This is a genomic window from Virgibacillus sp., assembly GCF_013393565.1.
GTDB lineage: Bacteria > Bacillota > Bacilli > Bacillales > Amphibacillaceae > Virgibacillus > Virgibacillus dokdonensis.
Genome location: NZ_JABXHF010000020.1, coordinates 1 through 56,423, shown reverse-complemented (window position 1 = coordinate 56,423; position 56,423 = coordinate 1). Strand labels below are relative to the sequence as shown.

52 protein-coding genes, 1 pseudogene and 1 riboswitch are annotated in these 56,423 nt (G+C 37.8%); of the genes and pseudogenes, 41 read left to right on the top strand and 12 right to left on the bottom strand.

Annotation, left to right across the window (positions count from 1 at the left end):
• The 5 genes from HLX49_RS06245 to HLX49_RS06225 form a co-directional block, all read left to right on the top strand.
• A partial coding sequence (locus HLX49_RS06245) for a PTS sugar transporter subunit IIA domain-containing protein (RefSeq protein ID WP_296361024.1) occupies window positions 1–2,027 on the top strand: 2,027 nt, incomplete at its 5' end.
• A 128-nt stretch (window positions 2,028–2,155) separates the two neighbouring features.
• The gene (locus tag HLX49_RS06240) at window positions 2,156–2,392 is read left to right on the top strand and encodes a hypothetical protein (RefSeq protein WP_077702675.1); all 237 of its coding nucleotides are present in this window, start codon (window positions 2,156–2,158) and stop codon (window positions 2,390–2,392) included.
• Between the two features lie 19 nt (window positions 2,393–2,411).
• A complete protein-coding gene (locus HLX49_RS06235) occupies window positions 2,412–2,735 on the top strand; it encodes a PTS sugar transporter subunit IIB (protein WP_077702676.1) in 324 nt (107 codons plus the stop codon).
• Between the two features lie 15 nt (window positions 2,736–2,750).
• Window positions 2,751–4,046: a PTS sugar transporter subunit IIC gene (locus tag HLX49_RS06230; protein ID WP_296361023.1), complete on the top strand. Its 1,296-nt coding sequence runs from the start codon at window positions 2,751–2,753 to the stop codon at window positions 4,044–4,046.
• A gap of 14 nt (window positions 4,047–4,060) precedes the next feature.
• A complete protein-coding gene (locus HLX49_RS06225; protein ID WP_296361022.1) occupies window positions 4,061–4,396 on the top strand; it encodes a PTS sugar transporter subunit IIA in 336 nt (111 codons plus the stop codon).
• A 216-nt stretch (window positions 4,397–4,612) separates the two neighbouring features.
• On the opposite strand, the gene HLX49_RS06220 is transcribed toward HLX49_RS06225, so the two are convergent.
• Window positions 4,613–5,209, bottom strand: a complete 597-nt coding sequence (locus tag HLX49_RS06220) for an HAAS signaling domain-containing protein (RefSeq protein ID WP_296361021.1) — start codon at window positions 5,207–5,209, stop codon at window positions 4,613–4,615.
• Window positions 5,187–5,546, bottom strand: coding sequence for a PadR family transcriptional regulator (locus HLX49_RS06215; protein WP_237342700.1), 360 nt, complete (start codon window positions 5,544–5,546; stop codon window positions 5,187–5,189). Before HLX49_RS06215 ends, HLX49_RS06220 begins: the two co-directional genes overlap by 23 nt.
• A gap of 387 nt (window positions 5,547–5,933) precedes the next feature.
• On the opposite strand from HLX49_RS06215, the gene HLX49_RS06210 reads away from it, so the two are divergent.
• From HLX49_RS06210 to HLX49_RS06200, 3 genes are all read left to right on the top strand, one after another.
• Complete coding sequence (locus HLX49_RS06210) at window positions 5,934–6,797, top strand: aminoglycoside 6-adenylyltransferase (RefSeq protein WP_296361020.1); 864 nt, start codon at window positions 5,934–5,936, stop codon at window positions 6,795–6,797.
• Window positions 6,798–6,823: 26 nt separating this feature from the next.
• Window positions 6,824–7,858: a S66 family peptidase gene (locus HLX49_RS06205; RefSeq protein WP_296361019.1), complete on the top strand. Its 1,035-nt coding sequence runs from the start codon at window positions 6,824–6,826 to the stop codon at window positions 7,856–7,858.
• Between the two features lie 264 nt (window positions 7,859–8,122).
• Window positions 8,123–8,353, top strand: a complete 231-nt coding sequence (locus HLX49_RS06200; protein ID WP_296361018.1) for an excisionase family DNA-binding protein — start codon at window positions 8,123–8,125, stop codon at window positions 8,351–8,353.
• Window positions 8,354–8,609: 256 nt separating this feature from the next.
• Here HLX49_RS06200 and HLX49_RS06195 read toward each other — a convergent pair whose 3' ends face one another.
• Together HLX49_RS06195 and HLX49_RS06190 are read right to left on the bottom strand one after the other, a co-directional pair.
• On the bottom strand, window positions 8,610–10,037 hold the full coding sequence (locus HLX49_RS06195) for an aldehyde dehydrogenase family protein (RefSeq protein ID WP_296361017.1): 1,428 nt from the start codon (window positions 10,035–10,037) through the stop codon (window positions 8,610–8,612).
• A 182-nt stretch (window positions 10,038–10,219) separates the two neighbouring features.
• Window positions 10,220–11,206 carry a DmpA family aminopeptidase gene (locus HLX49_RS06190; protein WP_296361016.1) on the bottom strand — a complete coding sequence of 329 codons (987 nt, stop codon included), beginning with the start codon at window positions 11,204–11,206 and terminating at the stop codon, window positions 10,220–10,222.
• Between the two features lie 281 nt (window positions 11,207–11,487).
• On the opposite strand from HLX49_RS06190, the gene HLX49_RS06185 reads away from it, so the two are divergent.
• The 23 genes and pseudogenes from HLX49_RS06185 (at window position 11,488) to HLX49_RS06075 (ending at window position 33,027) form a co-directional block, all read left to right on the top strand.
• Complete coding sequence (locus HLX49_RS06185) at window positions 11,488–12,609, top strand: CdaR family transcriptional regulator (RefSeq protein WP_101933516.1); 1,122 nt, start codon at window positions 11,488–11,490, stop codon at window positions 12,607–12,609.
• Window positions 12,610–12,856: 247 nt separating this feature from the next.
• Entirely contained in the window at window positions 12,857–14,269 is a 1,413-nt protein-coding gene (glcD, locus tag HLX49_RS06180; protein ID WP_101933517.1) for a glycolate oxidase subunit GlcD, read from the top strand.
• On the top strand, window positions 14,270–15,640 hold the full coding sequence (locus HLX49_RS06175) for a (Fe-S)-binding protein (RefSeq protein ID WP_101933518.1): 1,371 nt from the start codon (window positions 14,270–14,272) through the stop codon (window positions 15,638–15,640).
• A 617-nt stretch (window positions 15,641–16,257) separates the two neighbouring features.
• Window positions 16,258–16,512, top strand: coding sequence for a metal-sensitive transcriptional regulator (locus HLX49_RS06170; RefSeq protein ID WP_077702688.1), 255 nt, complete (start codon window positions 16,258–16,260; stop codon window positions 16,510–16,512).
• Between the two features lie 245 nt (window positions 16,513–16,757).
• Entirely contained in the window at window positions 16,758–17,117 is a 360-nt protein-coding gene (locus HLX49_RS06165; protein WP_077702689.1) for a rhodanese-like domain-containing protein, read from the top strand.
• A gap of 68 nt (window positions 17,118–17,185) precedes the next feature.
• The gene (locus HLX49_RS06160) at window positions 17,186–17,539 is read left to right on the top strand and encodes a rhodanese-like domain-containing protein (RefSeq protein ID WP_077702690.1); all 354 of its coding nucleotides are present in this window, start codon (window positions 17,186–17,188) and stop codon (window positions 17,537–17,539) included.
• Window positions 17,540–17,723: 184 nt separating this feature from the next.
• Complete coding sequence (locus HLX49_RS06155; protein ID WP_077702691.1) at window positions 17,724–18,203, top strand: DsrE/DsrF/DrsH-like family protein; 480 nt, start codon at window positions 17,724–17,726, stop codon at window positions 18,201–18,203.
• A gap of 26 nt (window positions 18,204–18,229) precedes the next feature.
• On the top strand, window positions 18,230–18,529 hold the full coding sequence (locus HLX49_RS06150) for a rhodanese-like domain-containing protein (RefSeq protein WP_077702692.1): 300 nt from the start codon (window positions 18,230–18,232) through the stop codon (window positions 18,527–18,529).
• Window positions 18,530–18,540: 11 nt separating this feature from the next.
• The gene (locus tag HLX49_RS06145; RefSeq protein ID WP_077702693.1) at window positions 18,541–19,113 is read left to right on the top strand and encodes a sulfurtransferase TusA family protein; all 573 of its coding nucleotides are present in this window, start codon (window positions 18,541–18,543) and stop codon (window positions 19,111–19,113) included.
• An 18-nt stretch (window positions 19,114–19,131) separates the two neighbouring features.
• Window positions 19,132–19,530, top strand: coding sequence for a DsrE/DsrF/DrsH-like family protein (locus HLX49_RS06140; RefSeq protein ID WP_077702694.1), 399 nt, complete (start codon window positions 19,132–19,134; stop codon window positions 19,528–19,530).
• A 126-nt stretch (window positions 19,531–19,656) separates the two neighbouring features.
• A complete protein-coding gene (locus HLX49_RS06135) occupies window positions 19,657–19,884 on the top strand; it encodes a sulfurtransferase TusA family protein (RefSeq protein WP_296361015.1) in 228 nt (75 codons plus the stop codon).
• Window positions 19,885–20,040: 156 nt separating this feature from the next.
• The gene (locus tag HLX49_RS06130) at window positions 20,041–21,723 is read left to right on the top strand and encodes a SulP family inorganic anion transporter (protein WP_077702695.1); all 1,683 of its coding nucleotides are present in this window, start codon (window positions 20,041–20,043) and stop codon (window positions 21,721–21,723) included.
• Window positions 21,716–22,267, top strand: coding sequence for a carbonic anhydrase (locus tag HLX49_RS06125; RefSeq protein ID WP_101933519.1), 552 nt, complete (start codon window positions 21,716–21,718; stop codon window positions 22,265–22,267). The genes HLX49_RS06130 and HLX49_RS06125 overlap by 8 nt, the downstream gene beginning before the upstream one ends.
• A 162-nt stretch (window positions 22,268–22,429) precedes the next feature.
• Window positions 22,430–23,557: an MBL fold metallo-hydrolase gene (locus tag HLX49_RS06120; protein ID WP_077702697.1), complete on the top strand. Its 1,128-nt coding sequence runs from the start codon at window positions 22,430–22,432 to the stop codon at window positions 23,555–23,557.
• A 324-nt stretch (window positions 23,558–23,881) separates the two neighbouring features.
• Window positions 23,882–25,186, top strand: coding sequence for a globin-coupled sensor protein (locus HLX49_RS06115; RefSeq protein ID WP_296361014.1), 1,305 nt, complete (start codon window positions 23,882–23,884; stop codon window positions 25,184–25,186).
• A gap of 183 nt (window positions 25,187–25,369) precedes the next feature.
• A complete protein-coding gene (locus HLX49_RS06110; protein WP_077702699.1) occupies window positions 25,370–25,789 on the top strand; it encodes a hypothetical protein in 420 nt (139 codons plus the stop codon).
• Window positions 25,790–26,096: 307 nt separating this feature from the next.
• Window positions 26,097–26,245, top strand: a riboswitch (FMN riboswitch).
• A 766-nt stretch (window positions 26,246–27,011) separates the two neighbouring features.
• Window positions 27,012–27,620: a riboflavin synthase gene (gene ribE, locus HLX49_RS06105; RefSeq protein ID WP_483372443.1), complete on the top strand. Its 609-nt coding sequence runs from the start codon at window positions 27,012–27,014 to the stop codon at window positions 27,618–27,620.
• Window positions 27,621–27,762: 142 nt separating this feature from the next.
• Window positions 27,763–28,353: pseudogene (gene ribB, locus HLX49_RS06100) on the top strand (3,4-dihydroxy-2-butanone-4-phosphate synthase); the annotation flags it as partial.
• A 28-nt stretch (window positions 28,354–28,381) separates the two neighbouring features.
• Window positions 28,382–28,846: a 6,7-dimethyl-8-ribityllumazine synthase gene (ribH, locus tag HLX49_RS06095; RefSeq protein ID WP_414930283.1), complete on the top strand. Its 465-nt coding sequence runs from the start codon at window positions 28,382–28,384 to the stop codon at window positions 28,844–28,846.
• Window positions 28,847–29,537: 691 nt separating this feature from the next.
• On the top strand, window positions 29,538–29,717 hold the full coding sequence (locus tag HLX49_RS06090; RefSeq protein ID WP_077702702.1) for a hypothetical protein: 180 nt from the start codon (window positions 29,538–29,540) through the stop codon (window positions 29,715–29,717).
• 6 nt (window positions 29,718–29,723) lie between these two features.
• On the top strand, window positions 29,724–31,598 hold the full coding sequence (locus tag HLX49_RS06085) for an ABC-F family ATP-binding cassette domain-containing protein (protein ID WP_296361013.1): 1,875 nt from the start codon (window positions 29,724–29,726) through the stop codon (window positions 31,596–31,598).
• Window positions 31,599–31,781: 183 nt separating this feature from the next.
• Window positions 31,782–32,372: a hypothetical protein gene (locus tag HLX49_RS06080; protein WP_296361012.1), complete on the top strand. Its 591-nt coding sequence runs from the start codon at window positions 31,782–31,784 to the stop codon at window positions 32,370–32,372.
• 70 nt (window positions 32,373–32,442) lie between these two features.
• A complete protein-coding gene (locus HLX49_RS06075) occupies window positions 32,443–33,027 on the top strand; it encodes a hypothetical protein (RefSeq protein WP_077702705.1) in 585 nt (194 codons plus the stop codon).
• A gap of 51 nt (window positions 33,028–33,078) precedes the next feature.
• On the opposite strand, the gene HLX49_RS06070 is transcribed toward HLX49_RS06075, so the two are convergent.
• Entirely contained in the window at window positions 33,079–34,806 is a 1,728-nt protein-coding gene (locus HLX49_RS06070; protein WP_077702706.1) for a DNA-binding protein, read from the bottom strand.
• Between the two features lie 341 nt (window positions 34,807–35,147).
• Here HLX49_RS06070 and HLX49_RS06065 point away from each other — a divergent pair, with 341 nt between their 5' ends.
• The 3 genes from HLX49_RS06065 (at window position 35,148) to HLX49_RS06055 (ending at window position 38,569) form a co-directional block, all read left to right on the top strand.
• Window positions 35,148–36,194 (top strand): C45 family autoproteolytic acyltransferase/hydrolase, encoded by a 1,047-nt coding sequence (locus HLX49_RS06065; protein ID WP_296361011.1) that lies wholly within the window; start codon window positions 35,148–35,150, stop codon window positions 36,192–36,194.
• A 257-nt stretch (window positions 36,195–36,451) separates the two neighbouring features.
• A complete protein-coding gene (locus HLX49_RS06060; protein WP_073011196.1) occupies window positions 36,452–37,123 on the top strand; it encodes a hypothetical protein in 672 nt (223 codons plus the stop codon).
• A gap of 354 nt (window positions 37,124–37,477) precedes the next feature.
• On the top strand, window positions 37,478–38,569 hold the full coding sequence (locus HLX49_RS06055; RefSeq protein WP_101933526.1) for a glycerol dehydrogenase: 1,092 nt from the start codon (window positions 37,478–37,480) through the stop codon (window positions 38,567–38,569).
• Between the two features lie 92 nt (window positions 38,570–38,661).
• Here HLX49_RS06055 and HLX49_RS06050 read toward each other — a convergent pair whose 3' ends face one another.
• From HLX49_RS06050 to kynU, 5 genes are all read right to left on the bottom strand, one after another.
• On the bottom strand, window positions 38,662–40,005 hold the full coding sequence (locus HLX49_RS06050; RefSeq protein WP_077702710.1) for a CoA-disulfide reductase: 1,344 nt from the start codon (window positions 40,003–40,005) through the stop codon (window positions 38,662–38,664).
• A gap of 223 nt (window positions 40,006–40,228) precedes the next feature.
• A complete protein-coding gene (locus HLX49_RS06045) occupies window positions 40,229–41,575 on the bottom strand; it encodes a sodium-dependent transporter (protein WP_296361010.1) in 1,347 nt (448 codons plus the stop codon).
• Between the two features lie 365 nt (window positions 41,576–41,940).
• Window positions 41,941–42,789 (bottom strand): tryptophan 2,3-dioxygenase, encoded by an 849-nt coding sequence (kynA, locus tag HLX49_RS06040; protein WP_296361009.1) that lies wholly within the window; start codon window positions 42,787–42,789, stop codon window positions 41,941–41,943.
• Complete coding sequence (gene kynB / locus HLX49_RS06035) at window positions 42,779–43,432, bottom strand: arylformamidase (protein WP_296361008.1); 654 nt, start codon at window positions 43,430–43,432, stop codon at window positions 42,779–42,781. The genes kynA and kynB overlap by 11 nt, the downstream gene beginning before the upstream one ends.
• Window positions 43,433–44,704, bottom strand: a complete 1,272-nt coding sequence (gene kynU / locus HLX49_RS06030) for a kynureninase (RefSeq protein ID WP_296361007.1) — start codon at window positions 44,702–44,704, stop codon at window positions 43,433–43,435.
• A 414-nt stretch (window positions 44,705–45,118) separates the two neighbouring features.
• Between kynU and HLX49_RS06025 the strand changes: the two genes are divergently transcribed.
• From HLX49_RS06025 to HLX49_RS05995, 7 genes are all read left to right on the top strand, one after another.
• Window positions 45,119–46,672, top strand: coding sequence for a Na+/H+ antiporter NhaC family protein (locus HLX49_RS06025; protein ID WP_296361006.1), 1,554 nt, complete (start codon window positions 45,119–45,121; stop codon window positions 46,670–46,672).
• Window positions 46,673–46,923: 251 nt separating this feature from the next.
• The gene (locus tag HLX49_RS06020; RefSeq protein ID WP_296361005.1) at window positions 46,924–48,093 is read left to right on the top strand and encodes an aminotransferase class I/II-fold pyridoxal phosphate-dependent enzyme; all 1,170 of its coding nucleotides are present in this window, start codon (window positions 46,924–46,926) and stop codon (window positions 48,091–48,093) included.
• Between the two features lie 10 nt (window positions 48,094–48,103).
• Complete coding sequence (locus HLX49_RS06015; protein ID WP_101933531.1) at window positions 48,104–49,756, top strand: thiamine pyrophosphate-binding protein; 1,653 nt, start codon at window positions 48,104–48,106, stop codon at window positions 49,754–49,756.
• Window positions 49,757–49,783: 27 nt separating this feature from the next.
• Window positions 49,784–51,280, top strand: a complete 1,497-nt coding sequence (locus HLX49_RS06010) for an aldehyde dehydrogenase family protein (protein WP_101933532.1) — start codon at window positions 49,784–49,786, stop codon at window positions 51,278–51,280.
• Window positions 51,281–51,545: 265 nt separating this feature from the next.
• The gene (locus HLX49_RS06005; RefSeq protein WP_296361004.1) at window positions 51,546–52,736 is read left to right on the top strand and encodes a saccharopine dehydrogenase family protein; all 1,191 of its coding nucleotides are present in this window, start codon (window positions 51,546–51,548) and stop codon (window positions 52,734–52,736) included.
• Window positions 52,737–52,957: 221 nt separating this feature from the next.
• Window positions 52,958–53,707, top strand: a complete 750-nt coding sequence (locus tag HLX49_RS06000; RefSeq protein WP_077702723.1) for an IclR family transcriptional regulator — start codon at window positions 52,958–52,960, stop codon at window positions 53,705–53,707.
• Between the two features lie 56 nt (window positions 53,708–53,763).
• On the top strand, window positions 53,764–54,075 hold the full coding sequence (locus tag HLX49_RS05995) for a DUF3870 domain-containing protein (RefSeq protein ID WP_077702724.1): 312 nt from the start codon (window positions 53,764–53,766) through the stop codon (window positions 54,073–54,075).
• 215 nt (window positions 54,076–54,290) lie between these two features.
• On the opposite strand, the gene HLX49_RS05990 is transcribed toward HLX49_RS05995, so the two are convergent.
• Both HLX49_RS05990 and HLX49_RS05985 read right to left on the bottom strand, forming a co-directional pair.
• Complete coding sequence (locus HLX49_RS05990; RefSeq protein WP_296361003.1) at window positions 54,291–55,739, bottom strand: NAD-dependent succinate-semialdehyde dehydrogenase; 1,449 nt, start codon at window positions 55,737–55,739, stop codon at window positions 54,291–54,293.
• 342 nt (window positions 55,740–56,081) lie between these two features.
• The coding region (locus tag HLX49_RS05985; protein WP_296361002.1) for an acyl-CoA dehydrogenase family protein at window positions 56,082–56,423 on the bottom strand (342 nt) is incomplete at its 5' end.

Sequence of the window (56,423 nt, the reverse complement as noted above, 5' to 3'; positions counted from 1 at the left end):
ATTTAATGGATAAAGGTGTTTATCGTGTGCTAGGAGAAGCGACGAAAGATCGGTATGCTACGATTACAATTATCGGAGCGACCACCGAAGATCCGCATAAGGCATTACTTCCTGCTTTAGTTCGGCGGTTTTCGATTAAATTGATATTACCGTCGTTAAAAGAGAGAACTCGGGAGGAAAGAGAAGAGCTTGTCAATTATTTCTTGCGACAAGAAGCAAATAAAATGGATACGAGCTTAGCTATAACAGATCAAAGCCGTGAAGCGCTGCTCTTATATCCTTGTCCGGGAAATATAGGTCAATTAAAAGGTGACATTCAAATTGCCTGTGCACACGCTTATTTACGTTACTTAAATAAACAGGAGGAAAAAGTAACAATTCAAATAGCAGATTTACCAGATAATATTGCTAGCTTCGGTAGCTCTTCTTCTTTAGAACAACGGGAAGTAACTTCTACCATTGAAGGGGAAAAAGCGATTAGTGAGCATCTCCCTAATATTTATCAAAAAATAGCTAAACAAGCGGATCATCAATCGATTCATATAACGATTCAAAAATATATTGCTGATTTATCAAAGAAATATCGTCAGCCCGACTTTGTGCAGCAAGGGTGGCAACAATTAATTGATGAGGATTTGTTTCATGCTTTATTAGACGCTAAAAATCGACTATCTTATTTGCCCGTACATTTTAATAATAATCAATTGTATGTGATCGGTTTACATTTACAAAATTATCGCAACCATCAACATGAAGCAAGGGAAGAACTCCCCATTGTTGTGCATCATAACCCAGCGTACCGAGAAGCGGCGCAACAGTTAGCTACCCATTTACATACAAGGATAGGATTAGCTTTACCAGAAGAAGAAATTGCCTTATTGGCTCACTTTTTAACGGCTAATGAAAGCAATGTGCTTCACGCTGAGCAATCGATCGCGGTTATTTTAGTTACACACGGGGCAGCTACTGCTTCTTCCATGGCCGAAGTGACAAATACGTTATTAGGAAATGAAGTCATTCAAGCGATTGATATGCCATTACATGTTTCAGCTACAGAAATATATCAGCAGGTAAAGCAAAAGATAAGTACGATGACACATATAACAGGTGCGCTCTTACTTGTAGATATTGGCTCCTTGATCACGATGGGAGATGCGATAAAGCATGATTTGGATGTGCAAGTAAAAACCTTATCGAGTGTTAATTTACCGATGGTATTAGAAGCTGGTAGAAAGTCACTTACTTCCAATGTGAGTTTAGAAGAAATTTATCAAGCTACGAAAAAAGCAATGACTATTTTTGTGAAGGAGAAAACAAATTATTCCCCAGTAGAAAAAAAGCGTATGATTACTACCGTTTGTTTTACAGGAGAAGGGGCTGCGCAATTACTAGAATCGTGGATTGAGGATCAATTAGCAGAAGTAGATGAGGATGTTCTCATTCGTTCAGTGCGCATTGATCCGACTACAAAAGATGCCTCCATGTTGGAGGAGTTAAAACAACATTATGATATTGTCGCTATTATTGGAACAGTTCCTGTTACGATAGAAGGAGTGCCTTATATTCCTGCTTGGGAGCTTTTACAAGAAGAAGGCATTGCGAGAATGACTAAATTACTAGAAGTGACGCGAAAATCTCCGAAATTACGAGAGGGAGAAGTAAAGCAGAATGAAGTCTTTCCACTTGTGTCTAAAGGGCTTGCGGAAATTGTCACATTTATTAATCCGCAATCATTAGTAGCAATTTTAAATGATTATATGGAACCTATTGCAACCTACTATCATTGGGATGTAAATAGAAAATTAGGGATGTGGATGCATCTTGGTAGTTTAATGGATCGTTTAGTAGGTGCAAAATTGCAAAATAATATGGAACAGTTGCTTGCATCTGTGCCAATCGATCGGCAATTCACAGTAGCGGCAGGAGAAAAGGAAATTTGGGAGCCGTTGTTTGCCAAGTTAGAAGCAAAATACCATCTCCCAATTTATGAACCAATTCGAAACGCATTACAAAAATTATCGCGTTAATGTGTGCAGAAATCTTGCACACATTTTTTTATTGGCTGAAACCCTTGATTTTAAAGGGATTATTTGTGTTGGCATTATTTTTGCATAATAGTAAGTGGGAGGACACAAATCAGAGAGGAGGGAGGATAGTGAAGAAGTTTTTAACGATGTATGCCGTACTATTTACAGCGATATGGGTTGGGTATGGTATATATGCACTGTGGACGAATCAAGAATCTGCACACCTCATTTTAGGACTTGGGGTCGCTTTTTCAATCGTCATTTGTTTAGCTTCATGGTTTTCCTATTGGCTTATGCGTCACTATAAAAGAGTGGATAGCATGGCGAAGAACATTTTAAGTAATTCGAAAAACAAAACGAAATAATAGATGGGAGAAATGGAAAATGGAAAACAACCAAGAAATCAAATTAATTATTTTATGTAGTTGGGGAGCAACTTCCAGTCAATTAGCGAAAAAAGTGCAAGATGCAGCGAAAAAAAGAGGTCTGTCTGTAACTGTTGATGCAGGAGGTACAGGAGAATTTAAACAGAAAGCGAGCAATTACAATGTAGCTTTACTAGAACCGCAAGTTCGTCATTTGAAAAAAGAAGTGACTAAAACAGCAGAGCAATTTGATATCCCAGTTGATTTAGTGGATCAACGTGCTTTTGCATTGATGGATGGCGATAAAGTATTGGATCAAGCTTTAAAATTAATAAATAAATAAGAGGAGGCGTGAACAATGATTGAATGGTTAGAAGATCATTTGATGGAACCTTTGGGTAAAATTGCGCAAAACAAATATTTACAATCAATTCGTGATGCCTTTGTTATTTTTGCTTTACCGGTTATTATAACAGGAGCTATTTTCCTGATTATTGCCAATCCACCATCAGCTATTGATTGGGGACCGATTCAAGCATGGGAAAGAGCAGTGGCCCCCATCCAAGCCGAATTGTTATTTCCATTTAATTTAACATTTGGTTTAATGGCTTTAACGGTATCATTTGGTATTGGCTATAGTTTAGCAACAAGACATGATATGGATGCGGTGATGGCAGGTATACTATCTATGTTGGCCTTTTTCATGACCGCTTTTCCTGTAACGGACATTACGAAAGTTCCCTTTGGTGATATTTTAAATTATTTAGGTGGACAAGGATTGTTCGTTGCGATCATTTTAGGGATTGCTACAACAGAACTCATGCGGTTTTTAATTAAGAAAGGATTTACGTTTGAAATGCCAGCGGGAGTACCCCCATATGTGATGCGAACATTCCGAGCACTAATTCCATTTATGATTATTTTACCGCTTGTTTGGATTATCTCTTGGATCGTCTGGGCGAACTATGAAGTAACACTTCCGCAATTAGTACTTGATTTATTCAGTCCATTAGTTAGTGCGTCGAATTCGTATTGGGCAGCAATTGGTATGAATCTTTTAATGCTTATTTTATGGTCCATTGGTATTCATGGAATGAACGTTGTTTCTTCTGTTGCCTATCCATTTTGGATGACACAGCTAGCGGAGAATGCGGATGCTGTGAAAGCAGGTACAGAAGCAACTGGTATCGTTACAGAGCCATTCTTCCATATGTTTACACATATTGGTGGATCTGGTGCTACGCTCGGGCTCGTCATTTTTATGTTGTTCTCCGCTTCAGCACAATTAAAACAAGTGGGGAAAACAGCGATTATCCCATCACTGTTTAATATTAACGAGCCAGTTATTTTTGGAGTGCCAATCGTACTGAATCCAATTTTAATTATTCCATTTGTTTTAGGACCTGCAATTATTGTTACTGTAAACTACATTTTATTTGCGACTGGCATATTGCCACCGGTCATTATTCAACCACCATTTACAGTACCTATTTTCCTTGGCGGATTTATTGCCACAGGTGGATCATGGTTAGCGGGATTAGTGCAAATTATGAACGCCGTCATTGCAACGGTAATTTACTACCCATTCTTTAAGAAATATGAAAAACAATTAACTATGCAGGAAAAAGAGGAAGAACCAGCAGTAGGCAACTAAGAGGAGTGTTAGAAATGAACGGAGAAGAGATTATGATGCAGCTCATACTGCACGGCGGAAATGCCCGCGGTGCAGCTTATGAAGCATTAGATGCCGCGGAAGAATATGATTTTACGGAAGCAGAAAAGAAACTGGAAGAAGCACATGAAGAATTTGTTCAAGGACATAAATATCAAACAGAATTGATTCAAGGGCAAACTGAAAGTGCGACGCCAAGTTTTTTCATGATCCATGCGCAAGATCATATTATGACAGCTCAAGCGGAAATTCAGTTAATTAAGCGTATGGTTACGCAGTTGCGAAAAACAGAGAGTATAGAAAAGCGATTGGAAAAGTTAGAGAAGAATTAAAAAAGTTTACTACTTTATCCCATAGATCCAAAAGGTCTATGGGATAGTTTTTTTGACTTGAATCCACGTTAGGTCTATAGGATGATAGCGTAGTTAAATGAGGCATAGTAAAAAATACTAAACGTAATGCGTTTGCTCTTTCTTCCCTCCATTCATATTTTGCTATCTTCCAATGATTACAGTATGCTACCTTATAACCAGCTTTTCATGAAACAATTAACTCATCACCCGTTTATAAACCCGATAAAATAAGCCATAACATAGTCCAATAAATATCCAAAAACTAATTAAATAGGTGATTGTATAGGCGTTAATCTCCCCTTGAAGCCAAAATAAGAAAAGGGAGGCAGGGAACAAAACGAAAGGGATGACATACTTGAAAGCATGTAATGTTTGCACTTCTAATTTTCGCCACTTTTTTTTACAGAATAGATGAATAATAGAAATAGCTACCCCAAGCATACCTGCAGTTAACTTGCCAAGATCATAAATATCTAGTAATTGTGCAAGTAAAACCCCACTTGCCGCACTCCATAAGCCAATAATAAAAACAGATATAGTAAGTTGATCGAAATTGCTCGTGCTAGAAGACGTTACATAGGATTCAGCTAAAACATCAGGAGAATGGAAAGTTTGAAGTACAAGGCGCTCGGCATCTTCTTTGCTATTACCTTGCTTTGTTTCTTCCATGATGGCATTGGAGAAATGATCCTCAATTTCAGCTACGATGGCTATTCGTTCCTCTTTCGGTAACTCCATCAGCTCTTCTTCTAATTTTCTTAAATAGGTATCAGTGCTTTTGATCTTCATCATCCATGACCTCCTTCTGTAATTTCCATAACAAATCCATCGATTCTTGAAACAAATTTAAACGTTCTGTTAAAACTTGGGCGCCTTTTGTAGATAGTTGGTAGTACTTTCTGCGTAAGCCCGTAACTGGGTTATCCCAATACGTATCTACTAGCTCGTTCGCTTCTAATCTTTTTAAAAGTGGATAAATAGATCCATCCGAAAGCTCAAACATGGGATTGGATTTTAATGCTTTTGTAAGTTGGTATCCATACACAGCGCTGTCTTTCATTAGAATCATAACAGCGAGTTCAGCGAGGCCTTTTCGAATTTGAATAAACCACCTATCATGATTGGTCAATATTTCTACCTCCTTCCTTATATAGGGAACTGCATTGAGTTTTGCGAATTTTGTATGGGGAAAAGAGTTTGTATTCTTTATTCTAAAAAATCGGTAAAATGGATGATTCACTATAAAATAATATGACAACAAAAATAGGTGTTAATACTACATATATATCTTTGGCATCTATTATAACATAAATCATTCGAAATTTACAGAAAATTTCTGGAGTTTATAGGAGGAGTCCTTGATGTACAATTAATTATTTGAAGTTCCTAATTTGTTAGCTTTTAGAGTCGCACTACAACTTTTTAATAAACGTACACATATGGTTCGTTGGATTATGATATAATTCCTTATAATTAAAAAAGTCGAAAAAATCAAGCTAGTGAAAGGAGTATTTCGATGCGAACGGAACAGGAAATGATGCAGCTTATTCTGCAAACAGCGCAACAGGATGAGCGAATACGAGCAGTAGTTTTAAATGGTTCGCGAGCCAATCCCAATGTGGAAAAGGATATGTTTCAAGACTATGATATTGTTTACGTGGTGAAAAATATGGCTTCCTTTACTTCGAATCATTCATGGGTGGATGTGTTTGGTGATCGGGTCATGATGCAAATGCCTGAGGGAAAGGTTACACCACCGCCAGAGAATAAAGGTCATTTTGTTTATTTGATGCAATTTAAGGATGGAAATCGGCTTGATTTAACATTGATTCCGGAAGAAAAGCTTGCTTCGTTTCAACCATTTGATAGTTTAAGCGTGTTATTGATGGATAAAGATCAGTTAATTGGCGAATTACCTCCACCTAGTGAACGAGATTATTATATTCAAAGACCAACAGAGCAAGCATATGCAGATAAGTGCAATGAGTTTTGGTGGATTTGTTTGAATATTAGTAAAGGATTATGGCGGGAAGAGATAACGTACACGATGTTTATGTACGAACAAATTAACCGCAATGTACTTATGCAAATGATCGATTGGTATATTGGTGTGAAAACGAATTTCTTAGTTAGTGCAGGAAAGCTTGGCAAGTACTATCCCAACTATTTAGATGAAGAGGACTGGGAGAAATACAGGAAGACATATAGCTGCGGCAAGGATGTTGATCGGATTTGGGAAGCATTATTTACGATGTGTGACTTATTTACGAAGTTATCCAAACATGTGGCGCATACGCTTGATTTTGCGTTCCAGCAAGAAGATGTAACGAATGTCATGATGTATATGAGGCGCATAAGAAAACTTGAAAATTACGGATAAAGGGGTATAGAAAGGTAGTGAGAAACATGTTGATGAAACCAAATAAGCTGCAAAAAGGGGATCGTGTGGCAACAGTGAGCCCAAGTTGGGGTGGGGCAGGTGAAACGGAACTTCGCTATCGTTATGAAATTGGTGTAAGGCGGTTAGAAGAGGTGTTTGGGCTGGAAGTTGTGCCAATGCCTAACAGTTTAAAAGGTGCCGCATATGTCTATGAAAACCCACAAGCTCGTGCGGAGGATTTGATGCAAGCCTTTCAAGATCCAACCATTAAAGCGAGTATTGCCAACATTGGCGGGGAAGATAGTATTCGACTCTTACCATACATTGATTTTTCTGTCATTCGTAATCATCCGAAGATCTTCATGGGCTATTCTGATGCAACGATGGTGCATTTGTTCTGTTACAAAGCAGGTCTATCCTCTTTCTACGGTCCAGCCATATTAACCGATTTTGCTGAGAATGTGGAGATGCATGAATATACCATTGATTTTATCGAGCGAACGCTTTTTTCTCAGAAACCGATTGGCAAAGTGGAACCAGCAAAGGAATGGACGAGTGAGTTTTTAGATTGGTTCGTCCCTGCAAACAGCCAGATAAAAAGGAGTATGCAGCCGAATAACGGATACGAGTTGCTACAAGGAAAAGGCATTGTTTCGGGGCACTTAATCGGTGGATGTATGGAAGTATTGGAATTTGCCAAAGGGACAGAGCTTTGGCCGAAAATGGATCATTGGAAGGATGGCATGTTATTTTTTGAAACATCAGAAGAAAAACCATCACCAGACCATGTGAAACGTTGGTTAAGAAATTATGCTGCCCAAGGCATTTTGCACGTAGTAAACGGTATGATTTTTGCAAAACCGCAGCAAGAGCAGTATTATGAAGAATATAAAACTATAATTGGGACAGTGTTACAAGAGTATGATTTAGAACATTTGCCAGTCCTGTTTAATTTGAACTTTGGCCATACAGAACCGAAATTTATTTTGCCTTACGGAGCAATGGCGGAAATGAATTGTGAGGCAAAGACATTTTCAATACTAGAAAGCGGTGTACAATAACCTTGTCTTGTTTGTGTGTTATTTCATGCCGTATATTTTAGAAATGAGATTGAAATACTACAAAAGGAAGCTCAGCTGAAGTTCATGGGGAGCTTCGTGTTCGTTACGGTATATTTCATTTAATTTTGTCGAAGAATTATCGGCTATCACCATGATTCGCTTTGGGAGAGAAAACAGTTGCAGACAAGTATGACTTTCTATTAGATATACGATCGCTTTCTCCATAACAACAGGATACTTTTAGGAAGGAAGGAATGAGGATGTATGTACATGACGATTCCTGAAACAGCAGAATATTTGTCTATGAATGAAAAGCAATTACATGCACTTGTGTTGCAAGGGAGAATTAGAGCTGTGCATGATGGGGAACAATTTCTCATTAACAGTGAACAATTTCAAACCCATTTTGAGCAGGTAGAAAAATATCGGGCGATGATTCAAGACTACCTCAATGAACCGATTCCTGAAGATTTGGACGTGAAAGATGAAGATTAAATAAAGACTCGTGTTAAATAGTCTTGGTCTATTCGATGCAAAGCACAATTTGATATGCTAATCTTTGATGGAAAGCCTGTTTGGTTTATCTGTTGTTATAACACCTAATGAAGCCGCATAATAGTAAGTTATTATGCGGCTTCGTCATTTAATAAATCTTAACTGAACAATGGGAAACGCTTTGAAGAAACGTTCTGGGAATTGTGCCATAGAACGATAAAAGCGGCTACTTCAAGCTATGCTAAGTGTCGATTGTTCATGAAGATAACCCCATAATCGCTTTTACTTCGAGGTACTCCTCAATACCGTAGTCGCCCCATTCTCTACCAATACCCGATTGTTTATAGCCACCAAACGGAGCAAAGAAATCGGTCTTTCCGTCATTCACCGTAATTTGTCCGGCTTTTATATTGTTGGCTACGTGAGCAAGTGTCCGCTTATCTTTGCCGACAACGTAACCTGCCAGACCATAAATCGTATCATTAGCGATCTCTAGCGCTTCATCTAAATCATTATAGGTGATGACAGAGAGGACAGGTCCAAAAATTTCTTCTTGAGCAATGACCATATCATTGGTTACATCTGTAAACACGGTTGGCTTTACATAATAGCCTGTCTCTAAGCCTTCTGGTTTTCCAGTGCCACCGAGGAGTAAAGTTGCTCCTTCATGAATCCCCTTTTCAATATAGGATTGTACCGTATCCCATTGATCTTTAGATATAAGCGGCCCTGTTTTTGTTTCTGTTTGTTTTGGGTCTCCATATTCAAAAGAGGAAACAGCTTGTTTGACTGCTTTTTCAAATGCCTCTTTTTTCGAAGCTGGAATAATTGCTCTTGTTGCTGCAGAGCAAACTTGGCCTGTGTTCATCATAATATTCCAAGCCGCAGTTTTCGCGGCTTTTTCCATGTCTGCATCTTCTAATACGACAAGTGGTGATTTCCCTCCAAGTTCAAGAGCTACTTTTTTAATTGTTTCTGCTCCATTTTTCATGATTTTTTCGCCTACTTTTCCTGAACCTGTGAAGGAGACAAAATCAATATCTGGATGTTTGCTAATGCCATTTCCAATCGTTGAACCAGAACCGTTTACTAAATTAAACACACCTTTTGGAACACCAGCCGTTGCCAAGATATCAGCTAGCATCATGGCTGCAAAAGGTGTCATCGAAGCTGGTTTTAATACCATGGGACTACCGGCTGCAATCGCTCCCGCTATTTTTGTCGAGGTCTGATTAGTTGGGAAGTTCCAAGGTGTAATTAACCCACTTACACCAATTGATTCTTTGCGAATTTTATGATTTCCTCGATTTTCTTCAAAAGAAAAGTCTTTTAATGCTTCGGCTGCATGCTTGAAATGGTTATATCCCATGGTGTAGTGAACATTTTGGGAAATAGATACTGGAGATCCTAGTTCTTCTGTAATTACGTCAATCAGTTCGTCTTTTTTATTTTCATACTCATTGGCGATGGCTTCCAACAATTGGATTCGTTCTTCTTTTGACGTTTTTGAAAAAGATGGGAAAGCTGCTTTTGCTGCAGCCACTGCCTTATTGAGGTCTTCTTCGGTTCCAGAACTAATCTCACCAATCACTTCTTCGGTCGCAGGATTGCATACTTGGATCGTTTCGGAACCAGTTGAGCCGATCCATTCACCGTTAATAAAATGGTTTAGATTTGTTCGCATAGTGATCCTCACTCCTTCGTAAATGTGGTTGTAGAGGAGGTGTTCCCTGTGGAATATCTCGTTAAACTTTTGTTAGATAAAACATCGCTCATTATGCAATGAGGCTCGTGCATTTTTAAGGTGGTGTGATCCTACCTGTTAGCATAATGAGATGAGTATTCTCTTGTGAATGCATTCTGTTTCTATAAAGGGGCCTTTGTTACAATTCGTCCCTTTCTTCCTTCTGTCGTCTCTGCCATTTGTAAAGAGCGGATAACCGATTCTTCAATAATTTCAACGACCGCTTGGAACAGCTGGTTCATTAACGGATGATCATCCCGTAAATAATCAACGGTTTGTGTGTAGGAATCGGAAGCGTGTGGGACTTTATTCGCAGTTGAAAAAGCAATGGCAATGTCACCGCTGCCGTTCGCTAATTGACTACCAGTGCACCCAAGACCCGCAGCACAACGTTTAGCAAGTCGTTGTAATTGTCTCTCGAGTAGTGGTGCATCTGTTGCTAAGATCATCATGATGGAACCATCAGGGGTATCTTGTTGGACTGGCTCCCAACGAGCAAAGAGCGCATCACCTCTTTTGCCGAAGTTACTTAATACGATCCCGCCAATTTGATAGTTTATGGATTTATGTGAAACGATACGTGAAGCTGTTCCGATTCCCCCTTTATAACCAAAGCATACCATCCCTTTTCCCGCACCGACTGAGCCTTCAGCTACAGGCGAGGTGCTAGCTGATTTAATCGCTTTGACAGCATGTTCTGGCTTGATTGCAGGGTAGCGCGCTGTATTTAAATAACTGTCATTACATTCCCCGACAACAATATTAATGGAACTTGTCGTGTCGCCAATTTCTTCTGTTGTATCGAGCATATAGTCGAGCGTTCCTTGCCAAACAGAACCAACGCTAAATGTATTTGTCAGCATAATTGGTGATTCCACAAGTCCAAGTTCATTTATTTGAACTAATCCTGCTGTTTTGCCAAATCCATTTAACACAGCACTCCCGGCATGGACTTTATGACGAAATAGGTTGCCTTTATGCGGCAATATGGCCGTTACTCCAGTGCAAATAGTTTGTTCCTCATCTAATTTTTCATATAACGTGACATGTCCAATTTGGACTCCTGCAATATCCGTAATACAATTATGGCTCCCTTTTTTTAAATTCATCTGAGTAAACTCCTATCCATAAAAAACTTTATACATGCTAAAAAATTAATAGAATTATTTGAATAGGACAAGTCTAAAGGATGAACAGAATAGTTGCAAATAAAAGGGACGGAGCAATAAACAGATGAGAAGAAAAACAAAAACGGCATTTCCCTTCCTTTTTTCTATCTCGCTTTGCTTTTTAATAGCAATATCGAAATACGCCTGTAGCTGATCGAAAGACAGCTTTATTGTTTGCGTGATAAGATAATGTAGAAATACAAACGAGTAGGTGAAAAGCATTGGAAAATATTCTGCTGCAAACAGATCGGCTCTATAACTCGATTGTTCAGGAAATGAATCGGCTTATTAAGGAAGAAGTAATTGTAACAGATCAGCAAGGTTATATTGTGGCGAGTACAGATGCTAAACGAATTGGCAGTTACCATGAAGGTGCTTGTATAGCAATGCAACATAAAGAAAAAATGATCATGTCAAAAGAGTTAACCAAAAAACTACATGGCGTAAGAGAAGGCGTCGTGTTTCCAATTGTGATTAACAAAATTCCTTTGGGTGTCCTTGGGATTACTGGTAACCCGTCTATCGTAGAGCCATATGCTAGATTGGTACAAAAAGTGACAGAATTATTTATACAAGATTCGCTAACTAGAATAAATCAGGAAAGCAAAGCACGTGACGTGGAATTTTTTATTTTTGACTGGCTCAATCAAACAAGCAGCTATACGAGTTTAGTTGAGAGAAGTAAATTTTTTCATATTAACATGGAAGCTTATAAGCAAGTAGTTGTATTTAAAAGAAAAGAATTACAAACTGGATTTTCGTACCATCGATTTGAAAAGTTGAAATCTGTTTGGGATGATTTCGTCGGTGCTTTGTTTGTAAGGTGGGGGCAAGACCGAATTGTCATGTTAGTTGAAGCAGTAGAGGCATCGTTATTAGATCATTGCCTACGCAAATGGATCGCTGCTGTATACCAAGAATTAGATGAACATTTGTATGCTGGGGTTGGAAATATTGTTGAGCCAGAGCACTTATCGGCATCGTTTTCGCAAGCAGTAAAGGCAAGCGAACATGCTGATGGGACAAATCCTGTTGTGTTTGAAGCGGATTTACGTTTTGAAATGCTCGAACATGAAATTAGTGCGCAAACAAAAGAAACGTTTATTTGTCGAACTTTAAAAGAGTTAGTAAAAGAAAAAGAGCTAATGAAAACGCTAGCGAGCTGGTTTTCTCATGATATGCAAATGCAAGTTACGGCGAATGCTTTACATATTCATAAAAATACATTGCATTACCGGCTAAATCGAATTGCAGAAATTACTAATTTAAATCTTAAAAAGTTGGATGATGTTATGTTATTGTATATGGCCTTTCGCTTATCATCATGTAATTATAATAAGTAATAAAATGTAAAGTTGCTGAAGTTCAAAATGACAAAAGTTATAGCAAGCGCGGAATCTAGAATTTGATATACGAACCACGAAATGTTACAGCTTGTAAGCAGATTTCATATAAATTGTTTTTATAATTAAAAACTTGTACATTGAACCAAAAGAAGGCGTTATCTCTGCTGAATTTTTGTTCAAATATACATTTCTTTTTCTTTTAATTTTTCTTAAAATAGAATTATTACTATGTAGGAGAATGTGTATGTTAAATAGGGATGTAAGAGAAAAGCTAATCGCAATTGTCGGGGAAAATAATGTAGAAGATAACAATGCAAGTTTACTAGCTTATTCATATGATTCTACGCCACGGTATCAGACATTACCTGATGCAATGGTAGCACCGAGAAATAAACATGAGGTTTCAGCGGTGGTGAAAGTTTGTAATGAACATCAAATACCAATTGTACCTCGTGGGTCTGGGACAAATCTATGTGCTGGCACAACGCCTTCAGAAGGAGGAATAGTGCTTATTTTTAAGCACATGCGAGAAATTTTAGAAATTGATGAAGAAAACTTAACTATGACCGTACAGGCTGGGGTATATACAAAAGATATTTTAGATAGAGCGAAAGCAGTAGGTCTTTTCTATCCGCCAGATCCAGGTTCGATGCACATATCGCAAATCGGGGGGAATATTAGTGAGAACTCTGGTGGACTGCGAGGGCTTAAATATGGTGTGACGAGAGATTACGTGCTTGGACTTGAGATCGTTTTGCCAAACGGTGAGATCATTCAAACTGGTGGAAAGCTTGCCAAAGATGTAGCGGGGTACGATTTGACAAGATTGTATGTCGGAGCAGAGGGGACGCTTGGGGTTATTACCGAAGCGATCTTAAAGCTTGTTCCACAACCAGAAACAAAACAAACGATGCTTGCCCTTTATCATGATTTAGCAGCTGCCGCGGAAAGTGTGTCAGCGATTATTGCCAACCGCATTATTCCTGCTACCTTGGAATTTTTAGACCAAGCGACAGTGCAAGTTGTAGAAGACTATGCCAAAATTGGACTGCCGACAGAAGCGAAAGCAGTGCTATTAATTGAACAAGATGGGCCACCTGAAGTAGTCGCTCGTGATATGGAAAAGATTGCGTCGTTATGTAAAGATAATCAAGCATTTGACGTACAGGTGGCGCAAACAGATGAAGAGGCAGAGCAATTGACGGCAGCGCGGAGAACAGCGTTATCCGCGCTATCTCGGTTAAAGCCGACAACTATTTTGGAAGATGCTACGGTGCCGCGCTCGAAAATTGCAGCAATGGTAAAAGCAATTGGGGAAATTGCTGCAAAGTACGAGCTAACTATTTGTACATTCGGTCATGCTGGTGACGGAAACCTCCATCCGACATGCCTTACAGATGCTCGTAATGAGAAAGAAATGGAATTAGTAGAAAAAGCATTTGCAGAAATTTTTGAGAAGGCGGTTGACCTTGGAGGAACGATTACAGGTGAACACGGTGTCGGAATGATGAAGCTTCCTTATTTGCATTTGAAAGCGGGAGAGCATGGAGTTGAGGCGATGCGCCGTATAAAGCAAGCGTTAGATCCTCATGAAATTATGAATCCAGGAAAAATGTTTGACCCGCTCACAAAGCAAAGTAAGGAGGTGGAGAAATAAATGGATACACAAGAAAAAGCACGCATTCAGACCGCTTTTCAAGAAAAAATGGATTATGATGAACTAATGAATTGTACGCGTTGCGGATTTTGTTTACCAAGTTGTCCAACATATGTTGAAACAGGAAGAAATGAAGTCCATTCACCACGTGGGCGAATCGCTTTAATGAAAGGTTTGGTCGACGGGGTGATTGAACCTAGTGAAGAAGTGAAAGAATCTATTGACCTTTGTCTTGGCTGTAGAGCTTGTGAACCCGTGTGTCCTTCTGGTGTGAACTTTGGCAGATTATTAGAGCAAGCAAGGGATGCGATTTATCAAAGCAAAAATCCAACATTACCAGAAAAAGTAATGAAGGGGATCTTTTTAAAAAATATTTTCCCTCAACAAAATCGCATGATTGGGCTGACTGGTTTACTGAGCTTTTACCAACGTTCTGGTGCTCAAAAACTTGCACAAGCAACTGGCGTCATGAAACTTTTTCCTGAGACGATGCGCACCATGGAAAAAGTGCTTCCAGATGTTCCAAAGCGTTCTGCAATGAAACGACGCCCACATCACTTACAGCCACTCCACAGAAATCGTACCAAGAAGATAGCGTTTTTTTCTGGCTGTTTAATGGATACCATTTTTATGGAAACAAATGATGCTACCATGAAGCTATTGCAGTATGCAGGGTGCGAAATTGTTGTTCCTAAAACACAAGCTTGCTGTGGAGCATTACACGGACATAGTGGGGAAATGGATCATGCTCGAGAAATGGCAAAATGCAACATTGCTGCTTTTGAAGAAGCTGAAGTGGATTATATTATTACAAATGCGGGTGGATGCGGTGCCTTTTTAGTGGAATACGCTCATTTATTAAAAGATGATCCGCAATGGCATGAACGTGCAGAGCGCTTTTGTGCGAAAATCAAAGATATCACTCGGGTGTTAGTAGAACTTGAATTTCATAAACAGCCGTTGTCTTTACCGGAACAAGTCGTTACGTATCAAGATTCTTGCCATTTGAAGAACGGTCAAAAAACATTTATGGAACCAAGGCAATTGCTAGAGTCAATTTCCGGTGTTCAGTATGTAGAAATGAAAGATGCAAGTCGTTGCTGTGGTTCAGCAGGCATTTATAATATTGTTCAATCCGAAATGTCGATGCAAATCCTTGATTATAAAATGGAACAAGCAAGGAATACGAATGCGAAAACGATTGTGACGACGAATCCAGGTTGTCTACTGCAAATGAAGCTAGGTATTGAAAGAGAAGGTTTGTCTAAGGAAATGAATGCCGTGCATATTGTCGATTTTTTACTGGAAGCATATGAAAGAGCAAATGATAAAGAAGCGACAAGCAAGCAAGTTGCAGCTTCAAAAGTATGAAAGATTGGAGAGACCGCGGTTTTGTAGCGGTCTTTCCTTGTACTACTAGGAAAGTATAAAAGTTTAAAGGTTTATAGTATAAGAAAACTACAGTTTCGTTATAAGACTTGACGGTAAACCTTTTTTTCTAATTCTTATGAAAGAATAAAATGTTTATGATTTATAGATAAGCAAAAAGACCGCATTTTCGCTATAAAAATTTGATGATAAACCAAGTTATTCTAATAAGAAACGAAAATTGTTGACAAAATACCTAAGGGGGTATAAAATGGGTTTGTAGCATGAAAATGATGCACCAATGAGGATGGTCTCGTGGTCAACTTATTTTATATTATACAAAGAATGAAATCGTAGATTTGGAGAAAAGTCAAGTTTTCTATCATTATAGGAAAGTATAAAATCATCGCCCAGCAACGAGGCGACTTCACGAAATTGCCCTAAGCTAAGTCATCATCGGTTCGTCGCTAAGAGGAAGGCCGACTAAAAACGGGCTAGCGCCCACGTCGGTATAACTCTGTTTTAGTGATGATTCCTAAATCTTTCGTTAATTTCGTAAAGATAGCAGTTTGAACATGAAGTGGATTTAGATATAACTTTGAGGAAAGGAGTAGACGATCATGAAATACGATGCAAAAGTAAAAAATCGTATGAAACGTATAGAAGGACAAGTAAAAGGTATTATTAAAATGATGGAAGAAGAAAAAGATTGTAAAGATGTCGTCATGCAGTTATCAGCTGTAAAGAGTGCCTTAGATAGAACTTCAGCACTTGTAGTTAGCAAAAATCTGGAGGCTTGTATTCGTCAAGCAGATGATGAAGATGCAGAACCTTTAATTAATGAAGCGGTCAATTTGCTTGTAAAGAGTAGATAAAGCATCTTTTTTGCACGATAGATTTGAGGCTGGTATAAAAAAATACGCTTATTTGGTAAAAGGATAGTTCTAAACAAAGAAAACCAGTTGGACTAGTCATACTTGTTTGATCCATGTGTTTCTTAATATATTATTACTCACTCTTGATACTATGATGGATAACATGAAGAGCTATTAGAAAACAAAACCGATATATAAAAAATTTTTCGAAAATAATACCTATACCCCTATAAGGAGAGAGTGATATGGAAATAGTGCAATGGGTGCTCATTGCTATAGCAGTTGTGTTTATAGTTAGTAGGTTTATGCCGGTAAAAGGCGTGACACAAATGACTGTACAAGAAGTAAAAAACAAGTTGAAAGATAGAAAAGTACAATTTATTGATGTCCGTACCCCGCAAGAATATAAGGCAAATCATCAAAAACCATTTAAAAACATACCGTTACACGAGCTAATGAATCGTTGTAACGAATTAGATAAGCAAAAAGAAGTCGTCGTTATTTGTCAAAGCGGTATGCGTAGTATGCGTGCAGCAAAAATATTAAAAAAACAAGGATTTGGAAAAATAACTAACGTGAAAGGTGGCATGGGTGCCTGGATATAGGGGGAGAGTGCTGTTAGAGATAATAGGCGAATATCAACGTCTAAATATACTATACAAGGAGTCGTAGTATGGCATTGTTGTTTATGAGTATAGTTGTTCTAATTCTATATTTTTCCTACCAAAGATATTTCCCTGTACGGGGAGTTAGTAGCTTAGATGAAGATGAATTATTTGTTAAAGATGATCAAACCGTTTTAGTTGATTTAAGAGATTATAATAAATCTTATAAAGATGCGCTGGATCGAGCTTTATGTTTACCGTTAGCTTATTTAAATCGGCATTATCAAGACATTCCAAGCAACTCTGTTATTTTAGTTGCTTCAAATAGTGTAGAAAAAAATATTGCTGCTAGATTTTTGTGCAACAAGGGGTATGCTGTCAAAGGCTACTATGTAAGAGACGAAAAAAGCTGCTCTGATTAGTGAGTAGCTTCAAAGCGAAGGTAAGCGCCGTATCATTTTACCGAGTAACATGGCAGATGAATTTATAGTTGACAAATCATTAGATAATAAATATTATTAACAATAGTGATTAAACAAGTCACCCATTTTTTTATAGTGAACAATACCCCTACGCCTATATGTATAAAAAGAAAGGAGTTTATGGATGGCTGAAAAAAAGAGGACGACAATTATTCTGTTTAGTGGTGAATACGATAAAGCGATGGCTGCTTATATTATTGCTAATGGTGCTGCTGCCTATGATCATGAAGTAACGATTTTCCACACATTTTGGGGGTTAAACGCACTACGCAAAGATAATCAAGCTCCTGTAAAAAAAGGCTTCTTGGAGAAAATGTTTGGAAAAATGATGCCGCGTGGTGCTGATAAAATGGGACTATCTAAGATGAATTATTTAGGAATGGGGCCAAAAATGATGAAACAAGTCATGAAAAAGCATAATGCTATGCCACTTCCTGATTTAATTTCTATGGCGCAGGAGCAAGACATAAAACTACTTGCTTGTACGATGACAATGGATTTATTAGGTTTGCAAAAAGAGGAGTTGCTCGACAATATTGAGTACGGTGGCGTAGGAGCATATGTCGGAGATTCCGAAGATGCAAATATAACCTTATTTATATAAAACAAACAGCTCTTGGAGGGTGAAAAATGAAGGAAATTACAACACAAGATTTGATAAAGAAGTATCAACAAGATCAACAAATAAAGATTATTGATGTTCGGGAAGATGATGAAGTAGCGCTAGGGAAGGCCCCTGGAGCACTCCACATCCCATTAGGAGACGTAGCAAATCGTGTCCAGGAATTAAACAAGGATGAACATTATTATGTCATTTGCCGTTCTGGTGGTAGAAGCGCCACTGCATGTAAAATTTTAGCAGAAAACAACATTGATTGTACAAACATAGCTGGAGGCATGCTTGCTTGGGATGAAGAAGTAGAAATATAGGAGGAATGAAGATGAGTATTACTGCAAATGAAGTATTAGATGCCAAAGGGCTATCTTGCCCTATGCCAATTGTTAAAACGAAAAAAGCGATTAGCAATTTAAAGGCTGGAGAAGTTATTGAAGTGCAAGCTACAGATAAAGGTTCTACAGCGGATATAAAAGCTTGGTCTGAAAGCACAGGGCATCAATACATTGGCACGGTAGAAGAAGGAGACGTGTTGAAACATTACATCCGCGTAGCTAGTGAAGCGGAAAAGAAAGAAGAAACGAAGCATGATAACGTGGTTAATTTAAATGACTTACAAAAGAAAGTAGAAGCAAAGGATACTATTTCTATCCTTGATGTGCGTGAGCCGGCAGAATTTGCCTTTGGTCATATACCTGGGGCAATCAATATTCCTTTAGATCAATTGGATACAAGACTAGAAGAATTAGATAAAGAAAGAGAATTATATGTTATATGCCGGACGGGAAGCCGTAGCGATTTAGCTTCGCAAAAGCTTACTGCTCATGGATTTAAGGATGTGATCAACGTTGTTCCAGGTATGACCAAGTGGGAAGGATCACTTGAAAAAAATAACTAAATATGGAGGAATAAAAACATGGCAAATACAAAAGTGGCAATTATTGCAGCAAATGGGGGACTGTTTGATGCATATAAAGTTTTCAATTTAGCAACAGCAGCTGCAGCATCGGATGCAGAAGTAGGCATTTTCTTTACATTTGAAGGATTAAATTTAATTCATAAGGAAGCTCATAAAAACCTTCCATTGCCAGAAGGAAAAGAGCATTTTGAGGAAGGCTTTAAACAAGCAAATGTACCATCCATTGCAGAATTATTAAGTATTGCGCAAGAAATGGATGTAAAAATACTAGCCTGTCAAATGACAATGGATGTAATGAACTTAGAAAAAGATCAGCTCGTTGATGGTATTGAAGTCGCTGGTGCAGCATCTTTTATTGAATATGCGAAAGATGCCAATATGACGCTAACATTCTAAACTAGGAAATAAACGAGTGAGTTACTTTATTCTAAATGGTAGATTATATTAGATAAATGTATTTAAAATCAGGGATATCCCTGTTTGACGCAGATATACAGTCAAATTTAAAGGAGGATTTTATTTATGGAAGCAGCAAAAGTATTAGACGCAAAAGGGTTAGCATGCCCAATGCCAGTAGTAAGAACAAAGAAGGCGATCGCAGAAATAAATGCAGGAGAGATTTTAGAGGTGCATACAACAGATAAAGGTTCAAAAAGTGATTTAACGGCGTGGGCTAAGTCTGGTGGGCATGAATTAGTAAAAGAAGCCGAAGAAGGCGATGTATTTAAGTTTTGGATTAAAAAGGCTTAATAACATTTCTCGGGGGCACTTTCCCCCGAGACTAGAAAACGATCTGAACGTTTCCTAATAATGTAATAAGTGAATTGGAGGTGGCTCCATTGGGATGCAAGGCGCAAAATCCATGAAAAGCGTCTGTACCCGATTCAGCAGGAAGGGGTTTTTAAATTGTGGAAAAAACTAGTTCCAGCGTTTGATTGGTTGCCAAATTATAATCGTAGTGATTTCAGTGGTGACTTATCAGCCGGATTAATTGTAGCCATTATGCTAATCCCACAAGGTATGGCTTATGCCATGTTAGCTGGTTTAGACCCAGTTATCGGACTATATGCTTCAACAATTCCTTTAATTATCTATGCGCTTTTTGGTACATCAAGACAGTTAGCAGTAGGTCCAGTAGCAATGGTGTCTTTACTTGTTCTAAGTGGTGTTTCAACATTAGCCGAACCCGGATCATCGGAGTATGTTTCGCTCGTTCTTTTACTCATGTTAATGGTAGGATTGATTCAATTATTATTAGGGGTTCTTAAGCTAGGATTCTTAGTTAACTTTCTGTCGCATGCTGTCATTAGTGGCTTTACTTCAGCAGCAGCGATCATTATCGGTTTGAGTCAATTAAAGGACCTAACTGGTGTTACGTATGAATCTGGAAAAAGTGAAGTGTTTTTGCTTATCTTAGAATCTGTAAAACGAATATCCGAAATTAACCCGATTACATTAACGATTGGTATTGGTAGTATTGTTTTGTTAATTCTATTTAAAAAATATGTAAAAAAGATACCTGGCCCTATTGTAGTGGTTACACTAAGCATCTTAGCAGTGTATGTTTTCAATTTATATGAAGATGGTGTATCGATTGTAGGGCAAGTTCCTAAAGGACTGCCAGCATTGTCTTTCCCAACATTTACGATGGATTCCATCGTTGCTTTGCTACCAATAGCGTTTACCATTACCTTTGTTGGCTTTATGGAATCTATTGCTATGGCAAAGGCTATCGCAGCTAAAGAAAAGTATAAAGTAAATGCAAATCAGGAATTAATAGGCTTAGGTTTGGCAAATGTTGGAGGTTCCTTTTTCTCTGCTTATCCTGTAACAGGTGGTTTTTCTAGATCAGCGGTCAATTACCAAGCAGGTGCAAGAACGCCGTTAGCTTCAATTATTACGGCAGTGCTCATTATGCTAACATTACTTTTTTTTACAGATTTATTTTATTATCTTCCAAAGGCTGTGTTGGCGGCAATTATTATGGTAGCTGTCTATAGTTTGATCGATTTTCATGAAGCTAAAAAACTATTTAAACTTAACAATGCAGACGGTTGGACTTGGATACTAACATTTTTGGCAACATTAGTGCTCGGAATTCAAACAGGTATTTTAATCGGTATTGTATTTTCACTGCTTGTCTATGTTAGTAAAAATGCTTATCCACATATTGCGGAATTAGGCTTTGTGGAAAGTCGTGGTGTGTATAAAAACAAGCAACGTTATCCTGATGCAATGGATGATCCAGAGGTAATCATCTTTCGTGTAGATGCTGATCTGTTCTTCGCTAATATGTCATTTGTTGAAGATAAATTGTGTAATCGGTTAGCAGAAAAACCAGATACAAAGTATGTTATTATGGATTTTTCCGGAGTGAATTCGATGGATGCTGTTTCCATTCATTCATTGGAGGAAATGATGCAGACTTGTAATCAGCATACGCAATTTTTATTTGCGGGTATTAAAGGGCCTGTCATGGATGTATTAGAAAAAGCAAGCTGGGATAAAAAATACCATCAGATGATTCACTATATTACTATTGAAGAAGCAGTAAAATCATTGAAAAATAGGGTGAAGAACGATGGATGAACAACATATCATTCAAAGTAATCAAGATTTTGTTAAAAAAACGCAATTGGAAGACCCGGATCTTTTCAATCAGTTACAACAAGGGCAACACCCTGATTTCTTCGTATTAGCATGTAGTGATTCTCGAGTTAGTCCATCTGTCATTTCGCAAATGAAGCTTGGCAATATGTTTGTCCACCGAAATATTGCTAACCAAGTAGCGAAAGAGGATGCAAGTTTTTCAGCGAGTCTTTATTATGCCTTGGTCCATCTTAAAGTGAAGCATATTATTATAAAGGGGCATACAGAATGTGGTGGTATTCACGCTGCTTGGAGTGGTAACAATGAAGAAGAATTAGCACCATGGATTGCTAACATCCGCAGTAATTTACCAGATTCAAGTTCTAACAAAGAAGTCTCCATGGATGAGCTAACGAAAATCAATATCATGAAACAGGTAGAGCATATAAAAGATCATCCTATCTACAAAGCATATGGAGAAGGAGTAAGCGTAAGTGGATTATTGTTCCATCTTGACAGTGGAAAATTAGAAAAAATCGTCTAAGTTTTAAGTGGTTGACAATGTGGATATATTATTCTATAATACCTCATAGGGTATAATGAAGAGAAGTTATTTTTTTGGCTTTAATAATACCCTGAAGGGTATTATTAAAGAGTAAGGATCCAAAAGTAAGTAAATAAAAACGTAACAAATGGAGGTATGGAGATGTCTTTTACAGCAATGAAGTCTCATGAAGTAGCAAGAAAGGTCATCCAAAAGAAAGAATTATTTATTTTGGATGTTCGTAATGAAAGTGATTTTGCAGATTGGAAGATAGAAGGAGAAAATTTTTCATATTTAAACGTCCCTTACTTTGATTTAATTGATGGTGTAGATAGTATTTTAGATAAATTGCCAACAGATAAAGATATTTTAGTTGTTTGTGCGAAGGAAGGATCTTCTGTAATGGTTGCTGAAATGCTGTCGGAACAGGGATTACAAGTTTTCTATTTAGAAGGCGGTATGAAAGCTTGGAGCGAACACATGGAGCCAATAAAAGTTGGTGATTTAACTAACGGTGGTGAAATGTATCAATTTGTTCGCTTAGGAAAAGGATGTCTCTCTTATATGGTAGTGTCTAATGGTGAAGCGGCAATTATTGATGCTACACGCATGACAGGTATTTTCACTCGTTTTGCGAAGGAGCTTGGCGTTACTATTAAGCATGTGCTCGACACACACTTGCATGCAGATCATATTTCTGGTGGTAGAAGTATCGCTAAAGAAACAGGAGCGACGTATTGGCTTCCACCGAAAGACGCTGGAGAAGTTGTATTTGATTATCAAGCTCTAGAAGACGGGGAAGAAGTGAAGATTGGTAATACAACCATTAATATCCATGCTTTATATAGCCCGGGGCATACCATTGGTTCTACATCCTTTGTCGTCGGTGAAAAATATTTATTGACAGGTGATATTCTATTCATTGATTCTATTGGTAGACCAGATTTAGCTGGACTTGCAGAAGATTGGGTAGGAGATCTACGCGAAACGTTGTATCATCGTTACCGTGAATTATCAAATGAACTCATCGTTCTTCCGGCTCACTTTATGATTATCGAAGAATTGAATGAAGATGGTACAGTTGCTGAAAAACTGGGCACACTATTTGCGAAGAACCACGGATTAAATATTGAAGACGAAGCGGAATTTAGAAAACTAGTAACGGAGAATTTACCACCTCAACCAAATGCGTATCAAGAAATTCGTCAGACGAATATGGGGAAAATTACTCCTGATGAGGAAAAACAACGTGAAATGGAAATCGGTCCTAATCGTTGTGCTGTTCGATAATAATAAGTGAAAGAGAAAACTGTCTTAAAACGCTTGTTTTGGGGCAGTTTTCTTTTGCAGCCAAGTTTTTCTACCACAATAGAAAGAAAATATCATATGGCAAATGAAAGATGGACAATAATTTAAAGTAGTGAGCGTTTTGGTCGACATATATAAGGTGTACCCTAAAACTGAAATGGTTGTATAAGAGAGAAGAAAGACATTAAATGTATGCTGCAGTTTGAATAATCGCTCTTTTGGGCTTTTTATAGGAAAATCGTAGCAAAATCTAGTAGAATATAACTACTTGTCATATAGATATATACATAAATAGGGGGTTTTGCAATGATTTTTAAAAAACAGAAAGAGGCTTCTTTTTTTCGAAAAAGTGCAGGGAAGAATACGGAGATAAGCTTGAAGGTAGAGAATGGTAATGATGTTGCTAAGCAAATTCAAATGATTGGGCTAACTATATCTGATCTATCCATCATTCGTCAATTAAAGCCTTATGTAATACAAAATAGCCATGAGATTGTTGAGCGTTTTTATGATAATTTAGCTACGGAACCATCTTTAATGCAAATTATTAATAAACACAGCTCCATTGAAAAGTTAAAACAAACGTTAAAGCGACATATATGTGAAATGTTTGATGGTGTCATCAATCCTGCTTATTTTGAAAAGCGAGTAAGAATTGCTAACATGCATGTAAATATAGGACTTGATACAAAATGGTATATGAGTGCCTTTCAGGATTTGTTTTTATCGCTAATGGATATCATTGAGCAAAATATAGAAACGAAAAATGAATCGCTTTTGGCTATACGTGCAGTATCAAAAATAATTAATTTAGAACAGCAACTTGTGCTAGAAGCCTATGATCAAAAGACGAACCAATTAAAACGGGAAGCAAATTTACAAAAACAACAAATTCGGGAGCGAGTAGCAGAATCTACGGAAAGCTTAGCAGCTATTTCTGAAGAAACGAATGCTTCCTTTCAGCAGTTGCAATCGCAATCAAAAGAAGTGATAGCGATTGCCAATAATGGTACATCATTATCGGAGGATGCTTACAGTAGAGCAAAAAAAGGAAAAGAACAATTAAATAAGCAGGATGAAAACATGAAAGCTCTATATAATTCGGTAGAGCATCTAGGAAATGATGTGCACCATTTATTAGATGTTTCTAAAAAGATGCAGTCCATTGTAAATATTGTTAAAGAAGTTGCTGAACAAACGAATTTACTTGCCTTAAATGCTTCTATAGAAGCAGCAAGAGCGGGTGAATACGGCCGAGGGTTCGCAGTAGTGGCTGAAGAAGTTCGCAATTTATCTGAACAAACGAAAGAATCGGTAACGAATGTATCCTCACTCATTGGGAATATGAATACGCAAGTGGATAAGATTACAAGCTCCTTAAGTGCAGTAGGAACAAAAATTAAACAAGGAAACGATGGGTTGCAAGAAACAGAGCAGCATTTTTCACAAATAATGGAAGCCATGCATGAAACAAAAAATCAAAATAATAAGATTGATCGTGAAATTGTATCTTTTATAGATATTATTACAGAATTAAGTAAAGCAGTTGACGAAGTAGCAGCTTCTGCAGATCATTTAACAACCATTACATATGAAATGAACGAAAGTTAAACGATATAAAGTGCTGTAAGATTTCATCCATAGGACTTGGCGACAAACCAAGTCCTATGGCCGAAAAACGACAGTGTTTTTCTTATATGTATTTGTCATTAATTCTGATATAATGAAGGTAGCATCAGGTTTTGCGGAAAATGACTTTTTTATGAAAATTATAATGATAAAGAGGTGATAAATATGTCAAAATTTGAAGAGAATGTAATGAAGCTATTAGGTGAAATAAACAGTCGGCTTGATAAAATGGATGAGAAGTTCGCAGGTATAGACAGTCAATTTGATAAAGTAAATGAGAAGTTCGCAGGTATAGACAGTCAATTTGATAAAGTAAATGAGAAGTTCGCAGGTATAGATAGTCGATTTGATAAAGTGGATGAGAAGTTTGTTGAAATGAACGATAGATTTGAAAAGCTGGAAACAGATATAGAAGAAATAAAAGCGGAGAATCAGTTCATTAAACGTGCTGTATTAGAAACTAATGATGGCGTTAAAACTATTTCGGAAGATCAAAAGTCCATTCATGAAATATTAGGTGAGCATGACGTTTCGATTAGAACGTTACGAAGAAAATCTGCTTTAATTGAGGAATACGAATTGTAATTTATATTTACAATATAGGAAAAGGCTATATCATAAAAGGAGCCACCATGCCTTGTCTAGAGCGAGACACCCTCTAAATGTTAACCCCCCTGGCTAGACAGACAAAACATCTTGAAAATGTGACGATAAGGCAAGCTTTTCTAATATGTGATGAACAAGGCAAGTAAGTTTTTAAACTTGCTTTTTATTTTTGTTATTGATACTATCTAGTTATCAGAAAAGAAAAAACATGTGATAAGCAAAGGTTTCTTCCTAAATACTTATGCGCATCCATGTTAGAACTTACTGAAAACCAAAACTAAATTTAGCATTCCTTCGGGGCAGGGTGAAATTCCCGACCGACGGTGAAAAGTGGTACGCCACTTTAAGTCCGTGACCCGTTTGATATTCGCGCAAACGGTGGATCTGGTGTGATTCCAGAACCGACAGTTAAAGTCTGGATGGGAGAAGGAAAAAGGTAATTCCATATTTGGATAGTTGTTCCAAACTAGATGGCTTTATTGTGCCTGTTTATCATGAAGATGAATTGGGTTTTTAGCCATTCGAAAAGAATAACAGATATAAAAGAAAGCGCTAAACTGTATGTTTTTTCCCATAAAATCCGTACACTACATGAAATAACCAAGTTCTTTTACACGATAAGATAGTGGTTTATCGGATAAGAAAAACCAGTGTTTTATTCCATAAAGACTTGGACACAAGCCATTTTTTCTAAAGATAAGGTAAAGAAAAAGGTTCTAGTTGTGGTGGCAAAACAGGGAATAGCTTAAGTTTGACTTTTGTGGGATAGAATCATAGCTACTTTTTTTTTGATAACTTACTAGCCTTTCTATTATTGACTGTCCAAAAGCGGAAACAAGAGGAATAATCTGACTTTTCAAAGCCCCTAAATCTATGTTTAGGGGCTTTTTGTGGTCTAGGAAATTATAAAATTTTGCAGCATGGGCCCCGTCCGGCTCCAGCGCCCAGCAATTAGGCGACTTCACGAATCGCCTTACGATAAGTCATAGATCGGTTTGTTCTAAATAGGAAGGCCGACTAAAGACGGGCTTGCCGGAGGACAATGGGAAAGTATAAAAGTTTAAAAACTTATAGTATAAGAAGAACTACAGTTTTTGCTATAAGACTTATCTACAAGTCCAATTTTTCTAATGATCCTATGTTTTTGCGACCTTCTCCCAGAAGCGATAGGTTATAAGTCGGTTAATAATTAAAGGAGAGGATGAGTGGTTTGTTTACTGGAATTATTGAAGAAAAAGGGGAAATCATTTCCATGAAACATACTTCTAAGCACGCAATCGAATTAGCAGTGAAAGGTTTTAAAGTGTTACGTGATGTCCAACTAGGGGACAGTGTAGCTATTAACGGTATCTGCCTAACGGTAACTTCTTTCGATAAGCACAGTTTTGCAGTTGACGTTATGCCGGAAACGTTTAAAACAACTTCCTTACGATCATTAAAAGTAGGTTCTGCTGTGAACTTAGAACGTGCGATGGCAGCTAACAGTAGGTTTGGGGGACATTTTGTTTCTGGGCATGTGGATGGATTAGGAACCATTATTCGAAAGCAATATGAAGAAAACGCTATTTATTATGATATTAAAATCTCAGCAGATTTAGCAAAGTATGTTATTTCTAAAGGATCAGTTGCTGTGGATGGTGTTAGCCTCACTATATTTAAGGTAAAGAACAATATATTTACGATATCGCTTATTCCACATACAGCTTCGGTAACGATAGTAGGGAAAAAGAATATAGGTGATATTGTGAATATAGAATGCGACATGCTCATGAAGCATGTAGAACATTTATTGGCGTTTTCAAGAAAATAGAAAATTTGAGTACAGCCTTTTTACAAGAGAACGGTTTCATCCCAAATAGAGGGTAGTAAGATTATCTTCATAAAAACCTGGTGATAAGTCAAGATGGTTTAACCATGAAATGGATATAGTTAGTTAAATAAGAAAGGAGAATATTATGGACACGATAGTAGAAGCGATAGAGGACTTAAAAGCAGGAAAGCCGGTGATTGTGATAGATGATGAAAACCGGGAAAATGAAGGGGATTTTGTTGCTATATCTGAATACATTACGCCAGATGTCATTAATTTTATGATAACACATGGTAAGGGATTAGTATGCACAGCGGTAGATTGTAAAATAGCAAAACGGCTTGGATTAACATTAATGCCAACAACACATACAGACCCATTTGCAACTGCATTTACCATTAGTGTCGATCATAAGAAAACAACAACAGGTATTAGTGCATTTGACCGTGCGAAAACCATTCGTGCGCTTGCGAACCCTTTCTCTGAAAAAGATGATTTTCATCAGCCTGGGCATGTGTTTCCGTTAATTGCTAAAGATGGTGGTGTGTTTGTACGTCAAGGACATACAGAAGCTGCAGTAGATTTAGCAAAATTATGTGGAGCTACGGCTTCAGGGACCATATGTGAAATCATCCATAGCGATGGCTCGATGGCAAGGCTGTCGGATTTAGAGAAAATGGCTGAACAATTTAATGTAAGAATCATTTCTGTACAGCAATTAGTAACATATAAAATAACACAAAATGAGGAGTGTGGCGTCATTGAGTAACGTAATACAAGGTGATTTAGTCGGAACAGACCTGCGGATTGGCATTGTAGTTGGTAGATTTAATGATTTTATTACTACAAAATTAGTAGAAGGGGCACAAAACACATTAATGCGTCACGGTGTAATCGCTGATCATATAACAGTTGCTTGGGTACCTGGAGCATATGAGATTCCATTAGTTGCAAAGAAGATGGCAATGAAAGATGCGTATGATGCGATTATTACGCTTGGGGCGGTGATTCGCGGTGCTACGCCACATTTTGATTATGTTTGTAATGAAGTGGCAAAAGGTGTATCGCAAGCATCGCTACAAGCGGATAAACCAGTTATCTTTGGGGTTTTAACAACGGAAACTATTGAGCAGGCAGTTGAAAGGGCAGGAACAAAAGCTGGAAATAAAGGTTCTGAGGCAGCCGTTGCTGCGATTGAAATGGCTAATTTGCTTAAGAGCCTGTAAGGAAGTACACTTAGGTAGTTAACTATATACTTGTAAAATCATTTTTACACCTTAAGGAAATTATATTGATGGAAGGTGTTGTGACGCCTCATTTTAAGGATTGGAAAATTGTGATTTAAACGATCTTCAGTGGGAGATAACAGCATCTGCATCCTTTTTTTCGTAAGCGTGTTTTCGGTCATCTCCTTGCTATACGAAGCAAGCACCAGAGTAAAATAGGAAAGGTAAAGTGAAACATTGCTTAATAGAGGTCTGGCGGTAAGTAAGTTTTTGTTAAAAAAGTAATACATTGATCTTAGGCGTATGCTAGAGGTATTATAATAGACAATGGGATAAAGAAGGGCATGCTTATATAATTTTCTGTCTTTTTAATGATAGAAAGCTATCATAGATTCCTAATGAACGAGCCACATCCATACAATAGTGGCTTTCTAAGCGAAGAGAGTTTTTAAGAGTTATCGTATAATTAAACCATGGTAAACATTGGGGGAACCACTATCTACTATACTTGCAGTCGAGTTTTTATACAAAGTGTATTGCGCTATTTGACGGAAAGCCAAGTTTTTCTAATACTATAGGAAGGTAAAAAAGTTTAAAGAGTTTATAGTATAAGAAAAACTTCAGCTTTCGCCATAAGATTTGGCAACAAATCAAGTTTTTCTAATGATACATATTTTGGGGGGAGATTGTTTTGAAGCTTATATTAGCACAATTACTACTCATCGGTGTTGTCTGGACTGGTATGGCTTTTTTCTTTTCGGAAATGACAGAGCCAGCTAAGATTATTTTTTATTTAGTGACTTCATGGATGTTATTATTAATCGTACTTATTGCAAAAATATGGTGGAAAAACAGAAAGAATGAAGGATGATGACAAATGCTATCAATAGAAAATGCTTCCAAATCGTATGGCGATAAAACACTGTTTCATGCAGTTACCTGTCATATTACTAGTGGTGAGCGAATTGGGTTAATTGGCGTCAACGGTACAGGAAAGTCTACCTTTTTAAAAGTTATTGCTCGCATCGAACCAGCCGATCAAGGAGAAATTCATCATGCAAATGATTATCGTATTCAATATTTATCTCAAGACCCGTCATTAGATCCAAACTTAACTGTAATGGAACAAATCTATTATGGGGACGCGGCTATCATGAAGGTGATGCGTAATTACGAGGAAGCGCTGCTTCAGTTACAGCAAAACCCTGAAAGTGAAAAGGTGCAAAACAATTTACTAGCTGCACAGCAAGAAATGGATCGCTTGGGAGCTTGGGAAGCTAATACGACAGCGAAGACCATTTTAACAAAGTTGGGAATTACAGATTTCGATAAGCTAACAGCGACACTATCAGGAGGGCAAAAAAAGCGAGTAGCTCTTGCAAATGCATTAATTCAGCCCGCTGATCTACTTATTTTAGATGAGCCGACGAATCATTTGGATCATGCGGCTATTGAATGGTTGGAGAAATATTTACAGACGTATCCCGGATCGCTGTTGCTAGTAACCCACGATCGTTACTTTTTAAATCGAGTTACCAACCGAATTTTTGAATTGGATCGTGGTAATTTATACACATATGAAGGGAATTATGAACTGTTCTTAGAAAAGAAAGCAGAACGCGAGGAACAGGAAAAAAGTGAAGAAATAAAACATCAAAATACGCTGCGACGGGAATTAGCTTGGTTGAGAAGCGGTGTAAAGGCACGTTCTACAAAACAAAAAGCAAGAATTGATCGTGTGCAAGCTATGAAGGGAAAGACGTTAAATACGAAACAGGAAAAACTTGAAGTTCCTGTTGGTTCGTCAAGGCTCGGAAAAAAAGTTATCGAATTAAAACAAGTGCATAAATCATTTGGGAATAAGGAAATTCTATCTAATGTAAAAGAACTGTTAATACCTGGTGACCGTGTAGGTATTGTAGGACCTAATGGATCTGGAAAGACTACTTTTCTTCATATTATGGCACAACGGCTAATACCTGATGCTGGTGAAGTGATCGTTGGAGATACAGTAAAAATTGGTTACTATACGCAAGGGGAAGAAGAGTTAGACGGGGAACAGCGTATTATTGATTATATTAAAGAGATAGCGGACGTCATTTACACAAAAGATGGTTCTGTGATTACAGCTGAGCAAATGCTGGAACATTTTTTATTCTCGCGGAAACAGCAATGGACGTATATTCGAAAATTATCGGGCGGAGAAAAGCGCAGGCTATATTTACTGAAAGTGTTAATGCAAGAGCCTAATGTGTTGTTTCTGGATGAACCAACAAATGACCTAGATACGCAAACGTTAAGCGTGCTAGAAGAGTACTTGGATCGTTTCCCAGGAGTTGTCGTCACTGTTTCTCATGATCGTTATTTCTTAGATCGAGTTGTCGACAGATTAATTATTTTTGATGGCAAAGGGAATATTACTTCTTATCATAGTAATTATAGTGATTTTTTAGCGCAACAAGAGAAAGCCGAAATAGCAACGAAAGCGGAAAAGAAGACCAAGATCGTAAAGCAATCACCAAGCCTACAAAAGAAAAAGCTGTCCTATATGGATAAGAAAGAATGGGACGAAATCGAGGATGTTATAGCTTCGTTGGAAGAAAAGCTAGAAACGATTAAAAATGATATTGTGGAGGCGGGAAGCGATTCAGAAAAAGTGCAGAAACTATACGAAGAGCAGATGAGCGTAGAACAAGCTCTAAATAAAAAAATGGACAGATGGGAAGAACTATCTTTGCTTATAGAAGAATAGTTCCCTCTATATGAAAAAACACGGTGCTTGTTAACTATAACACTGTGTTTTTTCGTTATTTAACAAATAGTAGCTCTTGTGTAGAGAGCGGACGGTATTGAATGATAGTTTGCATAAAATAAACCTTTTATGTCTAAACTTACATAGAGTAGATGATGTATTTTTGTTATAAATATAAGTGCTATGACTGATTTCAAAAAGGTGAGTTTATTGAGTGCTGAAACATTATATCTGCAAATATATAACTTGAAAGAAAAACTGGGTAAGTTAGAATCAGAGTACTGGCAACTTACCTCTAATGTTGAAACATGGTACTTTTGGTTTAATATTTCGTTTTTCTTTATCCCGCTGTTCATTTTATACAAATTTATTGATCGAGAGAGAATATTTGAAATATCATTTTATGGATATTCTGTTCATATGATTAGTTCCAAAGTGAATGGTGCGTTAGAGGCGAATAATTTGCTTGTTCATCCTCATGATTTAACATCTTTATTTCCTAGTGGCATGACAGTAACAGCGGTCATTTTACCAGTAGCTTATATGCTATTGTATCAATATTGTATCAATCAGAATAAAAATTTTTATGTCTACACGCTATTATTATCTATTTTAATTTCCTACGGTCTTGATTATATATTTATTCTGATTGATTATTTAAAGCTTAACAAAGGGATGAATTTAACCTATTTATTGTTATTAAATTTTGTGGCGGCATCTCTGTCCTACTGGTTGACCGTTTTGTTTAAGTGGATCAAGGTACATAGAAAGTAGAAGGAAAGGAATAGTTTTAAATGCGTGAACACAAACTAAACGTAATAAAGCGACGTGAGGTGAGTGAGTCATGAACGAGCAAGAAATGATGAATAAAATATTTCATTTAAAAGATGAGTTGGATTATTACAGGCAGCAATTTTGGGAGCTAACGTCAAGTATCGATACATGGCATTTTTGGTTTAATTGGATAAGTGTTCTGATTCCACTTGTTCTCTTGTACTTTTTTATGGATCGAAAAAGCGTTTTTGAATTAGGTTTTTTTGGGTTTGCTATTCATGTGATGTGGACAAATATAGATACGGTGTTATCCATGAAGAATGTATTAATTACCCCACATAATATTTTTTATTTATTTCCAACAAGCTTAACAATTACAACGGTTGTATTGCCGGTAGGTTTTATGTTTATATATCAATATTGCGAAAACAAAGGGAAAAATTACTATATCGCAGCAATTATTATGTCAGCCTTTTTCGGATATTTGTTAGCACCTACTTTTGAAGCTATAGGAATGCTGGAGTTAAGAGCAGGTATGCGATTTACTTACATTTTTTTAATTGACATTGCCGTTGCTTATTTGGCTTATTGGTTAACGAAAGGATTCTGGTTATTAAAACGGCAGGGAGGTAAATCATCAAAACAAGCAGGCTAACCTAAGGCTAGCCTGTTTGTTTAAGAGTTATCTTTAAAGTTGTAAAATACGTTACTGTTTAGTGTTGGCCAACCCTTCAATTGCGATCGTTTCTACAATAGCTGTTTGGTTGTCTCTAATATTAGCTTCTAATTCTACTTTGTCTCCTTGCTGCAAGAATATGGCTCTTGGAGCTTTTCCGGAGTTCACCGTGTAGATAATAGGGTCATCTTGAAGTAGAAATTGTACAACTTGCTTTTTATCTTGTGTTGTAACTAGTACACGTTCTACTTCGCCGTCACGCTTTTCTAAGTTTGCATCTCCCGTTGATTCCACATTACTTGGATCTTGTGCCAAAGCAAGGCGATAAGATTCTAGTGTGCCTCTAGCAGTATCTCCAAAGACGACGAAATCGGAATCGGCTGCTTTAATATAAGCATAATGTTTAAAGAGTCCATTTGGATCGAGAACATTCACGACCCATGTAGGGTTTCCATCGATATTATAAAGAACTGGCATGGATCCAGTCCATTTTTTCTCTGGAAATTCTTTGTTGACAATCTCTTTTGCACCTTTACTATCCATAATGCCGTTATTTTTTTCTCCGTTAAAATATGTTAATTCACCTGTTCTAGCGTTTATTAGTGTATAACCTAGAGCAGAGTCAATGTTTTCCTTTGGAGAGGACATATCAGTAAAGTAATGCATTTCCCCATTCTCGTCAAAGATTGGTGTAACACTTGCTTCAGTCCCAGATTCGTTCGGTATTTTAACATCTTTTTTGCCAAAGATAGAATTGAGCCATCCATGTACATATTTTCCGAAGTATTCATTTTCCTCCGAAGCCATCTCAGAGCTAATAGGGCCTTCAATAAATGAAGGTGCTTCTTCTGATTTATACAGCTTTACATCACTGGATACTGGATCAACAACAGCTACATGTAATTTTTGCAAATTAGGTTTATTCGTTAATCCAATCGGTTTATACAGTGTCTGTACATACCAAGGTTTTCCTTCTTCATCGACTTCAATTTGCGCCTCTCCGCTTTGGATATAATCAGGATGCGCATTGTAAATGGTTCGTGATATTTGATGGTTAAAGTAACTTGAATTGGTATATTTCATCTTGCTCTTAACAAATTTTGGCTGCGCGTTTACATCTGTAGCTGAGATGGTGAAATATCCTTCTGTTTCTTTACCGCGAAAGTATTTCCAAAACCCAGTAAACTCTACAGGGGCTACAAAAACAATCTCGTCACCGATCTTTTGTACTTGTAATTTACCTAGATCATAAAACTGTGTATTTGGTACTACGCTCATTGCCTTTTGTACTTTATTTCTTGCGAATTCTGGTGATACAACAATTGGTGTTGCATCTTGATCTAATGGTTTTGCTTCGTCTATTTCTTCTTTGGTTATGGACTGATGTGCATCATCTAACGTAAAGATTCCTAAAATGATGAAACCGGGAATAGTAATAATGGCAAGCAGAATAAGTGCCCCTGTAATAGCATCAAAATGCTTGGTTGATTTCGTGAATGGTTTACTTTTTGTTAGTGCATATAAGCTAACCATTCCTACAGTCCCGACAATTAAATTTGCTATCGTCATGTTCGGTATCGTAATTGGTGGCATGACTATGTATATGATAATCACACTGAGTATGAATAAGGTCGCAAAAACAAGACCAACTGCTTTTAGTGTTGTCATGCGGTATTTTTTATTTTGTACAATAAAAAATATAGCGATAAGAGCATACAAAATAAATGAAAGTATCGTTGTTGTTAGCATTCCTATCATTTTTTCCACTCCTTAAAAAATTTGGCTTGTCGCCAAGTCTTCTGGCAACAAGCTGTTTTTTGCTTATACTATAAACCTTTAAACTTTTATACTTTCCTATAGTATAAATAAAAAATCTACCTGTTTCTACGTTTTTAAAAAGAGAAAAGTTTCATTAAACATATAAACTGTTTAAAACTGAGGTGTTATCAGATGAGAAAATCCTATACTTTTCTAAGTGTATTATAAACCATAGCGTTTATGTTACGATTGGGCAATGATCTAAGAAAAACTTTTCGATTTTCAAATGGAAGAAAAAGGATTACAATGAGAAAAGAAATGAAGGAAAAGGGTGGGAAACGATGCAAACCATCTATAGTGATGTGAAACAATTTCGGGGCAGTCATTATGATTATGGCTATCAACAAGGATTAAATCTAAAGCAGACATATATATTGCAAAATAGGAAAAAACAATGGAATATCCGGCAACCACGATTTGAAATTCATGAAGCTGAAGTAAAGCAAATAATCCAACCAATTGCACCTGGCATTTGGGATGAATTATGTGGGTTAATGGATGCACTTCAATGGCAGATGGTCGATATACTAAAAGAATTTGGTGGTTACCGATTGGAATATAAAAAAAGCGGCTGTTCCATTTTTACTAGTTCTGAATACATGATCCGCAACTACGATTATCATCCAAAGACATATGAAGGTCGCTATACGGTTTTTCAGCCTAGCGATCAAGGTTATGCAACGATTGCTCCATCTCAACGCATCACTGGTAGGATGGATGGAATGAATGAACACGGATTAGCAATTGGCTATAATTTTATTCATCGACGTCGTCCCCAAGATGGATTTATTTGTAATATGATTGCAAGAATCGTCCTAGAGAATTGTAAAAATGCACAAGAAGCAATAGCTTTATTACAGGAAATTCCCCATCGACATTCGTTTGGTTATGTTTTATTGGATAAAAATGGGGAAAGCTATGTTGTAGAAGCGTCACCACGGTCTGTAAATATTCGTACAGATCAAGTTTGTACCAATCACTTTGAGAATCTGGTTGAAGAGAATCGTCATCATTTAAAAGACTCAAAACGAAGGCAACAAATCATTAAGGAGCAAACGAACGATACAACCAATGCTTATGAAGCTTTTAAACTGATGAATGATTCTAAACGTGGGGTTTTTTCGACGAAATATAAGCAATGGGCTGGAACGATTCATACATCAGGTTATTTTCCTAAGCAGTTAAAAGTATGGTTCGCCTTGGGAGGCGATAGAGACCCGGTTATTTTTGATTTCAAAAAGTGGTTAAGTGGAAAAAACTTTACTATTAAACAGGTGATTGGTAAAGTAGATACTTCATTACCGTTTATTCATATGGAAAGAATATGAACGTAAAGTATGTGCTGTAAGACGACGAGTTAAACAATGTGGGAATACATATTGCTAAATACGCGTTTGTCAAAACTTAGGTGATAATGATTGTATGAATATTTCATAGCACAATGAAAAAATGCACCATGAAAAGCCTACTTTAGCTTGGGGAAACGTTTAAATAACTAGAAAAAAAGGAATATCAATATAAGTCTTTCCTTTTGTACCATAGTTGTAATATACTCTAATGGAACATCATTATAGGAGGTAGTCTAATGAAGCTTTTTCAAGTGAGGAAAGGGCAGTTTGTTTTTTATCGAAATGAATTGCACCAAGTGTATTCAGTAAAACCGATGTTTAAGAAATCTGTACATTTATATCGTTTAAAGGATATGCAACAGATATTGACGAAAGCAAGTGAAATTGAATTATGTCGTCCACAACATAATGATACATTTATTTTTTATGGGAAACGATATACCATTGATAAATATAAACGACCAGAGCCAGGTGATTATATTCTAATCATTAAGCCAGCGCCAGATTTTCTTGACCACTATTCACTGAATGCGATTGAAAAAGTTGATAGTGTAGAAGATGGGAATGTGGTTACTACTAGAGATAATGGTGTAAAGCATAGCGAATATGTTGTGATGGTTCCAGGGAAAGCAGAAGCTAGTCGAGAAATTGCATATTATGATAAAAGTTTGGTCCCTGAGGAGCAGCAAATTCAAGATGAATCGATCAGCTACTTGGCGGAAAGTGATACGAATCTTAAACCTGCTGTTGGGGATATTTATATTGATGTACATCAAGAAACAAAGGCAATGATTGTTGCGATGACCGAAGATGAAGTCGTATTTGGTCACGGGGTTCGCATACATGTATCTGATTTGTTAAATGAAGAGAAGTATAAATTAGTTTATCGGTTTGAAGAGGATTTATAAGGAGTAGCTGACTCTACAGATAGCACGTTTTCTGGTAGGGTTGGCTATTTCATTTTTCCTTTATCTTAGTTGATTTGTATCCACTCGCTACGTTGCTAAACGGGTGCCCCGAGCCTTTATTCTATGGCATATAAAATAGCTGAGTTATTAAAAAAATGTGAAATTAGTCACGGAAAGCTTGTATAATTTATTTGATCACTGATATACTAAAAGGTGTGTGGAGTACTAAAATTGTCCGGGAATTCAATTGGAAATGCAGGTATGTAAAGAGAGAAGTTTTTATAAATTAGCTCAAGCTTTTGTTACGTTGCCTGCATATCTACTCTTTGATAACCGGTAGAAGGGGCGATGACAATGTCAGAGATTATTTTTATTTCACCAAGCAAGTATATTCAAGGAAAAGATGCTTTAAAGAGTCTAGGGAAACATGTCAAGCCAATTGGTAAAAAGCCATTAATTTTATCTGATGATGTGGTATGGGAGATTACAAAAGAAACCATTGAAGCAAGTATGAAAGAAGAAAATGTAGCTTATCATTATGTACCATTTAATGGTGAGGCTTCCATAGCTGAAATTGATAGAGTTGTAAAGGAAGGTAAAGAAGCAAGTGTTGATACGGTAATAGGTGTAGGCGGAGGAAAGACGCTCGATACCGCAAAAGCAATTGCTGACGGATTGGAAGTAAGCGTTATTATCGTTCCAACAACTGCGTCCACTGATGCGCCTACAAGTGCGTTATCCGTTATTTATAGCGATGAAGGTGTTTTTGAGTCGTATAAATTTTATGATAAAAACCCAGATCTTGTGTTAGTTGATACAGCTGTTGTCGCTAAAGCGCCTGCAAGGCTCTTTGCTTCAGGAATTGCTGACGCAATGGCGACATGGGTTGAGGTAAGAGCTACATTGAAGAGTAATGGAGAAGCTATGGCAGGTGGAAAACCAAGTATTGCTGCCAAAGCGATTGCGAAAGAATGTGAACATACACTATTTGCATATGGCGAAGCTGCATTTCATGCAGTGAAGAAAGGTATTGTAACCAAACATGTAGAAGCTGTAGTTGAAGCAAATACATTGTTATCTGGTCTAGGGTTTGAAAGTGGTGGTCTAGCAGGTGCGCACGCTATCCATAATGGTTTTACAGTTCTAGAGGGAGATATTCATCATTTAACACATGGTGAAAAGGTCGCTTACGGTACATTAGTACAGCTTGTTTTAGAATTGCATCCAAAAGATGAGTTACAAAAATACATCGACTTTTATAAGAAATTAAGCTTGCCAACGACTTTAAAAGAGATGCATTTGGATAATACTTCTTATGAAGATTTACTCCGAGTTGGTAAGGCTGCTACACAGGAAGGCGAAACGATGAGCAATTTATCCAATGAAGTTACTGCAGATGATGTGGCCAATGCCATTCTTGCGGTAGACCAATTAAGCAATGCGTAAGATTAAAATGAGAAAAGAAATCTTAAAAAAGAACCGTCCAATAGCTTTAGGGCGGTTCTTTTTTTGTACTATAGGAAACTAACAAGATTGTTCTATGTCTTTAACATAGATGCTGCTTTGTATCCAAGGATATTCACGGGATCTTTTGGACTGGAATAAGGCGGTGCATAGGCAAGCTCTATTTCTTGCAAATCAAAAACAGTAAGCTTTCCTTTAATAGCAGTTGATAAAATGGCCAACCGTTTATCAGCACCTGCATAGCCAACTACTTGTCCACCGTAAATCTGCCCATCTTTAGCATCAAATAAAACTTTGATCCAAAGTTTGTCTGCAGAAGGAAAATAACTAGCATTCGATAAGGTTTCTAATGTTGCTTCTTTAAATAAAATGCCTCTAGCTGTTAAACTGTCACTGTTAGCACCAGTGGCTCCAATGGTCATATCAAACAGCCGTAATATACTTGAGCCAATGGCCCCTTGATAGGGAATATATTCATTGTTTAAATGGCTAGCAATGATAAAAGCTTGGCGATGGGCTGGCCAGGCTAAAGCAATTATTTTTGCTGCTCCAGTAATTTCATCGGTTGTCTCCACAGCATCTCCAAGTGCATAGATGGAAGGGTCTTCCGTTTGCATAAAATGATTTACTTTAATAGCGCCCGTTTCGCCAATTGATAAATCCGCATTGCTTGCTAATTGGGTATGGGGTTTTATTCCTACCGCCATAATGGTCAGATCAGCTTCTACTGTTTTGCCGCTCTCTAAATGTAAAGTTCTTCCGTCATTCGTAAACTTTTTTAACCCATCATGAAGGACTAAGTTTATATTTTTTTCTTTTATATACGAATGGACAAGTGCAGCCATATCGCTATCTACGGGATTCATTACTTGGTCAGACCGATCAATTAATGTGCAAGTTATCCCTTGTTCATAAAGATTTTCCAGCATTTCTAAACCAATAAAACCTCCTCCAACGATGGCGGCTGTTTTTGGTTGCTGTTCTTGCATGTACTTCGCGATTTTATCCATATCAGGGATTGTGTGCAGAGAAAAAGTGCGTGCTTTATTTAATCCTGGGATAGATGGCATGATTGCGGTAGCGCCTGGGGATAAAATAAGTTTGTCGTAGTTCTCCGTGTTTTCTTGTCCATCTGCCATGTAAGTAACTGTTTTCTCGTTTCGCTGAATAGCGGTTACCTCAGCCTTGGTTTTTACGTTTACATTATACTTTTCGGTAAATTTCTCTGTGGAAAATAAAATCTGATCACGGTCTTGCACAGTACCCCCTAAATAATAGGGCATGCCACAATTTGAAAAAGCGACGTATTCTCCTTTTTCAAACAGCATAATGATAGCATCTTGATTATTTCTACGAATTTGTGCTGCAACTGTAGCGCCTCCCCCAACTCCACCTACAATGAGTATTTTCTGTGCCATGAAACCACTCCTTATGTCTCTTTTATTAACTTAGCGCATGTCTAGTTATGAAGAAGACTAGACATGTAAAAATCTTTGCTATTGCAATGGAAGTAAACCTCTTAGGAAAAAATAAATTGCTATAATTATTCTTCCCTCTCTACAAATGTTCAAACGAAGCAGAAATTCATGACACAGAAAGTGAGTTATTTGATAATCCCCTTACAGTCGCATCCGTGTTCTCCTATATGAAGCCAAGAGAACCTAAAAATACGATAAGAATAGTTATTGGCGCTAGCCAGCGCAGTAATTGATACCAAGCCTTATATACCGTATCTCCTAGTTCATTCCCATAACCGAACTCTTGCTTCATTAGCTGTTTTTCAAGCTTAAAGCCAACAAATAAGGAAATAAATAAACACCCACCAGGGAGCATAATATTACTTACTAAAAAATCGGAAGCATCGAAAAATGTTTTTCCAAAAATAGTTACGTCCGATAAACTGCTAGAAGACAATGCTGCAGGGATTCCGGTAATAAATACAAGCATACCTGCCAAAAAAGCTACGGTCCGTCGGGAACGTTGTTTCTTTGCTGTAATGGCAGCAGTAATAATTTCGAGCATGCTAAGTGAAGAGGTTAATACGGCAAATAAGAATAATAATAGAAATAAACTTAAAAACAACTCTCCAAATGGCATCTGAGCAAAAGCTTCAGGTAAAACAATAAATAATAACCCTGGCCCCTCAGCAGGTTCTAAGCCGAAAGCAAACACAACAGGAAATATAGCTAAACCTGCAAGCAAAGAGACAAAAATATTCATAATAGAAACAGAAGCTGCCGACATTGGCAAACTAACATCCTTTTTCAAGTAAGAACTATAAGTGACCATGACGGAAACACCTACTGCAAGGGAGAAGAAGGATTGCCCCAGTGCATAAAGAACATTTTCTGTGTTTAATTTTGAGAAATCAGGTTGTAAAAAGAAACGAATTCCTTCCATCGCTCCTTCGAAAGTGACGGAACGAATGACGAGAATGATGAAAAAAATAAATAATAATGGCATTAAAACTTTACTTGTTTTTTCAATTCCATCCTTAACACCAAAAGAAACAACAATAATGTTAATTAGAATAAATAGGAAATGGCCTAAAATTGTATAAAAAGGACTACCAGTAATCGTGGCGAATAGATCGGCATAATTTGTTTCATTGCCAATAATCATTCCTGGAATAGATAAAAAGCTGTACGTAAGCACCCATCCACCTACAACACTATAAAAAGACATGAGTAGAAATGATCCAGCTACGCCCCAATGGCCAATAAATTTCCATAAGCCTCGTTTGGGAGCTAACGTTTGGTATGCTGATATGGCTTCTTTTTGTGCACCTCTGCCAATAATAAATTCAGCTATTAATATAGGTAAGCCGATAATAATCGTAAAAGCGATAAATAGAAGGAAAAAAGCACCACCACCATTTTCCCCTGTCATATATGGAAATTTCCAAATAGCTCCAAGTCCAATCGCCGCTCCAGCTGACGAAAGAATAAATCCAATTTTACTTGCCCATTGTTCTGGTTTATTTTGCATAAAAAGTCTATCTTCCTTTCTGTGAAAACTTTTTTCCGTTTCGCCATAAAGGCTTAACAATAAGCCAAGTTTTTCTAACGAAATGAAAATAGAGAGGAGTTCCACCTCTCTTTGTTTTGGTTTTGTAGATTATATTTTACTCTATTTTGATTGCTAAAAAAAGTCAAGTTATTTTCGCAATTAATTCAAACTTCATATTCATAAAAGGGCAGAAGAATTTTCATGTGAAATAGGTATACACTGCTACTTCATTTATCTATATGATTTTCCTGCATAAATTGGAAGATCCGAGCTGCACAATCGGCAAGAAAGATAGCTGCTAAATGAACCATTTATACATTTAACCGAGTGAAAGAAATGCAACTTTATAGTTTGCTACGTATTTCCCATAACTCAGGGAAAAAATAGTGATCAAGTACTTTTTTTAAATAGTGCACACCTGATGAACCACCTGTTCCGCTTTTAAAGCCAATAATTCGTTCTACGGTTTTCATATGTCTGAATCGCCATTGTTGGAACCAATCTTCAATGTCTACCAGTTTTTCCGCAAGCTGGTATAATTCCCAATAATGGTTGGTATTTTGGTAGACGGTTAGCCAAGCTTTCTCAACGGAAACCTCTTTTTCATATGTTTTTGAATAATCTCGTTGTAAAATGTCCGGATTAATTGTTAATCCTTGTTTTGCCAAAGCTATAATAGCCACATCATAAAGACCAGGTGCATAGTACGCATTCCTTAATACTTGGTAAACCTCTGGGTCTTTTTCATATATTTTTAAAATATAGGGGGTCTTGTACCCAAGTACAAACTCGACAAGCCGATATTGGTAGGATTGAAAACCTGATGCATTCCCAAGGCTGTCTCTAAATTCCATGTATTCTGCAGGTGTTAAAGTAGATAATACATCCCAAGCTTGAATAATTTGCGATTGCGTTTTGGAAACACGTGCTAACATTTTAAAAGATGCTTGCAATTTCCCCTCTTGAATTGCTGTAATTGCTGCTTGGATTTCATGGATAATTAATTTTAGCCAAAGCTCACTCACTTGATGAATAATGATAAATAGCATTTCATCATGATGATTAGATAAACGTTTTTGGCTAGATAACAATGTATGTAACTGTAAGTAGTCTCCATATGTCATTTTCTCTTTGAAATCTGTATGAATCCCATCTTCCGCATGAAAAACGCGATCCTCTTTATTATTTACCATGTAGCTTCTCCTCCTTTTCAATGGGGCGAATGACTGCTCGGACAGGGCTACCATCAGCGCCTTGTATAGCTAGTGGAAGGGCTATAAGTTCGTATTCTCCAATTGGTACAGTATCCAACAGCAAATTTTCTAAAATAAGTATTCCATGTTTGTTCAAAGCATGATGTGTGGCTAAGTCTTTACTATCTGGTGCATCGACAGAAGGCATATCGACGCCTAATAAAACAACACCTTTCTCTTGCAAGAAGGGGGCAATATCTGGATCTAGATATGGAAGCGTTTCAGGAAATCGAGTTGGATTATTTGGCAAAGATGTGTGTAATAAAACGCGCTTGATATCGCTTGACCAATTCATCTGTGATAAAACTGCAGCGTTAATGATATCCGTTCGGCTTACATCGAGAACTACCGCCTTGCCAATATATGGTTCGAGCGGTAGTTGGTCGACTGTTTTTCCGTTTTTGCTAAAGTGATACGGCGCATCAATATGTGTACCAATATGCAAGCTCGTTTGTATATTGCCGATATTTACAGAATTTGTTTCCTCCATGGAAGCAGTTAACTGATATTGAAAAGGCGTGTCTCCAGGCCAATGGGCAATCTGATTTGAAAGCGGTTGGGAAATATCTATCCATTGCGCCATCTATGCAATCACTCCCCGTTTATTTTCATAGTTTGTATAGGTTTTTTCTACCATAATATTTTTAAGTATTTGTACGGTTTGCCATACTTCTGAAAATGTATTATACAAAGCAACAGGGGCTAAACGAATCCCATTTGGGTTGCGAAAGTCTGGAATAACGCCATTTGCTTTTAGTGCTTTACATATGCGGGCAGCTTCTTTATGTTCTAAATATATATGTCCACCTCGAAGGGAATCTGATCGTGGATTCGCTATTGTAAAACCATATCCAGCAAGCTCTTTGTCGATTAAATTCATGAAATAGGCTGTTAACTGTAGTGATTTTTTCCTTATTGCTTCTATGCCTGCTTCTGTGATCATTTCCAGTGAACCAATTAATGGGGCGGCACTTAACACATGTGGTGTACCAATTTGAAATGCACCGGCATGAGTAGCAGCTGTTAAGTTATGTTCCATAGCAAATTGTTTCGCTTTGTCGGAACTAAACCATCCTGCAAGTCCAGGAGCGGTTCCGAAATGTTTGCGATTAACATATAAGCCACCAACACTGCCTGGGCCCCCGTTTAAATGCTTATACGTACACCAAAAGGCAAAATCAACGCCCCATGCTGACAATTGATGTGGAATGGCTCCAATCGAATGACACAGGTCAAAGCCTACTTTGATGCCTCTTACATGTGCTTCTTTTGTAATCGTTTCTATATCAAGAATTTGCCCACTTCGGTATAGAACACTAGGCAAGATAATAAAGGCGATATCTTCTGTCATTGCTTCAATAATTGCAGACGTTTGTAATGTGTTTCCATCTGTACTTTTTACTTGAACGAGATGATCATCTGGGTTAAGCCCTTTTAATTGTAATTGGCTTTTTAATGCATAAATATCGGATGGGAAATTTAGGGTATCAGCAAGGATTTTCGTTCGCTTTCCATATGGTTGAAAAAAACTTGCTGTAAGCTGATGTAAATTCGTAGTTGTTGATCCAGTAATCATTACTTCCTCATCATGGGCTCCTATTAACGGTGCGGTCATCGCTCCTAAATTTTCCGATAAATAAAACCAAGGATATTCTCCTTCCGTCCATCCATCGATCCCATGCTCTTTCCAGGAATTTAATAAATGGAGAAGTGCCGTCTCTGCTCGGGTAGATAGTAAACCTAAAGAATTACCATCCAAATAAATTTTTTCAGAAGAGGTGTAAAACTCTTCTCGATAGTGGCCTAATGTATCATTTTTATCTAATTGCTTTGCCTCACTACTATTTGTTTTCAAACTATTTCCTCCCACAACTTAAGTTTAGTGACCTTACTGACTATTTTAACAAATAACACGATGTTTTGGTTACATTTCTTGTGGCGCGATAGAAAATCTAAAGTATTTTTAGAGGAATAGCCTTGCACCTGCGATAAGAACTCCACGAAGACGAGCGGCAGGACATTCCACAATGATAAAGAAAAACTCTAAAGCTTGTAATAGGCAATGATAAATGACACCTGATGAGGACTATTTTTAAATAAAAAAGAATATTGTTAATTATAAAATAAAATGAGAGGGTAGAGTATACCAATATCGTTTTTGGTTTTGCACTATAGGATAGTTTGACGTTTTTAGGTTTATAGTAGAAGCAAGTTTTCTAGGTGTAGAAAGTTGCTAAGAAATAATTTGCTTATAGGGAGGAGCGGTAACATGGAAGAGACAATATGGGCATTAATTCCGCCAGTGATGGCAATTATCATGGTTTTGTTGACAAAAAGGGTATTACTGTCTCTAGGTATAGGTATTATTACTGCAGGTTTGTTTTTAGCTGAGTTTCGTTTAGGAAGCACATTACAGTTCATATGGGAAGCGTTTAAAGGGGTGTTTGTTGTAGACGGGGCACTAAATACGTGGAATATTTTTATATTGTTATTTGTGCTTATGCTAGGTATGCTAACAGCTTTAGTTACCATGATGGGAGGAACACGCTCTTTTGCTACATGGATGATTCGTAAGGTTAAAACGAGAGCTGGAGCACAGTTAATGACGGTTTTATTTGGCATCATTATTTTTGTTGATGATTATTTTAACAGCTTAACAGTTGGACAGATTGCGAAGCCTGTCACAGATAAGCAACGCATATCACGTGCGAAGCTTGCTTACCTTGTCGATTCTACTTCTGCTCCAATTAGTGTAGTGGCACCTATATCAAGTTGGGGAGCTTATATTATTGGTATTATAGGTACATTATTAGCGACCCATCATATAACGGAGTACGGTGCTTTCCAAGCATTTTTACAAATGATTCCAATGAACTATTATGTGTGGGCTGCATTAGGCGTCGTCATATGGATAGCAATGAAACAAGTTGACTTTGGGCCTATGAAAGTGCATGAACAGCGGGCAATAAAAACAGGAGAGGTATTAAGTCCAGAGCGAAAAGAGCAAATAGATGTCGATGCAAAACTTTTTGTAAGTGAGCTTAGCCAAAAGCGCGATTTAGTTTTTCCGATGATTACTTTATTTTTGGCCACATTAATTGCTATCTATGTGAATGGTTTACGTAACGTAGAAGGCGAAAAAACATGGATGAATATACTCGGGAGCGCTGATGTATCTTTTGCGTTATTCGTTGGCGGTGTTATCGGTATGGGAATGACCATGATTCTTTTTTATCAACATATTCGCACAGGTAAACTATCCCTTAAAAACTTTATTATAGGAGCTGCTACAGGAGGTAAATCGATGATGCCTGGGTTCAGTATTCTTATTTTTGCTTGGGCTATCGCAACGTTAATTGATTGGCTTGGTACGGGCGTTTATTTAGCTAGTGTTGTCGAAGCTACACATGTAAGTTTTGATTTACTCCCATTTGTTGTATTTTTAATGGCGGGATTTATTGCATTTTCAACAGGTACATCTTGGGGATCATTTGGTATTTTACTGCCAATTGCTGCTGAAATAGCAGTAGCAACTGATGTAACGTTATTTTTACCTATGTTAGCGGCTGTTTTAGCTGGAGCTGTCTTTGGTGATCATTGTTCCCCTATTTCTGATACGACGATTTTGTCGGCAACGGGTTCTAGTTGCCATCATATTGATCATGTTACAACGCAAATCCCTTATGCGCTTGTAGCTGCAGGCATAGCTGGCATTGGGTATATTACCTTTGGATTTACAGGAAATGTCTGGTTAGGTTTAGGCCTAGTTATACTAATCAATTTAAGCTTATTTATCACTGTACGCAGAAATAAAGTGATATAAATAGTTGTGGGACGTAACAGAAATTTAATATTAAAAAATAAATTCAGTATATTGCTAATTGATAGAACATAATTTATACTAATGATAATAAATGAAATGCCATTTCAATTAATGAAATAGAAGGGTTGCCGCTGTTATCTTACCATAGAGCTTGTATACTATTTGCAAACTGTTTCAGCCAACACGTTTCATATGGTACGCCCGTTAAAGATGTTATGTAACTAAATGTCACTGTGTAAGGGAGAGAAGCAATGGTTTTTATATCGGAAAAAGTACAAAATCTTCCTCCATATTTATTTTCGCAATTTCAGCAGCGAAAAAAACAATTGGAGAATAATGGTGTAGATGTCATTGATTTAGGGATTGGCTCTCCTGATTTGCCAACACCAGCATTTATTTGTGAGGAATTACAGGAGCAAGTAAAGTGTCCGGAAAATCATCGTTACTCTCCATATAGTGGATGTGACGAATTTAAGCAGGCAGTAGCTTCTTATTATGATAGACGCTACGCGGTCACCCTTGACCCTAATACCGAAGTACTCGCATTAATTGGTTCTAAAGAAGGGATTGCTAACTTAATTCAAGCGGTTATTAATCCAATGGATAAAGTGCTTGTTCCAGATCCTGGCTATCCAGCTTATCGAAAAGGCGTTCATTTAGCAGGGGGAGTAAGTGTCACGTTGCCACTTGACGCTAAAAAAGGGTACGCACCTATGTTCCAGCATATATCCAAAGATGATGCGGAAGAAGCAAAAATGATGTTTTTAAATTACCCTAACAATCCAACAGCAGCGCATGCAGAATGGCGAACTTTCTTGGAAGCGGTTTCTTTTTGTCGAAAATATAACATTCTACTTGCACATGATGCGGCTTATGATCTTGTAACCTTTGGAAAGTATCGAGCGCCAAGTGCTTTGCAAGTACCTGGCGCTAAAGACAACGTTGTTGAATTAGGTTCCCTATCCAAGAGTTTTAATATGACAGGGTGGAGAATTGGCTATGTTGTCGGAAATAAGGAAGTTATTCATGCGCTTGCTACGCTAAAAGGTAATATAGATACGTGCCAGTTTATGCCCATTCAAAAAGCTGCGGCAAAAGCTTTGACGAGTGATTTAACCGCTGTAGAAAAGAATAACTTGGTATATGAACAGAGAATAGAAAAGCTTTATCTTGCCTTAACTGAATTAGGTTTCCATGCTGAAAAACCAAGAGGGACGTTATACCTTTGGGTAGGAGTACCTAAAGGCGAAAGTTCTCTGTCATTTGCAAATCGAGTTTTGGAAGAAACGGGGATCATTGTAACGCCAGGAACGGCATTCGGAGATAACGGAGAAGGATTTATTCGAATTTCCCTTTCTGTGCATGCAGAACGTTTAGATGAAGTCATTCGCCGTTTAAAGGATTTAAATAGAAAGAGGTGACTAGAAGGAAATGAAGGAGAGGAAAGAAACTGCTGCACAGGCAATCGTGCACTGTCTACAGCAAACACAAGTAGAAAAAGTTTTTTGTGTACCTGGTGAGAGTTATTTAGCTGTTTTAGACGCGCTCTATGATACACCATCCATAGAAGTGATTTCGGCTCGGCATGAAGGTGGTGCTAGCTTTATGGCAGAAGCTTATGCAAAATCTACTTTAAAGCCCGGTATTGTTATGGCGACAAGAGCAGTTGGGGCGGCTAATTTATCAATTGGCGTGCATACCGCTTATCAAGACTCTACACCATTGGTCGTATTTTTAGGTCAAGTTCATAGTAAATTTCGGGGAAGAGAAGGATTTCAAGAGGTGGATTTGGAGCAATACTTTCAATCTATTGCCAAATGGAGTATAGAATTGACAGATGCGGAGCGAACTGTAGAAATAGTCCAACGTGCATTTCACATCGCTACTTCAGGAAGACCTGGACCTGTTATCGTCTCTTTACCAGAAGATGTATTACCTCAAGAAGTGAATATGCTTTATCCGCCTATGCCACAAAGACCGTCACCAGCTCCTTCTGTATGGGAAGTGAAACAAGTAGAGGAAATACTAACAAATGCAAAACGACCTGTCATCATCGCTGGCGGTGGTGTAAAGAGTGCAAAGGCAGAACAAGATTTACAAACTTTTGCAGAAATGTTGCATTTACCAGTAGTAACTGCGTTTCGTAGGCATGATGTATTTCCAAATGATCATTTACTTTATGCAGGTCATCTTGGATTAGGTACACCCACGTCCATATTAAAAACCGTAAAGCAGGCAGATGTCGTTTTAGCATTAGGTACGAGACTATCAGAAGTGACCACCCAAGATTATTCACTTTTATCTCCAGAACAACAACTCATCCATATTGACATTGATTACAACAGTATTGGCAAAAGCTATGCCCCAAATGTGGCAATTGTAGCGGATATAAAAGAAGCGCTCATGCAATTAAATACGCTAAAATCAACTTCTACAAATTGGGAGAATTGGGCTTTTTCCTGCAATGCTGCTTATATGCAGGCGAGTCGCAAGGAAGAAAGCTCATCTACAAATATAAATAGAAATATTATTGACCATATAAAAACGACATTACCTCATGACGCTATCATTACGAATGATGCTGGTAATTTTGCAAGTTGGATCCACCAATTTTATATGTTTAATCAGTCGCATACGTATGTTGGTCCGACCTCAGGTGCCATGGGATATGGTCTGCCAGCGGCTATAGGTGCAAAACTTGCTTACCCTGAGCGAACAGTTATTGCTTTTGCTGGAGACGGCGGTTTTATGATGACTTGTCAAGAATTAGAGACAGCAGTCCGTTATAATATTCCAGTCATATGTCTCGTTTTTAATAATAAGATGTATGGGACGATTCGTATGCACCAAGAAATGCATTATCCGAAAAAAGTGGTCGCTACAGATTTAGGAGATGTTCGTTTTAAAGAATTAGCGAACAGTATGGGAGCGGTTGGCTATCGGGTTACAACGATGCAAGAATTTAAGGTTGCATTTGCAGAAAGTTGTCAAATAAAAAAGCCAACAGTAATTGAAATTATGAGTGACCGTGAGCAAATATCTGTGACAGCAACGATTACAGACATACGTAAAGCGAGAAAATGATAAATACAAAATAGGAGGAGTTATCATATGACAACCATTTTACAAACAGATAAGCTGAAAAATTTTATTGCAGGGGAGTGGCAGGAAGCAAATCCGACAGTAGCTGTTCATAATCCGGCAACCGGCCAGGAAATTGTGCATGTGCCCTTGTCAGGTAAAACAGAAGTTGATCAAGCAGTGGAAGCAGCAAAGCAAGCGCAAAAAGATTGGTCACTGGTTCCAGCTCCTCAACGGGCAGAAGTTCTTTATCAAGTAGGAATTTTAATGAAAGAGCGAAAAGAAACGCTTTCCCAATTATTAACGATGGAGAACGGAAAGGTGTTAGAAGAAGCGCGAGGGGAAGTGCAAGAGGGAATTGATATGGCCTTTTATATGGCAGGAGAAGGACGCCGGTTATTTGGGCAAACGACGCCTGCAGAATTAAAGGATAAGTTTGCGATGAGCCAGCGTTGCCCTGTTGGTGTAGTGGGAATTATCACTCCATGGAATTTTCCAATAGCAATTGCCACGTGGAAATCATTTCCGGCGATTGTTGCTGGTAATGCGGTCGTTTGGAAACCTGCGACAGAAACGCCAATTATGGCTTATGAATTAGCAAAAATTTTTGCAGAAGCAGGATTGCCAAAAGGAGTACTAAATGTTGTCTTTGGTAGTGGGGCTTCAGTAGGTGATGCGATGGTGCATCATGAAGCTATTCGTGTTATTTCTTTTACGGGTTCCAATAATACTGGTAGAGATATTGCTGCTGCATGTGGACGACAACTGAAGAAGGTGTCGTTAGAAATGGGTGGGAAGAATGCGGTAATCGTAATGGATGATGCTGACTTAGATTTAGCGGCAGAAGGGATCATTTGGAGTGCGTTTGGAACGAGCGGGCAACGTTGTACAGCATGTAGCAGAGTAATTGTACATGAAAAGGTAAAGCAACAGCTAGAAGAACGATTGCTTATGAAAGTGGAAGAGTTAACCATCGGAAATGGTCTGGATGAAACGGTGCAGGTAGGTCCAATTATTAACCGACAAGGATTGGAGAAAATTAAAAAATATGTTCAACTAGGTAAAGAAGAAGGCGCAACATTACTTGCTGGTGGTGAAGAATGGAACTCAAAGGACGGCGATTTGGGAGGTTATTACTTTGCGCCAACGATTTTTACGGATGCGATTGCTTCAATGCGAATTGCTCAAGAAGAAATATTTGGTCCTGTCGTTTCATTAATTTCTGTAACGGATTTTGATGAAGCAATTGAAGTAAATAATCAAGTAGCATATGGCTTGTCTAGCTCTATTTTCACTAAAGACGTGAACCGTGTATTTCGTGCCCAAAGAGATTTAGATACTGGCATTGTTTATGTCAATGCTGGAACAACAGGCGCAGAAATCCATCTTCCATTTGGGGGGACGAAAGGAACTGGGAATGGGCATCGTGATTCAGGCGTGCAGGCGTTGGATGTATTTACGGAATGGAAGGCGATTTATGTAGATTTTAGTGGGAAATTACAGCGTGCGCAAATTGATACCGAATAAAGGAAAGCGTGCTCCAAAACCTGTATATAGGAAATTACAGGTAATAAGTTGTTTGGTGAGTTCAAGGTAGTGACCCTAGTGAGATGAGCATTTGAACACTTTTGGCGAATGAGAAATCTCAAGTCAACTTGAGGAATCGTCCGCCTGTCGTGTGAAGCGACGTGTTCAATGTACGTAAATATGTTCAAGTAGTAAACAAATAAACGATTAGAAATAATAGGCGGAATTATCAAGCCTAAAAATGATTATACAAGGAGGGGATTTAGTGAAAGTAGGTGTTTTAGGAGCTGGACTAATGGGGAAAGAAGCAGCTAGAGATTTAGTTGCGAGTGAAGGGGTGACAGCTGTAGGCTTAGCAGATATTGATTTATCAAAGGCGAGTAATATTTGCAATCAACTGTCCTCGAATAAACTGACCCCTTATCAAGTAAACGCAGCAGATGATGTTGAATTAGCTAATTACATTCGAAAATTTGATGTGGTTATAAATGCTTTGTTTTACTCGTTTAATGAAATTGTTGCTAAAACTGCTATTCGTGTGGGCGTGCATGCCGTTGACTTAGGCGGGCATATCGGACATATGACAGATAAAGTCTTAGCACTCCACAAACAAGCTAAGGAAGCAGGTGTTACGTTAATTCCTGATCTAGGCGTGGCTCCTGGTATGATTAATATTCTTTCTGGTTTTGGAGCTAGCAAGCTAGACCAATTAAAAGCGATTAAGCTGTATGTAGGTGGTATTCCAGTAAAACCGGAACCACCATTAGAATATAACCATGTATTCTCGATGGAAGGTGTATTTGATCATTATACAGACCCATCACTTATTATTAGAAATGGTGTAAAGCAGGAGGTCCCTTCTTTATCTGAAGTGGAAACCATTCATTTTGATAGATTCGGTCCACTGGAAGCCTTTCATACGTCAGGGGGAACTTCAACATTATCCATTTCTTTTCCACAACTAGAAACGTTGGAATACAAAACGATACGTTATCCGGGGCACGCAGAAAAGTTTAAATTGCTTGTTGATTTGAATTTAACCAAAGAAAATTATTCTGTTGATATACATGGTCAAGAAATTTGCCCGCGTGATGTATTGTTAAAAGTTTTAGACCCTATCGTTGACTTAGGTGATAAAGAAGACGCCGTCCTATTGCGAGTACTTGTTGCTGGTAAAAAGGCAGATGTAGAAACGACCTATATCTATGAGATGACAACGTATAAAGATGTGCATACAAATGTTACTGCGATGGCTAGGGCAACAGCAAATACGATTTCGATTGTTGCACAAATGATTGCCAGCCAAAAGATCGGTAGAAAAGGAGTTTATCCTCCTGAGCAAGTCGTTCCTGGAGATGTTTACATGAAAGAAATGGCAAAGCGTGGTGTATCCATTTCTGAACAGCAAGTAACGAAAGAACAGCAGACTGTTTATTCGCACGTAAAGGAGAAATAGAACACGGTTTAAGTAACAAGTAACTGTCAGTATGTAACAGTGGGGGATAAAAATAAAAGCCCCCACTGATGGAAAGTGCTACTAAATTGTCTAACAAAAGGTAGAGAAGTAGTGTGATTCAACATATTTAAGAAGCAATATACCATATGTACAAGATCCATAGAATAACGATAATGCCATGGATGTTCGTACTATCTAAAAGAATAAAAGGAGCCTCATTGATGAATCAAAGTGTCTTGAAAGCATTGACATTAATCGATTTATTTCAAGATGAGAATAATAAGTTATCCCTGAAAGAAATTGCTGAACAAGCTGGTATGTCAAAGCCAACAACATACCGTTTACTTGCTGCTTTAGAACAAAAGGGTTACGTCTCAAGAGGGAAGGGGCGAGAAAGTGGAACATACTGTTTAGGTTTAAAATTAATGGAATTAGGCAATTTAGTTGCTAGCCGAATCGAAATTAGGCAGATAGCCCTGCCCTTTATGCAAGCGTTAGCCAAAGAGATCAATGAAGTGGTGCATCTCGTAATTATGAATCATGATCAGGCTACATATATTGAAAAAGTAGAGAGTAGACGGGCGTTACGGTTGTATACGAAAGTTGGCAAAAGTGTGCCTTTGTATCTTGGTTCTGGTCCTAAATTACTATTCGCTTATTTACCTGAGGAAAAACAACAAGAGATTGTGCAACGATTGGAACTTCCATTAGAGAAAAAAGAAAACGTAATTCAAGAATTACGGGATATTAGAAAAAATGGTTTTGCCTACAGTGTCGGAGAGCAGGATGAAGATACGACAGGTATCTCTTACCCTGTTTTTAATCACCATCATGAAATGGTAGCTTCATTGACAATAAGTGGATTATCAACACGATTTTGCGGAGAGAACTTACAAAAATTAAAGAAAGATACAAAACAGGCAGCTAACCGTATATCGGAAAAACTAGGCTATCAGATGAAGTATGGATAACGATTATAAAGCAGTTATCCATGTAAGGTTAGAAAGTTAGTAGGAGGGAAACGATATTGAATACGGTTTTTATTGCTGGACATGCGCGTCTGCCTTCAGGAATGGCGGCACAAAGTATGTATGAGACATTAACAATTACCGCTGAAATTGATAGAAAGTATGCAGTGATCGTTACAGCTAGTTGTACACTTGCTACCGATCATGGAAAAGAATTTGTGCAACATTTGCTTCGTGGTCATAGTTTGCAGGATGGAATTGACAAGCCAGTAGAAATGATAAAGGCGCATTATTTAGGGAAAGCAGGGAACGCCCTTGCATCTGCTTTGAAAGATTTATACAAACAATATGAGGCTAGAAAACAAGGGTGACATCATGTTCCTATTTCATATTGAAGGTAGTATAGTCTTACCCTCCCTACTATACTAGAGTAGAGAGGGCTTACTTGACTAAAATAATAATTCTAAAACTATTTCTGAGATTCTATGTCTTAATACTAATTGCGCTTTTTGAGCTTTTATACTTAGGTATGCTAAATCTTCTGCTTAAACCAGTCTCGTTTTCTAAATTACAGCAAAAGAATAACTTAATTCATACCAAAAGAAATCAATTTCTTTTCCATAAATTCTTCCATCCCGTGATGACCGCCTTCTTTCCCCAAGCCAGATTGTTTCACACCTCCAAATGGTGCTTCAGGTGTTGCAGGGAATACGTCATTCACACCAACGATACCATAATCAAGCTTTTCGGATACACGAATAGCCGTACTTGTATTTTCTGTGAAAACATAAGCGGCTAAACCATAGTCTGTATCGTTAGCCTTTGTAATTACTTCTGTCTCATCAGAGAACGGTTGAACTGGCAGTACAGGTCCAAACGTTTCTTCATGCATAATCTTCATATCCTCTGTTATGTTAGAAAGGATGGTTGGATTGAAATAACAATGAGAAAATCCTTGTTTATGCCAACGCTCTCCCCCGTATTCGATAACTGCTCCTTTTTCAACGGCATTTTGAACATGTCCTTCTACTTTTTTGCATGCCTGTTCATCAATTAACGGGCCAATAGTTGTGCCATCTTCTAAACCATCGCCAATTTGAAATTTGGAAATCTTTTGTTTTAATAACTGGATGAAATCAGCAACCACTGATTCATGGACAAACAGGCGATTTGTACATATGCAAGTTTGCCCGTTATTACGGAACTTGCTCGCCAAAACAAGCGAAGCGGCTTTTGCTAAATTGGCATCGGGAAAAACGATACTTGGTGCATGCCCGCCTAATTCTAAAGAAAGCTTCTTTACATGCTCAGCACTTTCCCGCATTAAATGCTTTCCGACAGCTGTTGAACCTGTAAAGGTAAGTAGTCGAACTTCTTTATGTGTAAGTAATTGTTTACCAATTGTTTCTGCATCTCCTGTTACGAGGTTTACTACGCCTTTTGGTAAGCCCGCACGTTCAAAAATCTTCATAATTTCAATAGCAGATAATGGGGTCTCCGGTGCAGGTTTAAGTACAGCCGTACATCCTGCAGCTAATGCGGGTGCAAGTTTTCGCGTAATCATAGAAGATGGAAAGTTCCACGGGGTTATAGCACCAATCACGCCAACTGGTTGTGACATGACAACGAGTCTTTTCGCATTTGTCGATGAAGGAAGCCATTCCCCGTAATTTCTACTTGCTTCTTCGGCGTACCATAATAAAAATTGCGCTGCTCCTTTTACTTCTCCTACTGCTTCACGGAGTGGTTTACCTTGTTCCATTGTCAATATGTTTCCGAGTCGCTCCGCGTCTTCTAACATCAGTTGCGAAGCCTTATAAAGAAATGATGCACGTTCTCTTCCCGTTTTTTCACTCCATATAGGGAATGCTTGTAACGCTGCATGAATAGCTTGCTTTGTTTCCTCTGCACCTGCATAAGCAACCGATGTGATTGCTTTTCCAGTAGCTGGATTATAAATAACTTCCGCTAATTTTTCGTTTATATCCTGCCACTCGCCATCAATAAAAACACTTTTTGTATAGGTATTGAACATAAAAGACCTCCTCATATAGGTTTTATTCACTGTAGGAAAGTTAAGCTTTATCATACAAGCCACGTTTTTCTAACAAGTTAAGAAAGTATAAAATTAGAGACTTGTGTGAAAAAGGGAATAACTGAATAGCTATGTCCGGCTCCAGCACCCAGCAACTGGACAACTTCACTTCATTGCCCTAAGCTAATTCATCATCGGTTTGTCGCCTAAGAGGAAGGCCGACTAAGAACGGACTTGCCGCCTGACATCGGGATCCCCCTGTTTTATGGCATAATTCCTAAATCTTTCGTTAATGCGTTCCAGTCGTTGCGTTGCTACACGGGCGCCCTGAGCCTATGTTCATCACTTTTTAATGGAAATACTTTCATTTTCTTCCCAAGCCGGCAGCATTTTATGAAGTGGCTTATCATTACGGTAGCCAAGTACGTATTCAGCTTGCATGATTGTATGAATTTCTCTCGTTCCTTCATAAATGACTGGTGCTTTTGAATTACGTAAATAACGCTCAACAGGGTATTCATCAGAGAACCCGTAAGCACCATGAATTTGTACAGCATCATCAGCAGCTTTATTTGCAAAATCACAAGCTTGCCATTTAGCTAGAGAAGTTTCACGAGTATTGCGTTTCCCGGCATTTTTTAATTCTCCGGCACGATAAACGAGAAGGCGGCTCATTTGTAGCCC

Excerpts from the sequence above, each read along its gene's own strand:
- HLX49_RS06235 (WP_077702676.1), top strand. The coding sequence starts at position 2,412 with ATGGAAAACAACCAAGAAATCAAATTAATTATTTTATGTAGTTGGGGA.
- HLX49_RS06230 (WP_296361023.1), top strand. The coding sequence starts at position 2,751 with ATGATTGAATGGTTAGAAGATCATTTGATGGAACCTTTGGGTAAAATT.
- HLX49_RS06225 (WP_296361022.1), top strand. The coding sequence starts at position 4,061 with ATGAACGGAGAAGAGATTATGATGCAGCTCATACTGCACGGCGGAAAT.
- HLX49_RS06220 (WP_296361021.1), bottom strand. The coding sequence starts at position 5,209 with ATGATGAAGATCAAAAGCACTGATACCTATTTAAGAAAATTAGAAGAA.
- HLX49_RS06210 (WP_296361020.1), top strand. The coding sequence starts at position 5,934 with ATGCGAACGGAACAGGAAATGATGCAGCTTATTCTGCAAACAGCGCAA.
- HLX49_RS06205 (WP_296361019.1), top strand. The coding sequence starts at position 6,824 with ATGTTGATGAAACCAAATAAGCTGCAAAAAGGGGATCGTGTGGCAACA.
- HLX49_RS06200 (WP_296361018.1), top strand. The coding sequence starts at position 8,123 with ATGTACATGACGATTCCTGAAACAGCAGAATATTTGTCTATGAATGAA.
- HLX49_RS06195 (WP_296361017.1), bottom strand. The coding sequence starts at position 10,037 with ATGCGAACAAATCTAAACCATTTTATTAACGGTGAATGGATCGGCTCA.
- HLX49_RS06190 (WP_296361016.1), bottom strand. The coding sequence starts at position 11,206 with ATGAATTTAAAAAAAGGGAGCCATAATTGTATTACGGATATTGCAGGA.
- glcD (WP_101933517.1), top strand. The coding sequence starts at position 12,857 with ATGTTAAATAGGGATGTAAGAGAAAAGCTAATCGCAATTGTCGGGGAA.
- HLX49_RS06175 (WP_101933518.1), top strand. The coding sequence starts at position 14,270 with ATGGATACACAAGAAAAAGCACGCATTCAGACCGCTTTTCAAGAAAAA.
- HLX49_RS06170 (WP_077702688.1), top strand. The coding sequence starts at position 16,258 with ATGAAATACGATGCAAAAGTAAAAAATCGTATGAAACGTATAGAAGGA.
- HLX49_RS06165 (WP_077702689.1), top strand. The coding sequence starts at position 16,758 with ATGGAAATAGTGCAATGGGTGCTCATTGCTATAGCAGTTGTGTTTATA.
- HLX49_RS06160 (WP_077702690.1), top strand. The coding sequence starts at position 17,186 with ATGGCATTGTTGTTTATGAGTATAGTTGTTCTAATTCTATATTTTTCC.
- HLX49_RS06155 (WP_077702691.1), top strand. The coding sequence starts at position 17,724 with ATGGCTGAAAAAAAGAGGACGACAATTATTCTGTTTAGTGGTGAATAC.
- HLX49_RS06150 (WP_077702692.1), top strand. The coding sequence starts at position 18,230 with ATGAAGGAAATTACAACACAAGATTTGATAAAGAAGTATCAACAAGAT.
- HLX49_RS06145 (WP_077702693.1), top strand. The coding sequence starts at position 18,541 with ATGAGTATTACTGCAAATGAAGTATTAGATGCCAAAGGGCTATCTTGC.
- HLX49_RS06140 (WP_077702694.1), top strand. The coding sequence starts at position 19,132 with ATGGCAAATACAAAAGTGGCAATTATTGCAGCAAATGGGGGACTGTTT.
- HLX49_RS06135 (WP_296361015.1), top strand. The coding sequence starts at position 19,657 with ATGGAAGCAGCAAAAGTATTAGACGCAAAAGGGTTAGCATGCCCAATG.
- HLX49_RS06125 (WP_101933519.1), top strand. The coding sequence starts at position 21,716 with ATGGATGAACAACATATCATTCAAAGTAATCAAGATTTTGTTAAAAAA.
- HLX49_RS06120 (WP_077702697.1), top strand. The coding sequence starts at position 22,430 with ATGTCTTTTACAGCAATGAAGTCTCATGAAGTAGCAAGAAAGGTCATC.
- HLX49_RS06115 (WP_296361014.1), top strand. The coding sequence starts at position 23,882 with ATGATTTTTAAAAAACAGAAAGAGGCTTCTTTTTTTCGAAAAAGTGCA.
- HLX49_RS06110 (WP_077702699.1), top strand. The coding sequence starts at position 25,370 with ATGTCAAAATTTGAAGAGAATGTAATGAAGCTATTAGGTGAAATAAAC.
- ribE (WP_483372443.1), top strand. The coding sequence starts at position 27,012 with ATGAGTGGTTTGTTTACTGGAATTATTGAAGAAAAAGGGGAAATCATT.
- HLX49_RS06085 (WP_296361013.1), top strand. The coding sequence starts at position 29,724 with ATGCTATCAATAGAAAATGCTTCCAAATCGTATGGCGATAAAACACTG.
- HLX49_RS06080 (WP_296361012.1), top strand. The coding sequence starts at position 31,782 with ATGACTGATTTCAAAAAGGTGAGTTTATTGAGTGCTGAAACATTATAT.
- HLX49_RS06075 (WP_077702705.1), top strand. The coding sequence starts at position 32,443 with ATGAACGAGCAAGAAATGATGAATAAAATATTTCATTTAAAAGATGAG.
- HLX49_RS06070 (WP_077702706.1), bottom strand. The coding sequence starts at position 34,806 with ATGATAGGAATGCTAACAACAACGATACTTTCATTTATTTTGTATGCT.
- HLX49_RS06065 (WP_296361011.1), top strand. The coding sequence starts at position 35,148 with ATGCAAACCATCTATAGTGATGTGAAACAATTTCGGGGCAGTCATTAT.
- HLX49_RS06060 (WP_073011196.1), top strand. The coding sequence starts at position 36,452 with ATGAAGCTTTTTCAAGTGAGGAAAGGGCAGTTTGTTTTTTATCGAAAT.
- HLX49_RS06055 (WP_101933526.1), top strand. The coding sequence starts at position 37,478 with ATGTCAGAGATTATTTTTATTTCACCAAGCAAGTATATTCAAGGAAAA.
- HLX49_RS06050 (WP_077702710.1), bottom strand. The coding sequence starts at position 40,005 with ATGGCACAGAAAATACTCATTGTAGGTGGAGTTGGGGGAGGCGCTACA.
- HLX49_RS06045 (WP_296361010.1), bottom strand. The coding sequence starts at position 41,575 with ATGCAAAATAAACCAGAACAATGGGCAAGTAAAATTGGATTTATTCTT.
- kynA (WP_296361009.1), bottom strand. The coding sequence starts at position 42,789 with ATGGTAAATAATAAAGAGGATCGCGTTTTTCATGCGGAAGATGGGATT.
- kynB (WP_296361008.1), bottom strand. The coding sequence starts at position 43,432 with ATGGCGCAATGGATAGATATTTCCCAACCGCTTTCAAATCAGATTGCC.
- HLX49_RS06025 (WP_296361006.1), top strand. The coding sequence starts at position 45,119 with ATGGAAGAGACAATATGGGCATTAATTCCGCCAGTGATGGCAATTATC.
- HLX49_RS06020 (WP_296361005.1), top strand. The coding sequence starts at position 46,924 with ATGGTTTTTATATCGGAAAAAGTACAAAATCTTCCTCCATATTTATTT.
- HLX49_RS06015 (WP_101933531.1), top strand. The coding sequence starts at position 48,104 with ATGAAGGAGAGGAAAGAAACTGCTGCACAGGCAATCGTGCACTGTCTA.
- HLX49_RS06010 (WP_101933532.1), top strand. The coding sequence starts at position 49,784 with ATGACAACCATTTTACAAACAGATAAGCTGAAAAATTTTATTGCAGGG.
- HLX49_RS06000 (WP_077702723.1), top strand. The coding sequence starts at position 52,958 with ATGAATCAAAGTGTCTTGAAAGCATTGACATTAATCGATTTATTTCAA.
- HLX49_RS05990 (WP_296361003.1), bottom strand. The coding sequence starts at position 55,739 with ATGTTCAATACCTATACAAAAAGTGTTTTTATTGATGGCGAGTGGCAG.